Origin of the sequence: Pseudomonas paeninsulae (assembly GCF_035621475.1) — a bacterium.
GTDB lineage: Bacteria > Pseudomonadota > Gammaproteobacteria > Pseudomonadales > Pseudomonadaceae > Aquipseudomonas > Aquipseudomonas paeninsulae.
The window spans coordinates 4162945-4217902 of the sequence record NZ_CP141799.1 but is presented as its reverse complement, the minus strand read 5'-3'; the positions used below and the strand labels follow the sequence as shown (position 1 = coordinate 4217902).

Here is a 54958-nt window from a genome sequence, read left to right as displayed (position 1 = left end):
GTTGTTGCAGGTCAGGGTTGATCGCATCAGGGGGCATCACATTACTCCGGCGCGTAGCAGGTCGTGCATATTCAGGGCGCCGACCGGGCGGTCGTCGCTGTCGACCACTACCAGTCCGCTGATCTTGTGGTCTTCCATGATTTTCAGTGCTTCGGCGGCGAGCATCTCCGCGCGGGCGGTTTTGCCGTGCACGGTCATCACGTCATCGATCCTCGACTGACGCACATCGATGCCGCGATCCAGGGTGCGGCGCAGATCGCCATCGGTGAAGACCCCAGCCAGGCGTCCGTCGCCCTCGACTACTACGGTCATGCCCAGGCCTTTCTTGGTCATTTCCAGCAGGGCGTCACGCAGCGAGGTGCCGCGCTGCACGCTAGGCAGGCTGGAACCGGCATGCATGACGTTCTCCACTTTTAGCAGCAGGCGTCGGCCAAGGGCGCCGCCGGGGTGGGAGAAGGCAAAATCTTCGGCGGTAAAGCCGCGGGCTTCCAGTAGGGCAATGGCCAGGGCGTCGCCGAGGACCAGGGAGGCGGTGGTGGACGAGGTCGGCGCCAGGTTGAGTGGGCAGGCTTCCTGGGATACGCGGGCGTCCAGGTTGACTTCGGCGGCCTTGGCCAGCGGCGAGTCCGGGTTGCCGGTCATGCTGATAAGGGTGATGCCGAGGCGCTTGATCAGCGGCAGCAGGGTGATGATTTCCGCCGTCGAGCCCGAGTTGGACAGGGCCAGCACTACGTCGTCGCGGGTGATCATGCCCATGTCGCCATGGCTGGCTTCGGCCGGATGAACGAAAAATGCGGTGGTGCCGGTGCTGGCCAGGGTGGCGGCAATCTTGTTGCCGATATGCCCTGACTTGCCCATACCGACCACCACCACGCGGCCCTTGCTGGCCAGAATGAGTTCGCAGGCGCGAATAAAATTGCTGTCGATACGTGGCAGCAGCTCTTCAATCGCCTCGAGTTCCAGGCGAATGGTGCGTTGTGCGGACTTGATCAGCTCGTTGGACTGGCTCATGGCGTCTTTATAGGCATATCGAGTAAAAGGCGGCGATTATAGCGGGAAAGTTTCGTGCGCTCACCTTTGAATCGTTCGGCGGCCGGACTTGAGCGCTTTTGGCGGCCGCGTGCAGGCAAGTGTTCAATTATGGGTTCGGTGGTTTGTAAACAAATGTTCGATCTTGGGCAGGCTAATTCGGCAATGTTATAGTGCTCGGCCATTTTCGGCCGGTCCGGCAACTGCAGTGTCTTCGCAGCGCTGGCGGGCGTCTGTCAGGGAGGCTGCATCCAAGGAGTCGAGATGAGTGCCGAGCAGCAATATGCGGTCGAGCTGAAAAACCTCAGTTTTCAGCGGGGCGACCGGGACATTTTCAAAGATATAGACATTCGCATCCCGCGTGGCAAGGTCACCGGCATCATGGGGCCTTCCGGCTGTGGCAAGACCACGCTGTTGCGCCTGATCGGTGCGCAGCTCAGGCCGAGCAAGGGGGAGGTGTGGGTCAATGGGCTGAACTTGCCGAACCTCTCGCGCAGCGAGCTGTTCGACATGCGCAAGCAGATGGGCGTGCTGTTCCAGAGCGGCGCGCTATTCACCGACCTGGATGTGTTCGAGAACGTCGCCTTTCCGCTGCGTGTGCACACCCAGCTGCCTGACGAAATGATCCGTGACATTGTCCTGATGAAGCTGCAGGCCGTGGGTCTGCGCGGTGCGCTGGAATTGATGCCGGATGAGTTGTCCGGTGGCATGAAGCGCCGCGTAGCGCTGGCGCGGGCGATTGCCCTCGATCCCCAGATACTGATGTACGACGAGCCTTTCGTTGGCCAGGATCCGATTGCCATGGGGGTGCTGGTGCGCTTGATTCGTTTGCTCAGCGATGCCTTGGGTATTACCAGCATCGTGGTGTCCCATGACCTGGCGGAAACCGCCAGCATTGCCGATTACATCTACCTGGTGGGCGACACCAAGGTGCTCGGTCAGGGCACGCCGGACGAGTTGATGAACTCGGATGACCCTCGCGTTCGCCAGTTCATGCAAGGCATTCCAGACGGGCCGGTGCCGTTTCACTTTCCGGCGGCAGACTACCGCGACGATTTATTGGGGGGGCACTGATGCACAAGACATCTACGCTCGAACGGATCCGCCTGTTGGGTCGCGCCGGCATCGATGCGGTTGCCACGCTTGGGCGTGCGACGGTGTTTCTGGTGCGTGCGCTGTTCGGTCGCAGTTCTGCCGGCAGTCCGCTGCAGTTGCTGATAAAACAGTTGTACTCGGTAGGCGTGATGTCCCTGGCGATCATCGTCGTGTCGGGGGTTTTTATCGGCATGGTCTTGTCGTTGCAGGGTTTCAATATCCTGTCTGACTACGGTTCGGAACAGGCGGTTGGGCAGATGGTCGCCCTGACCTTGCTGCGCGAACTCGGCCCCGTGGTCACCGCCTTGTTGTTCGCTGGGCGCGCGGGATCCGCATTGACAGCGGAAATCGGCAACATGAAATCCACCGAGCAATTGTCCAGCCTGGAAATGATCGGTGTCGATCCGCTCAAGTACATCGTTGCGCCGCGTCTGTGGGCCGGTTTCATCTCGATGCCGTTGCTCGCGGTGATTTTCAGCGTGGTCGGTATCTGGGGTGGGGCGATGGTCGCCGTCGACTGGCTCGGCGTTTATGAGGGTTCGTTCTGGGCCAACATGCAGAACAGTGTTTCGTTTCGTGAAGATGTGCTCAATGGTGTGATCAAAAGCATCGTTTTTGGCTTTGTCGTTACCTGGATTGCCGTTTTTCAGGGCTATGACTGTGAGCCGACCTCGGAAGGCATCAGTCGCGCCACCACAAAAACAGTGGTTTACGCCTCGCTCGCCGTGTTGGGGCTGGACTTTATTCTGACCACTTTGATGTTTGGAGACTTCTGATGCAAAACCGCACACTGGAGATTGGTGTCGGCCTGTTCCTGTTGGCCGGGTTATTGGCCCTGCTGCTGCTGGCGTTGCGCGTCAGTGGTCTGACGGTAGGTAGCAGCGATACTTACAAAGTCTATGCGCACTTTGAGAATATCGCCGGTCTAACGATACGGTCCAAGGTGACCATGGCTGGGGTGACCATCGGTAAAGTGACCGCAATCGATCTGGATCGCGACAGCTACACCGGGCGCGTCACCCTCTTGCTGGATGACAGCGTGGACAACCTGCCCACCGATTCGACTGCTTCGATCCTGACCGCCGGTTTGCTCGGTGAGAAGTACATCGGCATCAGCGTTGGCGGTGATGAAGAGGTGCTCGTCGATGGCGGTACCATCTACGACACCCAGTCTTCGTTGGTGCTGGAGGACCTGATCGGTAAATTCCTGCTCAACTCGGTCAATAAAGACGAGGCTAATTAATGAGGGCTCCCACTATGCTCAAGACCCTGCGTAACAGTCTGTTCGCTCTGCTGGCGGCCATGCCGCTGCTGGCTGTCGCCGCGCCGAGTGCCCATCAGGTGGTGGAGCAAACCACGACCACGCTGCTGGAAGACCTGAAGCTCAATAAAGACAAATACCGCAGCGATCCAGCGGCTTTTTATGCATCGCTGAACGATATTCTCGGTCCGGTGGTGGATGTTGACGGCATTTCCCGTGGAGTGATGACCGTGCGCTACTCGCGCCAGGCCACGCCTGAGCAGATGCAGCGCTTTCAGGAAAACTTCAAGCGCAGTCTGATGCAGTTTTATGGCAACGCCCTGCTCGAATACAACAATCAGGATATTCGCGTGCTGCCATCCAGCGGCAAGCAGAGTCCGCAGCGCGCTTCGGTGCACATGGAGATCAAGGACGGTAATGGCACCCTCTATCCGCTGTCCTACACCATGGTCAAGCAGGATGACGGCTGGAAGATGCGCAACCTGATCATCAATGGCATCAACGTCGGCAAGCTGTTTCGCGATCAGTTCGCCCAGTCCATGCAGAACCACGGTAATGACCTGGACAAGGTCATCGACAGCTGGGCCAATACCGTAGCCAAGGCCCGTCAGTCTGCGGGTGAATCGTGAGCAAGGCTGCCATCGTCGAACAATCGTCCGGACTGTTTCAGCTTTCGGGCGTGCTCGATTATCTCGGTGGCCCGGCCTTGCGCGAGCAGGGCGGACGGCTGATTACCGCCAGTCAGGCGGCTCGCTGCGTGATCGACTGTGCCTCTGTGGAGAAGTCCAGCAGCGTGGGTCTGTCGCTGTTGCTGGCGTTCATGCGTGATGCCCAGGCTGCAGGTAAAAGCCTGGTGGTGCGCAGCATGCCCGAGGAAATGCGCGAGATCGCCAGTGTCTCCGGGCTGCTGGATGTGCTGCCGCTGGAAGCCTGAGCCCGGCTCGCGGTCGGGACAACCCCCGCGCGGGGTTCGCAGGCGCGTGGCTTTTTTTGTATGATGCGCGACCGCGAGCTTTGTAGTCTGTCGGGCTTGTCGCTGTGCTACTGCGCAAAAGCCCTCCAGCTCCCCAGACTCTGCTGTCGTTAATCAATGTGTTGATCGAGGTTGAGCATGCAGGCCTTAGAAGTGAAAAGCCTCCTGGAGGCCAAACTGCCGGACACCCAGGTGGAAGTTGAAGGCGAAGGCTGTAACTTCCAGCTGAACCTGATTAGTGATGAGTTGGCTGGCTTGGGCCCGGTCAAGCGTCAACAGCAGGTCTACGCTCACCTCAATCCGTGGATTGCCGATGGCAGTATCCATGCGGTGAGCATGAAATTCTTCAGCCGTGCCGATTGGGCCGCGCGCTCCTAAATCGAGAGAGTCATGGACAAACTGATTATTACCGGCGGTGTGCGCCTGAATGGCGAGATCCGCATTTCCGGGGCGAAGAACTCCGCCCTGCCGATTCTTGCCGCCACTCTGCTCGGCGATGCGCCGGTGACCATCTGCAACCTGCCGCACTTGCACGACATCACCACCATGATCGAGTTGTTCGGGCGCATGGGCATCGAGCCGATCATCGACGAGAAACTCAGTGTCGAAGTCGACGCGCGGGCGATCAAGACGCTGATCGCCCCCTACGAGCTGGTCAAGACCATGCGCGCCTCGATCCTGGTGCTCGGGCCGCTGGTGGCACGTTTCGGTGAGGCCGAAGTCGCCCTACCTGGCGGTTGCGCGATTGGTTCGCGGCCGGTCGACCTGCACATCCGCGGCCTCGAAGCGATGGGCGCGATCATCAATGTGGAAGCTGGCTATATCAAGGCCAAGGCGCCCGAGGGCGGTCTGCGCGGTGCGCACTTCTTCTTCGATACCGTGAGCGTGACCGGTACCGAAAACATCATGATGGCCGCGACTCTAGCCAAAGGCCGCAGCGTGCTGGAAAACGCCGCGCGCGAGCCGGAAGTGGTGGATCTGGCTAACTGCCTGATCGCCATGGGGGCGAAGATTTCCGGTGCCGGCACCGACACCATCACCATCGATGGCGTCGAGCGTCTCGGCGGTGCCCGTTTCAGTGTGATGCCCGACCGTATCGAAACCGGCACCTACCTGGTGGCGGCAGCGGCGACAGGCGGCCGGGTCAAACTGAAAGATACCGATCCCACCGCCCTGGAAGCTGTACTGTCCAAGCTGCAGGAAGCCGGTGCGGAAGTCACCACCGGTGCCGACTGGATCGAACTGGACATGAAAGGCAAGCGGCCGAAAGCCGTCAACCTGCGCACCGCGCCCTATCCGGCGTTCCCCACCGATATGCAGGCGCAGTTCATTGCCCTCAACGCGATTGCCGAAGGGACCGGTACGGTGATCGAAACCGTGTTCGAAAACCGCTTCATGCACGTCTATGAAATGACTCGCATGGGTGCGCAGATCATGGTCGAGGGCAATACCGCCATCGTCACCGGTGTCGACAAGCTCAAGGGCGCCCCGGTCATGGCCACCGACCTGCGTGCCTCGGCCAGCCTGGTCATCGCCGCACTGGTCGCCGACGGCGATACCCTGATCGACCGCATCTACCATATCGACCGTGGTTACGAGTGCATCGAGGAAAAACTACAGATGCTCGGCGCTAAAATTCGCCGTGTGCCGGGTTAGGTTGTTGCTGAGCGCAGCGATGTCCCATAGCCAGCCCGCAAGGGCTGGTCTGGTCCAGTTCCAAAGGAAATTTGCTTCATGCTGACCATTGCGCTGTCCAAAGGCCGCATCCTCGACGACACCCTGCCGCTGCTCGCCGCGGCAGGCATTGTGCCGACCGAGAATCCGGATAAAAGCCGCAAGCTGATCATCCCCACCACCCAGGCGGATGTGCGTCTGCTGATCGTGCGCGCCACCGATGTGCCGACCTATGTCGAGCATGGTGCCGCGGATCTCGGCGTGGCCGGCAAGGACGTGTTGCTCGAGTACGGCGGCCAGGGCCTGTATGAGCCGCTGGATCTGCGCATTGCGCTGTGCAAGCTGATGACCGCCGGCGCCGTTGGCGCGTCCGAGCCGAAAGGCCGGCTACGTGTGGCCACCAAGTTCGTCAACGTGGCCAAGCGTTACTACGCCGAGCAGGGCCGTCAGGTCGATATCATCAAGCTTTACGGCTCGATGGAGTTGGCGCCGCTGGTGGGGCTGGCCGACAAGATCATCGACGTGGTCGATACCGGCAATACCCTGCGCGCCAACGGCCTGGAAGCCCAGGAGCTGATCGCCCACATCAGTTCACGGCTGATCGTCAACAAGGCTTCGATGAGGATGCAGCACGCGCGCATCCAGGAACTGATCGATACCCTGCGCGAAGCCGTAGAGGCACGACACCCCAGCTAATACCTTTGCGGCATTGCGCCGCGTGACCGCCAAGGACGGCGGAAATGCCGAATATGCAGGAGCGATTTTCGGCCGCCTATCCATGTCATAGCCAATTTCTCGGGCGTCCATGCGGTGGGCTTGGTAGCCTGTCGACGCCCGAGCATTTGCCAATCATGAGGCCCGCTATGACTGCTGCTATCGCCATCCGCCGACTCAACGCTGCCGACCAGGACTTTGCCCGTCATCTGGATCATCTGCTCAGCTGGGAAAGTGTCTCGGACGATGCGGTCAACCAGCGTGTGCTGGAGATCATCAAGGCCGTGCGCGAGCGTGGCGACGCGGCATTGGTCGAGTTCACCCAGAAGTTCGACGACCTCGAAGTCGCCTCGATGGCCGACCTGATCCTGCCGCGCGAGCGTCTGGAATTGGCCTTGACCCGTATCACCCCGGTGCAGCGCCAGGCACTGGAACTTGCCGCCGAGCGCGTGCGCAGCTACCACGAGAAGCAGGTGCAGGATTCCTGGAGCTACACCGAGGCCGACGGCACCGTGCTTGGCCAGAAAATCACCCCGCTGGATCGTGCCGGCCTCTATGTGCCGGGCGGTAAGGCCTCCTATCCGTCCTCGGTGCTGATGAACGCCATTCCGGCCAAAGTCGCCGGCGTGCCGGAAGTGGTGATGGTGGTACCGACCCCGCGTGGTGAGATCAACGAACTGGTGCTGGCCGCGGCCTGCATCGCCGGGGTCGACCGGGTGTTCACCATCGGTGGTGCCCAGGCCGTGGCGGCATTGGCCTATGGCACCGAGAGCGTGCCGCCGGTGGACAAGATCGTCGGCCCCGGCAACATCTATGTGGCTACCGCCAAGCGCCACGTATTTGGCAAGGTCGGTATCGACATGATTGCCGGGCCGTCGGAAATTCTGGTGGTCTGTGACGGCCAGACCGATCCGGACTGGATCGCCATGGACCTGTTCTCCCAGGCCGAGCACGATGAGGACGCGCAATCGATCCTGGTCAGCCCGGATGCGGCCTTTCTCGATCGCGTGGCCGAGAGCATCGCCAGGCTGCTGCCGACCATGGAGCGTGCCGATATCATCCGCACATCCCTCGAGGCCCGCGGCGCGTTGATCCAGGTGGTCGACATGGTCCAGGCCATCGAGGTGGCCAACCGCATCGCCCCGGAACACCTGGAGTTGTCCGTCGCCGAGCCCGAGCAGTATCTGCCACAGATCCGTCATGCCGGCGCGATCTTCATGGGCCGTTACACCGCGGAGGCGCTGGGCGACTACTGCGCTGGGCCGAACCACGTGCTGCCGACCTCCGGCACCGCGCGCTTCTCCTCGCCGCTGGGGGTATACGACTTCCAGAAGCGTTCCTCGATCATCCAGTGTTCGGCGCAGGGTGCGTCCGAACTGGGCAAGACTGCTTCGGTGCTGGCTCGTGGCGAGTCGCTGACAGCCCACGCGCGCAGTGCCGAGTACCGCATCAAGGGCTAACGACGCCACCGTAGGATGGGTTGAGCGCAGCGATACCCATCGCCAACGCAACAAATTCGAGGAGAGAAGGGCAGATGAGCAAATTCTGGAGCCCCTTCGTCAAAGACCTGGTGCCCTATGTGCCAGGTGAACAGCCGAAACTGGCCAAGCTGGTCAAACTCAATACCAATGAAAATCCCTACGGACCGTCGCCCAAGGCGATTGCGGCGATGCAGGCCGAGCTCAACGACAACCTGCGTCTGTACCCGGACCCGAATGGCGAGCGCCTGAAGCAGGCGGTGGCCGACTACTACGGCGTGCAGACCCGCCAGGTGTTCCTCGGCAACGGTTCCGACGAGGTTCTGGCGCATGCCTTCCATGGCCTGTTTCAGCACGACAAGCCGTTGCTGTTTCCGGATATCAGCTACAGCTTCTACCCGGTCTACTGCGGTCTCTACGGCATCAAGGCCGAGGTGATCGCGCTGGACGAGCAGTTCCAGATTCGGCTCGAGGACTACGCTCGGCCCAACGGCGGCATCGTCTTTCCCAACCCCAATGCGCCAACCGGCTGCCTGTTGGCTCTGGATACCATCGAACAATTGCTCAAGAACAATCCCGACAGCGTGGTGTTGGTCGACGAGGCCTATATCGATTTCGGCGGTGCAACGGCGATCAGCCTGGTCGACCAGTATCCGAACCTGCTAGTGACCCAGACCTTGTCCAAGTCGCGCTCTCTGGCCGGCCTGCGCGTCGGTCTGGCAGTGGGTCACCCGGACCTGATCGAGGCGCTGGAGCGGATCAAGAACAGCTTCAACTCCTATCCCCTGGATCGCATAGCGATTGCCGGTGCTGCCGCTGCTTTTGATGATCGTGAGTATTTCGAGGCGACCTGTCAGCAGGTCATCGAGAGCCGTGAAGTCACCGTGGCTGGCCTGCAGGCGCTGGGTTTCGAGGTGTTGCCTTCGGCGGCGAATTTCGTCTTTGCCCGTCACTCGCACAAGGATGCGGCCACTTTGGCGGCCGGCTTGCGTGAGCAGGGCGTGATCGTGCGTCACTTCAAACAGGCGCGAATCGCCCAGTTCCTGCGCATCAGCATTGGCGCGCCGGAGCAGAACCAAGCGTTGCTGGATGCGCTTGCAAGCCTGTAGCTGAAGATAGGGAGGGCTGGGCGGCAATCCGCCTTCGCTCACCGGGACGGTCAGCCTGGCTGGTGGGCTAAAGCCCGCCCTGCGCAGGAGGGTTGGGCGGTCTGCCTATTCGAGTTGCATCTTCGCGAGGCGAACAGGCTGCAGGTTAGAGGTTGCCACGCCGCGGGATAAACTGAGCGGCAGGATGACTGTCAACCTTCCTTCACGGGTGGGCGTACGCCTATTTCGGCGCTCAGTTCCTGTCGTTCGCCGTTGCGCAGGATCTCGATGCGGATCTTTCCGCCGGGCTTGGTGCGGGCCACCTGGTTCATCGAGCGGCGGCCGTCACTGGCTGCTTCGCCGTCGATGTTGAGGATCAGATCGCCGGGTTGCAGGCCGGCCTTCTGCGCCGGGCCATCGCGGTAGATGCCGGCGACAACGATGCCCGGGCGACCTTCTAGGCCGAAGGACTCCGCCAGCTCCGGGGTCAGCGGTTGCACTTCGATGCCCAGCCAGCCGCGAATCACCTGACCTTGCTCGATGATCGCCTGCATCACTTCCAGCGCCAGTTTCACCGGGATGGCGAAACCAATGCCTTGCGAGCCACCGGACTTGGAGAAGATCGCGGTGTTGATCCCGACCAGGTTGCCGTGGGCATCGACCAGCGCGCCGCCCGAGTTACCCGGGTTGATCGCCGCATCGGTCTGGATGAAGTCTTCGTAGGTGTTGAGGCCCAGCTGGTTGCGCCCGGTGGCGCTGATGATGCCCATGGTCACGGTCTGGCCGACGCCGAAAGGGTTGCCGATGGCCAGGGTGACGTCGCCGATCCTGATATTGTCCGAGCGACCGAGGGTGATCGCTGGAAGGTCAGGCAAATCTATTTTCAGCACGGCGAGGTCGGTTTCCGGATCGCTGCCGATTATCCGCGCCAGGGTTTCGCGGCCATCACGCAAGGCCACCACTATCTGGTCGGCGCCAGTCACCACGTGGTTGTTGGTCAGCAGGTAGCCTTCGGTGCTCATGATCACCGCCGAGCCGAGGCTGGATTCCATACGCCGCTGCTTGGGCAGGTTGTCGCCAAAGAACTTGCGGAATTGCTCGTCCTCGAACATGGGGTGAGTCGGCTTGTTGATGAACTTAGCGGTGTAGAGGTTGGCCACCGCTGGCGAGGCGGTGCCCACCGCATCGGCATAGGACACCGGACCTTCCTGCGCGGAGCCATAGACAGGCGCCTGGCGTAGTTGCACATCCTGGGTGGGCAGGCCAACCCATTGTGGAAAGTACTGAATGATCAGCAGTGCCAATAGCACGCCGACCAGCAGGGGCCAGCCGAGAAAACGCAGGGCCTTGAACATCGATGAAATCCTGAAGGTTGCCGGGGGCTGATATGCCCCTTAAGGTGCGCCATTATAGAGGGCCAATTGCCAATAAGGCAGCGGCCTGTAACAGCAGGTGAGGAATCCATATGGCTATTGCCTTGACCACCCTGGTGGAAGAAGCACAGCGCTACTTGAATGCCGCTCGGATCAGTGACTACTGCCCGAATGGTTTGCAAATCGAAGGGCGGCCCCAGGTGCGGCGTATCGTCAGCGGCGTAACCGCCAGTCAGGCCTTGGTCGATGCCGCGGTGGAGGCTGAGGCCGATGTGCTGCTGGTGCACCACGGCTATTTCTGGAAGGGCGAAAATCCGTGTATCACCGGAATGAAGCAGCGCCGCCTGAAAACCCTGCTGAGCAACGATATCAGCTTGCTGGCCTATCACCTGCCGCTTGACCTGCACCCGGAGGTCGGCAATAACGTGCAGCTGGCCGCCCAGCTCGATATTACCGTCGAGGGGCCGCTCGACCCGGATGATCCGCGCACGGTTGGCTTACTTGGCTCTTTGCGCGAGCCCATGAGTCCGCGCGATTTCGCCCGACGGGTGCAGGAAGTGCTCGGTCGTGAACCCTTGTTGATTGAAGGCGCGGCAGTGGTTCGCCGGGTCGGTTGGTGCACCGGTGGCGGTCAGGGCTATATCGACCAGGCCATCGCGGCCGGCGTTGACCTCTACCTGACCGGCGAAGCGTCCGAGCAAACCTTTCACAGCGCGCGCGAGAATGGCATCAGCTTTATCGCCGCGGGCCACCATGCCACCGAGCGGTATGGCGTGCAGGCGCTGGGTGATTACCTGGCGCGTCGGTTTGCCATCGAACACCTGTTTATCGACTGTCCCAATCCAATCTGATGTCCGTGGATGCCCGAATCAGCGGGTATAAAGCTAGATCGTTTTGATCTAGTTGGCCTCCTGATTAGAAGCGGATGCTGTGCTAGAGTGCGCCATCGTCCACGGCCCTCCGGCCCAATCACACTGCAAATCGTGAGTAACCATGCTCGATAAACTGACCCACCTGAAACAGCTGGAGGCGGAAAGTATCCACATCATTCGTGAAGTGGCCGCCGAATTCGATAACCCGGTAATGCTCTATTCCATCGGTAAAGACTCCGCCGTGATGCTGCACCTGGCACGTAAGGCGTTCTTTCCCGGCAAGCTGCCGTTCCCGGTGATGCACATCGACACGCGCTGGAAATTTCAGGAGATGTACAGCTTCCGCGAGAAGATGGTCAGCGAGTATGGCCTGGACCTGATCACCCACACCAATCCGGATGGCGTGGCGCAGGACATGAATCCCTTCACCTACGGCAGTGCCAAGCACACCGACGTGATGAAGACCGAGGGCCTCAAGCAGGCACTGGATAAATACGGTTTCGATGCGGCCTTCGGTGGCGCGCGGCGTGACGAAGAGAAGTCCCGGGCCAAGGAACGCGTGTACTCCTTCCGCGACAGCAAGCACCGCTGGGACCCGAAAAACCAGCGCCCCGAGCTGTGGGATGTGTACAACGGCAACGTCAAAAAGGGCGAGTCGATCCGCGTGTTCCCGCTGTCCAACTGGACCGAGCTGGACATCTGGCAGTACATCTACCTGGAACAGATCCCGATAGTGCCGCTGTACTTCGCCGCCGAGCGCGAAGTGATCGAGAAAGACGGTACGTTGATCATGATCGACGACGAACGCATCCTCGAGCACCTGAGCGATGAAGAGAAAGCCCGCATCACCAAGAAGATGGTGCGTTTCCGCACCCTCGGCTGCTATCCGCTGACCGGCGCGGTGGAGTCCACTGCGACTACCTTGACCGACATCATTCAGGAAATGCTCCTGGCCCGTACTTCCGAGCGCCAGGGCCGGGTCATCGACCACGATGGTGCAGGCTCCATGGAAGAGAAAAAACGTCAGGGGTACTTTTGATATGTCGCACCAATCCGATCTGATCAGCGAGGACATCCTCGCCTACCTGGCCCAGCACGAACGCAAGGATTTGCTGCGCTTTCTCACCTGCGGCAACGTCGACGACGGCAAAAGTACCCTGATCGGCCGTCTGCTCCACGATTCCAAGATGATCTACGAAGATCATATGGAAGCCATTACCCGCGACTCGAAGAAGTCCGGTACCACCGGCGAAGAGGTGGATCTGGCGCTGCTGGTCGACGGCCTGCAAGCCGAGCGCGAGCAAGGCATCACCATCGATGTGGCCTACCGCTACTTCAGTACCACCAAGCGCAAGTTCATCATTGCCGATACCCCCGGCCATGAGCAGTACACCCGTAATATGGCCACCGGTGCGTCCACCTGCGATCTGGCGATCATCCTGATCGATGCCCGTTATGGCGTGCAGACCCAGACCAAACGGCACAGCTTCATCGCCTCGCTGCTGGGTATCAAACACATAGTCGTGGCCATCAACAAGATGGACCTGAAGGACTTCGATCAGGGCGTATTCGAGCAGATCACGGCCGATTACCTGAAGTTCGCCGAAGGTATCGCGCTCAAGCCGAGCTCGCTGCACTTCGTGCCGATGTCGGCGCTCAAGGGCGACAACGTAGTCAACAAGAGCGAGCGTTCGCCTTGGTATGACGGTCAGTCACTAATGGAAATCCTCGAAACCGTGGAAGTCGCCGGTGACCGCAATTTCACCGACCTGCGTTTCCCGGTGCAGTACGTCAACCGTCCCAATCTGAACTTCCGCGGCTTCGCCGGCACCCTGGCCAGCGGCATCGTGCGCAAGGGCGACGAGGTGGTGGTGTTGCCGTCTGGCAAGGGCAGCAAGGTCAAGTCCATCGTCACCTATGACGGCGAACTGGAGCATGCCGGTCCAGGCCAGGCGATTACCCTGACCCTGGAAGACGAGATCGACGTATCGCGTGGCGACATGCTGGTGCATGCCGACAACCGCCCGCAGGTGGTCGACAGCTTCGACGCCATGCTGGTGTGGATGGCCGAAGAGCCGATGCTGCCGGGCAAGAAATACGACATCAAGCGTGCCACCAGCTATGTGCCGGCCTCGATTGCCAGCATCACCCACCGGGTTGATGTGAACACCCTGGAGCATGGCCCGGCGAGCAGCTTGCACCTGAACGAGATCGGTCAGGTGCGAGTGGCCCTAGATGCGCCCATCGCCCTGGACGGCTATGCGCACAACCGCACCACCGGCTCGTTCATCATTATCGATCGCTTGACCAACGGCACCGTGGGTGCCGGCATGATCATCGCCGACCCGGTCGGTGTGCAACGTGCCGATGGTCATCACGGCAAGCTGGCTCACGTGTCGACCGAAGAGCGCGCCGCGCGCTTCGGCCAACAGCCTGCCACCGTGCTGTTCAGCGGTCTGTCCGGCGCCGGCAAGAGCACCCTGGCCTACGCAGTGGAGCGCAAGCTGTTCGACATAGGCCGCGCGGTCTATGTGCTCGATGGCCAGAACCTGCGGCATGACCTGAACAAGGGCTTGCCGCAGGATCGCACCGGACGTACCGAGAACTGGCGGCGTGCTGCCCATGTGGCGCGTCAGTTCAACGAGGCCGGCCTGCTGACCCTGGCGGCTTTCGTTGCCCCGGATGCCGAAGGCCGTGAACAGGCCAAGGCGCTGCTCGGTGCCGAGCGGTTGATCACCGTCTATGTGCAGGCTTCTCCGCAGGTCTGTGCCGAGCGTGACCCTCAGGGCTTGTACGCGGCGGCTGGCGACAATATCCCCGGTCTGTCATTCCCCTATGACGTGCCGCTGGATGCCGACCTGGTAATCGACACCCAAAGCCTGTCGCTGGAAGAGAGCGTCAGGCAGGTGTTGGCGTTGTTGCGTGAGCGCGGCGCGATCTAACGGATCGTACGCCTAACAAAAAGCCCCGCTCTTGAGCGGGGCTTTTTGTTAGCTATGTGCCAATTAGCAGTTGTGAGCACTTATGGGCGCCATAGCCTTTGTGTAGGGGGGGGGGCGGCTGAAGCGGAACGCCACCCGGCCACTCGTGCAGGGCAACGCATGCCTATGCAGCAGGTAGCAACCGCGAGTTGCAGCTTAACCAGTACCGAGCTTTTTGTTGGGCCGGGTTGAGTGTCAGCCGGCTCCGAGTGCGCTCAGCGTTTGTTCTTCAGGCCGTAGCTTTCGTCGAGCATGCCCGGTACATCGGCGCTTTTCGGCGCATAGTCCTTGGGCATTTCCTGGGACGCCGGAGGCTTCAAGCGCTCGCGTCGTTCGCTGCCGCCGTCTTCTGCGTGCAGGCTGGCGAGCAGGCGCTGGCGGGTCAGTTCGTCGAGTGCCAGGCGGTTGGCCCCTTCGGAGAGGTGTTGTTGCACGTCCTGATGGCTCTGGGTGAGCTTCTTCACCAGATTGGCAGTGGTGTTGAAGTGGGTTACCACTTCGCTTTGGTAGGTGTCGAAGCGTTCCTGGATCTCGTCCAACTGGCGTTGTGTGCGGCCGGGGGCTGCATTGGGCGCAAGGCGAGCAATCAGGAAGCCGATGGCGATGCCGGCTACCAGGGTGATGGCCGGTAGCAACCAGGCTGTGAGCGTCTGTTCCACGAGTCCTTCCTCTCTAAACGGCTTTGCTTTACGTTAACGGCTGGAACCTGCGCTGTATACCGCAATGCGATGCCGAAGTGTGTGCGGCGCAGGCTGTCAGCTAGACGAGTCGACCCTCTAAGAGGTCACGGAGTTCACCGTTGCTCACCCGCGAAACCCCTGTTTTTATCGATGGCCCCTGCGGCCAGCTGGAAGCCCTGTCTCTCAATGTGGCCGACGCGCGCGGCGTTGCGCTGATCTGCCACCCCAATCCGGCGCAGGGTGGAACCATGCTCAACAAAGTCGTCTCGACCCTGCAGCGCACCGCCCGTGATGCCGGTCTGGCTACCCTGCGTTTCAATTATCGGGGTGTCGGCGCCAGTGCCGGTAGCCATGACATGCACAGTGGCGAGGTGGATGACGCGGAGGTGGTGGCCCATTGGCTGCGCAAGCACTACCCGCAGCTGCCCCTGACCCTGCTGGGCTTTTCCTTCGGTGGCTTTGTCGCCGCCAGCCTCGGCGGACGCCTGGAGCATCAAGGCGTGGAGCTAGCGCATTTATGCATGGTGGCACCAGCGGTCAGTCGGCTGACTGCCGAGAATCCGCCGGCGCAGCGCTGCCCGCTGACGCTGATCCAGCCCGAGGCCGATGAAGTGATCGATCCGCAGGCGGTTTATGCTTGGTCCGCCGGCTTGGGGCGTGCCCATGAGCTGCTGAAAGTGGCAGAATGCGGCCACTTTTTTCACGGCAAGCTGACCGATCTCAAGGATCTGCTGTTGCCGCGCCTTTCGAACTGATTGCAGCCTTATAAGCGATAGCCATGACCACTCGTATCCTTACCGGCATAACCACCACCGGCACCCCGCATCTCGGCAACTACGCCGGCGCCATCCGCCCGGCGATAGTCGCCAGTCGCGCAGCCGATGCAGACTCCTTCTATTTTCTCGCCGATTACCACGCACTGATCAAGTGTGATGATCCAGCGCGGATCCAGCGCTCGCGCCTGGAGATCGCGGCGACTTGGCTGGCCTGCGGTCTTGATGTGAGCCGGGCGACCTTCTACCGTCAGTCCGATATTCCGGAGATCCCCGAGCTGTGCTGGCTGCTCAGCTGTGTTGCGGGTAAAGGTCTGCTCAATCGTGCGCATGCCTACAAGGCGTCGGTGGACAAGAATGTCGAGCAGGGCGAGGACGCAGATGCCGGTGTCACCATGGGCTTGTTCAGCTACCCGGTGCTGATGGCCGCAGACATCCTGATGTTCAATGCGCACAAGGTGCCGGTCGGTCGCGACCAGATCCAGCACGTGGAAATGGCTCGCGATATCGCCCAGCGCTTTAACCACCTGTTCGGCCAGGGCAAGGAGCTGTTCACCCTGCCTGAGGCGGTGATCGAGGAAGATGTAGCGACTCTGCCGGGCCTGGACGGGCGCAAGATGAGCAAGAGCTATGACAACACCATTCCGCTGTTCGGCAGCGCCAAACAGCTCAAGGATGCGATTGCGCGCATCGTTACCGACTCCAGGCTGCCCGGCGAACCCAAGGATCCGGATAGCTCCCATCTGTTTACCCTGTATCAGGCCTTCGCCGCACCGACCCAGCAGGCGGATTTTCGCGCCGAGCTGATCAAGGGGCTGGCCTGGGGTGAAGCCAAGCAGCAATTGTTTCAGCTGCTCGAGGCCGAGTTGGGCGAGGCGCGTGAGCGTTATCACGCCCTGATCGAAAAGCCCGCCGAGTTGGAAGATATTCTGCTGGCCGGAGCGGCCAGGGCGCGCAGGATTGCCACGCCCTTCCTTGGCGAGCTGCGCGAGGCGGTTGGTCTGCGTTCGTTCCGCAGCCAGCCCATCGGTGCCGAGAGCGGCAAGAAGAAGGCGAGCAAGAGCGCGCGGTTCGTCAGCTTTCGCGACGAAGACGGCAGCTTTCGCTTCCGTCTGCTGAGCGCTGATGGTGAAGAGGTGTTGCTTTCTCGACCGTTTGGTGACGGTAGAGAAGCTGGGGCGGCCAAAAAAGAGCTAGAAACAGGGGGGGTTGCTGAAGTTGTTCAGGCAATTACCAATCTCCAGGAAAAACTGCTTAGCGAGCATTTTGTGACTGCTTTGATGTCGGTTAATTCTCGTATTAACCAAGATGAAGAGCTACGGCAGAAACTAGTTGAGAGTCTCAAGCAGATTGAGCGCATGTCGGCATCCTCAAAGAGAGCGTGATTCATTTCAGAGCATAGAGCCGATTGAGCGTAGTGATGCCCATGCCGTTCGATGATGGGTATCTCTGGCTCACCCCATCCTGCCCATGCAATAGTCGGATTTCCGCCAGTCAGCGCTGCTGGCCGATTGCCAAGTTGCGGGGGCGTCGTTAAAGTTACGCCCCCGTTTTACTTGCCCGGCTAACGAATATGACTCCCCTTGCGCGCTACCAGGCCGATCTCGAACGGCCCGAATTTTTCCACGATGCGGCCCAGGAAACAGCGGTGCGTCACCTGCAGCGCCTATACGACGACTTGGTCGCGGCTGAAAAGGGTACGTCCGGGGTATTTGGCAAGCTGTTCAGCAGAAAGCCGCAGGGGCCGGTCAAGGGCCTGTACTTCTGGGGCGGGGTGGGTCGCGGCAAGACTTACCTGGTCGATACATTCTTCGATTCGTTGCCGTTCGAGCGCAAGGTGCGCACGCACTTCCACCGCTTCATGAAGCGCGTGCACGAAGAAATGCGCACCCTCAAAGGCGAGAAGAATCCGCTGGTGATCATCGGCCAGCGTTTTGCCGACGAGGCGCGGGTGATCTGCTTCGACGAATTCTTCGTCTCCGACATCACCGATGCGATGATCCTCGCCACTCTGCTCGAGGAGTTGTTCAAGAACGGTGTGAGTCTGGTGGCGACCTCCAACATAGTGCCGGATGGCCTATACAAGGATGGCTTGCAGCGTGCGCGCTTCCTGCCGGCTATCGCCTTGCTCAAAGAACACACCGAGATCGTCAACGTCGACAGCGGTATCGATTACCGTCTACGCGCGCTGGAGCAGGCCGAGCTGTTTCATTGGCCGCTGGATGCGGCGGCCGAAGCGAGTCTGGAAAAGAGCTTCAGAAGCCTGTTGCCCGAGCACTGTGTGGTGCAGGAGCACGAGGCTTTGATGATCGAGAACCGCAGCCTGACCGCGCGTAAGATCGGCGATGACGTAGGTTGGTTCGAGTTTCGCGAGCTGTGCGACGGTCCGCGCAGTCAGAACGATTACATCGAGCTGGGCAAGATATTCCACGCGGTGTTGCTGGCCAATGTCGAACAGATGGACGTGCATACGGACGATATGGCGCGGCGCTTCATCAATTTGGTGGACGAGTTCTACGATCGCAACGTCAAGCTGATCATTTCCGCCGAAGTCGAGTTGAAAGACCTCTATAAGGGCGGTCGCCTGAATTTCGAGTTCCAGCGCACCCTGAGCCGGTTGCTCGAAATGCAGTCCCATGAGTTCCTGTCGCGACCGCATAAGCCGTAACCGGCAGTTCCGCGCTGTAATACTTCAATTCGTGCATGCGATTTGGCTGCGTTGCGGCAGCCTCTCAGGCGCAGATTCGCTAGCAGGTTGTCTGCTCCTGGTTGCCCTTGTGCTGGAATTGTCGGCGATACAGGTTGGGTGACAGCTCCGTGTGCTGGCGGAACAGGCGGGCGAAGAAGCTGGCGTCGTCGTAGCCGACTTCGTAACTGATGGTTTTGATGCTCTTGCGCGTGGCGCTAAGCAGGCTTTTCGCCGTTTCGATGCGCAGTCGTTGCAGATAATGCAGGGGTTTGTCGCCAGTGGCAGCCTGAAAGCGGCGCATGAAGTTGCGGATGCTCATGCCGTGCTCGCGGGCCACGTCCTCGAAGCGGAATTTGTCGGTGAAGTGCTCTTCCAGCCATTGCTGAATTTGCAGGATGGTCAGGTCGTGGTGCAGTTTCTGCCCGCCAAAGCCGATCCGGCCGGGAGTGTAGCTGCGCTGTACCTCGTAGAGGATGTCGCGGGCCACGCCCTGGGCCACGCTGGCGCCGCAATAACGCTCGATCAGGTAGATGTAAAGGTCGCAGGCCGAGGTCACGCCACCGGCGCAGTACAGGTTGTCGGCGTCCGACAGGTGTTTCTCCTGGTTGAGCAGTACCTTGGGGAAGCGCTCGGTGAACTCGCGGAAGAAGCGCCAGTAAGTAGTGGCTTCCTTGCCGTCGAGCAAGCCGGCCTGGGCCATCCAGAACACCCCTTTGGCTTCACCGCAGATTGCGCTGCCGCCTGCGTGGCGCTCTTGTAGCCAGCGGAGTACCTGTGGGTGGCGCTGGCAGAGTGCGTCGAAATCATCCCAGAAGGTGGGCAGGATGATCACATCGGTGGCGTCGAGGCCGCCGTCAACCGGGATCATGACGTTGCTGAAGCTGCGCACCGGCTGGCCGTCCGGGCTGACCAGGCGAATCTCGAAGGTTTCGGTCAGGCCGAGTCCTTGCTGTTTGCCGTAACGCAGGCTGGCCATGTGGAAAAAGTCCTTGGCCTGCATCAAGGTCGAGGCAAATACCCCTTCGGTGGCGAGGATACTGACGCGCCGCAAGGGCGGCGACTGCTGAATAAGCATAGTTAGGGTTCTTATCAAGGCTAAGTGGTCATCGTCTGGCTGGATCGTCTTATTTTTTGGCGGTTGTGTCCAGTGCGACCAAGCGTTTGCTTGGTTAAAGTCGAGGCATCTTTCAGACGTTTCGCTATTAGGTGCCAGCATGATCCCCAGAACCCTGTTCAGCTCCGACCATGAGCTCTTCCGCGACAGCGTGCGCAAGTTTCTCGAGCAGGAAGCCGTGCCCTTTCATGCGCAGTGGGAAAAGGATGGGCATATCGATCGCCAGCTGTGGAGCAAGGCGGGCGAGGCGGGAATGCTCTGCTCGCATATCCCGGAAGAGTACGGCGGCATGGCTGCCGATTTTCTCTACAGTACGGTGGTGATCGAAGAGGTTGGCCGTCTGGGGCTGACCGGGATCGGTTTCTCCCTGCATTCCGACATCGTGGCGCCTTACATCCTGCATTACGGCTCAGAGGAGCTGAAGCACAAATACCTGCCCAGGCTGGTGTCCGGCGAAATGGTCACGGCCATCGCCATGACCGAGCCGGGCGCCGGCTCCGACCTGCAGGGCGTGAAAACCACGGCGGTGTTGGATGGCGACGACTATGTGATCAACGGCTCCAAGACCTTTATCACCAACGGCTACCTGGCCGATCTGGTCATCGTGGTGGCGAAGACCGATCCTAAAGCCGGGGCCAAGGGCACCAGCCTGTTTCTGGTCGAGGCCGCTACGCCGGGCTTCTCTAGGGGTAAGCGCCTGGAAAAGGTCGGCATGAAGGCCCAGGATACCTCCGAGTTGTTCTTCCAGGATGTGCGTGTGCCTAGGGAGAACCTGCTGGGTCAGGCAGGTATGGGCTTCGCCTACCTGATGCAGGAACTGCCTCAGGAGCGCCTGACTGTCGGTATCGGTGCCCTGGCCTCGGCCGAGGCGGCGTTGCAGTGGACCCTGGACTACACCCGTGAGCGCAAGGCGTTCGGCAAGGCCATCGCGGATTTCCAGAACACCCGCTTCAAGCTGGCAGAAATGGCCACGGAAATTCAGATTGGTCGGGTCTTTCTCGATCGCTGTCTCGAGCTGCACCTGCAGGGCAAGCTGGATGTGCCGACCGCCGCGATGCTCAAGTACTGGGGCACCGACCTGCAGTGCAAGGTGCTCGACGAGTGCGTGCAATTGCATGGCGGCTACGGCTACATGTGGGAATACCCGGTGGCGCGCGCCTGGGCCGATGCCCGGGTGCAGCGCATCTATGCTGGAACCAACGAGATCATGAAGGAAATCATTGCGCGTTCGTTGTAGCTGCGGGCCTGGAGGTAGGGCGGGTGTAAGCCGCCCTACGCCTGGCTCCGGCAGTGTTCAAGGGGCGGGGTTGGGTTGCGCCTGGTGAATCGCCTCTATGCTGGCCAGCAGTTCATCGTCGAGGGTCAGCTCGCTGCTCATCAGATTGGCCTCCAGCTGCTCCATGTTGGTGGCGCCGATGATATTGCTGGTCACGAACGGCTGGGCGGTGACGAAGGCCAGGGCCATTTGCGCCGGGTCCAGGCTGTGTTCGCGGGCCAGTGCGACATAGCGCGAGCAGGCCGTCTCGGATTGAGGATTGGTGTAGCGGGTAAAGCGGCTGAACAGGCTGATTCGTGCGTTGGCTGGGCGGGCGCCACCTTGGTATTTTCCGGAAAGCATGCCGAACGCCAGCGGTGAGTATGCCAGCAGGCCGCACTGTTCGCGCATGGCGACTTCCGCTAGGCCGACCTCGAAGCTGCGGTTGAGCAGGTTGTAGGGGTTCTGGATCGACTCCACGCGCGGCCCGCCGCGGCTCTCTGCCAGCTGGAGGAATTTCATGGTGCCCCAGGGGGTTTCGTTGGACAGGCCGATGTGGCGGATCTTGCCGGCCTTGACCTGTTCGTCGAGCACCGCCAGGGTCTCTTCCAGTGCGGTGAACTCGCTGTCTTGATGGCGATAGCCGAGCTGGCCGAAGAAATTGGTCGGGCGCTCTGGCCAGTGCAGTTGGTAGAGGTCGATCCAGTCGGTCTGCAGGCGTTTCAGGCTGGCGTCCAGTGCGGCGACCAGGTGTTCCCGGTTGAATTTCAGGTTGCCGCCACGGATGTAGTCGATACCGTTGCCGGGGCCGGCGATCTTGCTCGCGAGCACCCAGTCGGCGCGATCACCTTTGCGTTTGAAATATTCGCCGATAATTTGTTCGGTTTTACTGTAGGACTCGGCGCGCGGCGGCACCGGGTACATCTCGGCAGTGTCGATGAAATTGACGCCGTGGGCCTTGCTGCGCTCGATCTGGGCGAATGCCTCGTCAGCGCTGTTCTGCTCACCCCAGGTCATGCTGCCGAGGCAGAGGGTGCTGACGCGCAAATCGGTGCGGCCTAACTGGCGATAATCCATTTGCTGCTCCTTTTCGTAAAACAACCATACAAGCAGGTTGAATTTTTTTTCGCAATCGGCATAATTGCGCACCTCTTTCTGCGGTGGAAGTGATGCGCCGCCTGCCGAAGAATCTTGCCGTATTACGGACGCGCTGACCCGAGCCCCCGATAGCGCCCGTTTTCGGCTGCCTTTGACTTGTCAAAGTAAGCACTATTCAGTAAGATCCGCCGTCTTATTTATCAGGGCGGCCCCTGAGGCTATAAAGAATGAAAACTTTTACTGCTAAACCGGAAACAGTAAAGCGCGACTGGTTCGTCGTCGACGCTGCGGGTCAGACACTGGGTCGTCTGGCTACCGAAATTGCCAGCCGTCTGCGTGGCAAGCATAAGCCTGAGTACACTCCGCACGTAGATACCGGCGACTACATCGTCGTGATCAATGCAGAGCAGGTACGTGTGACTGGTGCCAAGACCACCGACAAGATGTACTACTCTCACTCCGGTTTTCCGGGCGGCATCAAGTCGATCAGCTTCGAAAAGTTGATCGCCAAGGCGCCAGAACGTGTGATCGAGACCGCGGTCAAAGGCATGCTGCCGAAGAATCCGCTGGGTCGCGACATGTACCGTAAGCTGAAAGTGTACGCGGGCGCTGCTCACCCTCACACTGCTCAGCAGCCCCAAGAACTGAAGTTTTAACGGAATAGTTCATTATGTCGGCGACTCAAAATTACGGCACTGGCCGTCGCAAGACTGCAACCGCTCGCGTGTTCATGCGTGCTGGTACTGGCAAGATCTCCATCAATAACCGTACTCTCGACGGTTTCTTCGGTCGCGAAACTGCCCGCATGGTAGTTCGTCAGCCGCTGGAACTGGTTGAAATGACCGAGAAGTTCGATATCTACGTCACCGTTCTCGGTGGCGGCGTGAGTGGTCAGGCTGGCGCAATCCGCCACGGCATCACTCGTGCGCTGATGGACTACGACGAATCGCTGCGTCCTGCTCTGCGCAAGGCTGGCTTCGTAACTCGTGATGCTCGTGAAGTTGAGCGTAAGAAGGTTGGTCTGCGTAAAGCGCGTAAGCGTCCGCAGTACTCCAAGCGTTAATTCGCTACTTGCGTTCAAAAGCGCCCGGTTTCCTTTTGGAACTGGGCGTTTTTTTTGGGCGACTGGTTCTCTGCGGCATCATGCCGCAGCCGTGCGCGCCGTGCGCTGTAAGGGATTGAGCTGTTTCCTGTGAGGTAATTACCTTGTCAGGTTAGGGGCTTTTCTTTACCATTTGGCGGATTTTTTGCGCGACTCGATTTTTACCTAGTAGAGGCCTGACAACAGGCCACAACGCTGATGGGAGACGACTGAATGAGCAATGACGGCGTGAATGCAGGCCGGCGTCGCTTCTTGGTGGCGGCCACCTCTGTGGTGGGTGCTGCTGGAGCGGTGGGTGCCGCGGTCCCGTTCGTGGGGTCATGGTTCCCGAGCGCTAAGGCTAAAGCTGCCGGTGCACCTGTGAAGGTGAATGTTGGCAAGATCGAGCCTGGCCAGCAAATGGTTGCCGAGTGGCGGGGGCAACCGGTTTTTATCGTGCGCCGTACCGAGGAAATTCTCAGCAACCTGATCAAGCTTGAGCCGCAACTGGCCGATATCGAATCTCAGGCATCTGATCAGCCGAGCTATGTCGATCCGAAAACCCGTTCGATCAAGCCGGAGCTGCTGCTGCTGGTCGGGTTGTGCACTCACTTGGGCTGTGCTCCGTCCTTCCGTCCGGAAGTGGCGCCTGCCGATCTCGGTGCCGAGTGGGTCGGGGGGTATTTTTGCCCTTGCCACGGTTCTCGCTACGACCTCGCTGGCCGGGTCTACAAAGCGCAGCCTGCGCCCTTGAACCTGCCGGTGCCACCGCACATGTACGAGTCGGATGATGTGATCATCATCGGTGTGGACCAGGAGCAAGCAGGATGAGTAAGTTCATGGAATGGGTGGATGCGCGCTTCCCGGCCACCAAGATGTTTGAAGACCATCTGAGCAAGTATTACGCACCGAAGAACTTCAACTTCTTCTACTTTTTCGGCTCTCTGGCACTGCTGGTGCTGGTCAATCAGATCGTCACCGGCGTCTGGCTGACCATGAGCTACACGCCGTCGGCTGAAGAGGCGTTTGCTTCGGTCGAATACATCATGCGTGACGTCGAGTACGGCTGGATTCTGCGCTACCTGCACTCCACCGGTGCTTCGGCATTCTTCGTGGTGGTCTATCTGCACATGTTCCGCGGTCTGCTCTATGGCTCCTACCAGAAGCCACGCGAGCTGGTGTGGATCTTCGGCATGCTGATCTACCTGATGCTGATGGCTGAAGCATTCATGGGCTATCTGCTGCCATGGGGGCAGATGTCCTACTGGGGGGCTCAGGTGATCATCTCGCTGTTCGGTGCCATTCCGGTCATTGGTGCGGACCTGACGCAGTGGATTCGCGGTGACTATCTGATCTCCGGGATCACCCTGAACCGCTTCTTCGCTCTGCACGTGGTTGCGCTGCCAATCGTGATCCTCGGCCTGGTTGTCCTGCACATCCTGGCGTTGCACGAAGTCGGTTCGAACAACCCCGACGGCGTCGAAATCAAGAAGAAGAAAGACGCGAACGGCATACCGCTCGATGGCATTCCTTTCCATCCCTACTACACCGTGAAAGACATCGTCGGCGTGGTGGTGTTCCTGTTCATCTTCTGCTTCATCGTGTTCTTCTTCCCGGAAATGGGCGGCTACTTCCTCGAGAAGCCCAACTTCGAAGAGGCCAATGCGTTGAAGACGCCAGCGCATATTGCTCCCGTCTGGTACTTCACCCCGTTCTACGCGATCTTGCGTGCTATCCCCGACAAGCTGATGGGGGTCATCGCCATGGGTGGCGCCATTGCCGTGCTGTTCGTGCTGCCGTGGCTGGATCGTAGTCCGGTCAAGTCGATGCGTTACAAGGGCTGGCTGAGCAAGATCTGGCTGCTGGTGTTCTGCGTGTCCTTCGTGATTCTGGGCGTGCTGGGCGTACTGGCACCGACCCCGGGCCGCACCCTGCTGGCGCAGGTGTGTACCTTCCTGTACTTCGCGTACTTCATCCTGATGCCGTTCTATACCAGGATGGAGAAGACCAAACCGGTTCCGGAAAGGGTGACTGGCTGATGAAAAAGCTATTTGCTGCGTTTGTTATTGCCGCGCTGCCAGTCTTCGCTTTCGCTAGTGAAGCCGGCGTGCATTTGGATGAAGTCGAAATTGACCTGACCGACAAGGCCGGCATGCAGGATGGTGCACGTACCTTCGCCAACTACTGCATGGGTTGTCATGGCGCCAAGTTCCAGCGCTATGAGCGTGTGGCCGATGACCTGGGTATCCCGCATGAGTTGATGCTGGACAACCTGATCTTCAGTGGCGCCAAGATTGGCGAGCACATGAAGATTGGCATGCAGGTCGAGGATGCCAAGGTCTGGTTCGGGGCAGCGCCTCCGGACCTGACTCTGGTCGCTCGTGTGCGTGGCACCGACTGGCTGTATACCTACCTGCGTACGTTCTACGATGATCCGAGCCGTCCGCTGGGCGCCAATAACAAGGTGTTCCCGAACGTCGGTATGCCGAACGTGCTGGCCTCCCTGCAAGGGCGTCAGTACATAGGTTGCAAGCAGGTTCAGGTGGTCGAGGATGGCAAGAAGCAGTTCGATCCGTTGTCGGGCACGCCAATAACGCATGAGGCCTGCGATCAGTTGGTCATCGAGCCGAAAAGCGGTGCCCTGAGCGAAGAAGAGTTCGACACCAAGATCAAGAATCTGGTGACCTTCCTAGCTTACTCGGCTAATCCGGTGAAGCTGAAAAGTCAGCGTGTCGGCGCCTACGTGCTGCTGTATCTGGCCTTCTTCTTCGTCTTCGCCTACCTGCTCAAGCGTGAGTACTGGAAGGACGTGCATTAATCGTTTGTCGCTGCAATGTTGTCCTGCGCGCCCCTTTGGGCGCGCAGTCTTTTCTGCTTCCAATAACCTATATAAGCGAGGAGGACCGCCATGAGCGTGACCAACCGGTTAGCCTGCTACTCCGACCCCGCCGACCACTATTCCCACCGCGTACGCATCGTGCTCGCCGAGAAGGGTGTCAGCGCCGAGATCATCAGTGTCGAAAAGGGCCGTTACCCGGCAAGGCTGCTGGAGGTCAACCCCTATGCCAGCCTGCCGACCCTGGTCGACCGTGATTTGGCGTTGTACGAGTCGACCGTGGTGATGGAATATCTGGATGAGCGCTATCCACATCCACCGTTGTTGCCGGTTTATCCGGTGGCGCGGGCCAATAGCCGCCTGCTGATTCATCGTATTCAGCGAGATTGGTGTGCTCAGGTCGACCTGATCCTCGACCCGCGCAGCAAGGAGCCGGCTCGCGTGCAGGCTCGCAAAGAACTCCGCGAGAGCCTCACCGGCGTTTCGCCGCTGTTCGCCGACAAGGCGTACTTTCTCAGTGATGAGATGAGCCTGGTGGATTGTTGCCTGCTGCCGCTGCTCTGGCGCCTGCCGGTGCTGGGTATCGAGTTAGGCAAGCCAGCCAAACCGTTGCTCGACTATATGGACCGCCAGTTTGCCCGCGAGGCCTTTCAGGCCAGTCTTTCCCCCGTTGAGCGCGATATGCGCTGAAGCTGAGGAGGCTTTGATGAATTCCAGTCGTCCTTACCTGGTTCGTGCACTTTACGAGTGGATCGTCGACAACGATTGCACTCCGCATTTGTTGGTCAACGCCGAATTTTCCGGTGTGCAAGTGCCGCCAGGCTTCGCCAGTGATGGGCAGATCGTGCTTAACGTCTCGCCCAGCGCAGTGCGTCATCTGCATATGGATAACGAGGCGGTGAGCTTCGAGGGGCGCTTCGGTGGGGCGCCGCACAGCCTGTACGTCCCAGCTGCAGCCATACTGGCAATTTATGCGCGGGAGAATGGTCAGGGCATGGTCTTCGATCTGGAGCCACCGGTGCCGGATGATGAAGAGGGCGATAGCCCGGATGATCAGGGTCCGCCGGACGGCGAGCCGCCGCGTCCCAGCGGGCGGCCCAGCCTGAAGGTGGTCAAGTAAACAAAAAAGGCGATCCATTGGATCGCCTTTTTTGTGTTCGTGCAAAAATCAGTCAGTGTATTGGAACAGTTTGACGATCTTCTGCACGCCGGAGGTGCCCTGTACCACGTTGGTCGCCCGATTGGCTTCCTGGCGTGAAACCAGGCCCAGTAGGTAGACGATGCCGTTCTCGGTGATCACCTTGATTCGCGAGCTCGGTACGCTGGCGTCGGTGAGCATCTGGGTCTTGATCTTGGTGGTCAGTAGCGTGTCGTTGCTGCGCGCGAGCAGCGAGGTCGGCTGCAGTACCTGCAGTTCGTTATGCACCTTGGTGATGCCTTGAACCTTGCGTGTCGCCTGTTCGGCGGTGCTTTTCAGTTCACTGCGTGGCGTCTGACCGGCCAGCAGCACCACGCCGTTGTAACTAGTGACCACGATGTGCGAGGTTGGGTCGGTCAGGTCGGCGTGAGCGCGGGTGATATTGGCGCTGACTTGTGGGGCGATGAACTGGTCATCGATTTTGTTGCCGATGCTGCGGCTGCCGCAGCCGGCAAGAATCAGGCTGCACAGCAGCCCGGCAAGAATCAGTGGCGAACGGGTCATTCTTCACTCCCAAACAGTTGGTGGTCGATCAGGTCGCACAGGCAGTGGATCACCAGTAGATGGACTTCCTGAATGCGTGCGGTGATCTTCGACGGTACGCGAATTTCCACATCTTCCGGTAGCAGCAGTGAGGCCATGCCGCCGCCATCGCGGCCCGTGAGGGCGACCACGGTCATTTCACGGTCATGGGCGGCCTGTATGGCCTGGATCACGTTGGCCGAGTTGCCGCTGGTGGATATCGCCAGTAGCACGTCGCCCGGCTGGCCGAGTGCGCGGATTTGCTTGGAAAAAATTTCGTTGTAACTGTAGTCGTTGGCGATCGAGGTGATGGTCGAGCTGTCGGTGGTCAGGGCGATGGCCGGCAGGCTCGGGCGTTCGCGCTCGAAGCGGTTAAGCAGTTCGGAGGAAAAGTGCTGGGCGTCGCCGGCCGATCCGCCGTTGCCGCAGGTGAGAATCTTGCCCTCGCTGAGCAGTGCCTGAACCATGGCCAGGCTGCCTTGCTCGATGAAGGGAACCAGTACTTCCAAAGCCTGTTGCTTGGTTTCAATGCTGGCCAGGAACAGTTGGCGGATGCGGTCTTGCATTTCCATCAGAGATTTAACCTTCAGTGTGGCGCCGGTTCAGGTGTCAAAGGCGTTTTGAATCCAGTTCAGCCCGGGAGTCGAGTTGCCTTCGGCGGTTATGGCAATCACGTCGAACCGACAAGGGTGTTTGGCCCAGCGCGATTCCTGCTGCAAAAAGTGCATGGCTGCTTTCGTGAGCTTCTCGCGCTTGCGGGCGTCGACGCTCTCCACGGCGCCGCCCCAGGCGGAGTGCCGACGATAGCGGACTTCGACGAATACTACTGTATCGATGTCGAGCATGACCAGATCAAGCTCGCCGCGGCGGCAGCTCCAGTTCTGCGCCAGAAGCTTCAGGCCATGTTGCTGCAGATGCAGGCGGGCCAGCTCTTCGGCAGCCTTGCCGCTGCTTTGCGTGCTGCGGTGGTCGATCAATTGAGGTTGTCTGGCAGGCGCTCGACGCGCCCGTCGCGAAACTCGGCCCAGGGCAGTTGGCGTTCAATGCGCTGCGCCGGGTTGAGGCTGAGGCTGCCGGACAGGCCGTCGATCCGGGTATCCGGCAAGGCCTTGAGCTGGCTCAGGCGCGGCGCCAGGAGGTAGGCGTCGGCACCCATGGCGTAGAGGCGGCCGAGACTGCCTCCGGCTTGTGGCCATTGGCTTTCGACTTGCTGGCGTACCGGGTCGTTGACGTTCAGCAGCCAGGGCGTTTCGCAAAAGCGGATGCCGTTCAGGTCGTGATACTGCGCATCGCTGTGGTTGCCGGTAAACAGGTGCGAAGTGGCATACACGGGCACGTCGCCAGCGTATTGGAAGGCCAGGATCGGTTTGATCTGTTGCGCTTGCTGCGGGGTGGCCGCAAGGAAGATGAAGTCGATGTCCTGGCGCCGTGACGGCTGCCCGGCTACCGCAGTGCCCAGGGTGTTTTTCAGGTGCTTGCTGCGTGCTTCGCTTTCACGCAATTGGAACAGTTCGGCGATTTGCCGCGCCAGTTCGACGGGCTGGTCAACATGTTCGGCGGCGATCAGGGTGCCGCCCTGGGCTTGCCAGCTCTGCCGGAAGGCATCGAGTACCCGGTCGCCCCAATCACCGCGCGGCACCAGGGCCGCTGCGCTGCGCATGCCGTCAGCCCAGGCGCGGCGTGCCGCTTCGCGCGCTTCATCTTCGGCGGCAAGGCCGAACTGGAACAGCTGAACCGGACCTTCCTGGCCTGGGTCGCTGTAGTTCAGGGCTAGGGTGGTGATCGGTAATTGCTCGCGATCACCGAGTTGTTTGACCAGTGGTTTTTCCAGTGGGCCGATAACCAGTTGCACGCCAGCAGCCTGTGCCTGGCGGTAGAACTCATCCAGTGAGGCCATGCGTGAGCTGTCATAGAGCTGGATGTTCGGCGGGTTCTGCCCGGCCTGCTGGGCTTGATAGTGGGCGGCGAGAAAGCCGTCGCGCAAGGCGCGCGCTACGGCTGCAAGCGGGCCTTCTTGTGGTAGCAGCAGGGCGATTTCCTGCAAGGGTTGGCTGGACAGTTCTTGCAGTTTGCGCAGTGCTGGCGGTAATTGCAGGGCGGCGGGATGTTGGGGATGTTGTGCCAGCCAGTCATCGATGGCTGTTTGCTGTTGTTGCAAGGTGCCAGGAGTCTTGGCGGCCTGAGCCAGGCCCAGCCATCCAGCCAGGTCGGCGCCGTCGTTAGATTGCAGTTGCTCGCTTGGCAGGCTGGAGACCAGGCTCCAGATGGTTTCGTGGTTGCCGGTGGCGGTCTCGCCGCTTATCAGCAGTGGGGCGATGTACACGCGTTCGCGCGCGGCGGCGAGGATCTGTCCGTCGGCCTGCAGGGCGTTGGCGCGAGCCAGTTGGGTGCGCACCTGTTGTTCGATCGGCAGTTCTCCCAGGCGCTCCAGGCTGGGATGGCTGAGCGCTTCCAGGGCGGCTTTGGGTTTTTCGCGCGCCAGTGCCAGTTCGGCGGCCAGGGTGCTGGCGAAGATCTGCTGGGCCGGCTTCAGGCTACTGAGTGGCACCTGTTCGAGGATGTTGTCGGCGCGTGCGATATTTTTCTGCTGATAAGCCTGATCGGCGGCAGCCAGGCGCAGCAGGGCGGCTTGTTCGGGCTTGCTTTCGGTGGCCTGTTGCAGCAGTTGCTCGATGCTGGCTTGAGGGGTGCGCGGCAGTTCCCCCAGGTTGGATGAGGGCGGGCTGGCGCAGGCGGTAAGCAAGCCAGCAAGACAGAGAGCGAGGAGCGGACGCAGGCAGGCGATCATGTAAGCGGTCCTGATACTTGATCAAATGAACGGCGAATTGTACCCAAGCCCTGGCCCTGGCGCGATGTCGATGGCGTGAAACGGGCTACAATGCGTGCTTTTGCGATTGAAGAGGCTCGAGCTGTGACCAGTCCCGGTGCACTGAATTCCACTCCCGGCACCCTTTATGTGGTCGCCACGCCAATTGGCAACCTGGACGACATCAGTGCGCGGGCGCTCAAGGTGCTCGGCGATGTGGCCTTGATCGCTGCCGAGGACACCCGCCACTCCGTGCGCCTGATGCAGCATTTCGGGATTGCCACGCCGCTGGCCGCCTGTCACGAACACAATGAGCGTGATCAGGGCGGGCGCTTTCTCGCGCGGCTGTTGGCAGGCGAGGACGTGGCATTGATTTCCGACGCCGGTACGCCGTTGATTTCCGACCCGGGCTATCACCTGGTGCGCCAGGCGCGTGCCGCCGGGGTCGCCGTAGTGCCAGTGCCGGGGGCCTGTGCGCTGATTGCGGCGCTGTCGGCGGCGGGCTTGCCGTCCGACCGGTTTATTTTCGAGGGGTTTCTGCCGGCCAAGACCGCCGGCCGTCGGACGCGCCTGGAACAGGTAAAGGAAGAGCCGCGCACGCTGATCTTCTATGAGGCGCCGCACCGCATCCTCGAGTGCCTGGAAGACATGCAGGCGGTGTTCGGCGATGAGCGCCCGGCCTTGCTGGCCCGTGAGATCAGCAAGACCTTCGAGACGCTCAAGGGTCTGCCATTGAGCGAGTTGCGCGCCTGGGTGGCGGCTGACAGCAATCAGCAGCGCGGCGAGTGCGTGGTCCTGGTCGCTGGCTGGCAGGCGCCGGAGGGCGAGGCGGCGGTCAGTGCCGAGGCGCTGCGTGTGCTCGAGTTGTTGCTCAAGGAAATGCCCCTCAAGCGAGCGGCGGCGTTGGCGGCGGAAATCACCGGAGTGCGCAAGAATCTGCTCTATCAGGCGGCGCTGGAGCGGCAGAAAGACGCTTGAGCCTTGTTCTATCGGGCGCGTGCCGGTAACCTTGGCGGCGGAGAGTCGATCGGACAGTCGCTGCCGTGTTTCGTTCTGCGAAATGCGGGGGAGGAAAGTCCGGGCTCCATAGGGCGGAGTGCCAGGTAACGCCTGGGAGGCGTGAGCCTACGGAAAGTGCCACAGAAAATAACCGCCTAAGCGCTTCGGCGCCGGTAAGGGTGAAAAGGTGCGGTAAGAGCGCACCGCGCGGCTGGTAACAGTCCGTGGCTAGGCAAACCCCACTCGGAGCAAGACCAAATAGGGTTCCATTGGCGTGGCCCGCGCTGGAACCGGGTAGGTTGCTAAAGGCGTGCAGTGATGTACGTCGTAGAGGAATGACTGTCCTCGACAGAACCCGGCTTACAGATCGACTCTCCACCTTTCCTTTCTATCCGCGACACCTTTACTCCTCGCTTTTCTAAGACCAAAAAAATCTTACTCTTAACAAATCACTTTAAGTTCGAAGTGCAGCTTGCTGTACATGCTCAACTTGCCGCACAAAACTCCGCGTAATGCTCCGCTCTTACTCCTGTTTAGTTTGCTAAATCGCCGTTCTGTAAGGGTTTTTCCCTCCAGGCGTGCCTTGACGGTGGGGTGTGGGCGTTCCTATAGTGTGCGCAGGTGGTAAGAAGTGGCATGAAGTGGGTTTTTTTGGGCATGGATAGCTAATTTAAGGGGAGGCGCAGCTGTGTTTCGTGGAGCCAACGCCATCAGTCTCGACGCCAAAGGGCGACTCGCGATGCCAAGTCGGTATCGGGACGAGCTCGTGTCGCGTTGTGCGGGCCAGCTTATCGTGACCATCGATGCCATCGACCCCTGCCTCTGTGTCTACCCACTGGCTGAGTGGGAGCAGATCGAGAACAAGCTGCGCGAGTTGGCCTCCTTCCGTGAAGAGAACCGCCGTTTGCAGCGTTTGCTGATCGGTAATGCTGTTGACCTCGAGCTGGATGCAAGCGGTCGTTTCCTGGTGCCGCCGCGTCTACGCGAGTACGCCAGGCTGGATAAACGCGCGATGTTGGTCGGCCAACTGAATAAATTTCAACTGTGGGACGAAGATACCTGGAATGCGGTCGCCGATGCCGATTTGGCGGCCATCAAGCAACCGGGTGCTTTGTCCGACGAACTACGTGACTTGATCCTGTGACTATGACCAGCAGCTTTCGCCATATTACTGTGCTACTCGACGAGGCTGTCGACGGGTTGGCCGTGCGTGCGGATGGCTGTTACCTGGATGGCACCTTCGGTCGTGGCGGGCATAGCCGGTTAATCCTCGAAAGGCTCGGGCTAGACGGGCGCTTGCTGGGGTTTGACAAGGACCCCTTGGCGATTGCCACGGGGAATGAGTTAGCGGCCGAAGACGGCCGCTTTGTCGTTGTGCAGCGCAGTTTTGCGGAACTTGGCGAGGAAGCTGCTGTCCGCGGGCTGGTTGGCAAGGTCAATGGCGTTCTGCTGGACCTGGGCGTTTCCTCGCCCCAGCTGGACGACGCTGAGCGCGGTTTCAGCTTCCTCAACGATGGCCCGCTGGACATGCGCATGGACCCCGCACGCGGCGTCAGTGCGGCGCAGTGGATCGCCAGCGCCAGCGAAGAGGAAATTGCCAGGGTCTTTAAGGAGTATGGCGAAGAGCGTTTCGCCAGGCGCATGGCTCGTGCCGTGGTGTTGCGTCGTGCGGAACAGCCCTTTGAGCGCACCGCCGACTTGGCCCAGGTGCTGACGGTGGCCAATCCCGCCTGGGAGAAGGGCAAGAATCCGGCGACCCGCGCGTTCCAGGGGCTGCGCATCTACATCAATAACGAGCTCGGCGATCTGCAGCGTGGCCTCGATGCCGCGCTGGAGACGCTTGAAGTGGGCGGGCGCTTGGTGGTGATCAGCTTTCACTCCCTTGAGGATCGCATCGTCAAGCAGTTCATGCGCAAGCATGCCAAGGGCGAGCGGGACGAGTACCCGCGCGACCTGCCGATCATCCCCAAGGCCTTCGAGCCCCGTTTGAAACTGATCGGCAAGCCGCAGTTCGCTTCCGAAACCGAGCTGAAGGCCAATCCGCGCTCGCGTAGCGCCGTCATGCGTGTGGCGGAGAAAATGCGATGAGTACGGCCTTCGCCAAGCCATTGCCAAAGGGCAGCTTGCTGATGCTGGTGCTGTTCATTGGCGTGCTCGGCAGCTCGCTGGCGGTTTCTTACAGTGCGCACTGGAATCGGCAGTTGCTCAACGGGCTGTATGCCGAGCTGAGCATCCGCGACAGGGCGCAGGCCGAATGGGGGCGTTTGATTCTCGAACAAAGCACCTGGACTGCCCACAGTCGTATTGAGACTCTGGCCAGCGCACAGCTGAAGATGCGTATTCCCGAAGCCGCCGAAGTGCGCATGGTGGCGCCATGATCAAACTCGAAGGGGCCCTTTATCCCTGGCGCTTTCGCCTGGTGCTGCTGCTCCTGGCGCTGATGGTCGGTGCGATTGTCTGGCGCATCATCGATTTGCATGTATTCGATCATGATTTTCTCAAGGCCCATGGCGATGCGCGCAGCGTGCGGCATATTCCGATTCCTGCGCATCGTGGTTTGGTCACCGATCGCAATGATGAGCCGTTGGCGGTGAGCACCCCGGTCACCACCCTTTGGGCCAATGGTAAGGAGTTGCAGGCGGCCAAGGCTCAATGGCCGGCCTTGGCGGCGGCGCTGGGGCAGGAGCCCAAGGGGCTGGGCGAGCGCTTGCAGGCCAATGCCGAGCGCGAATTCATGTACCTGGTGCGTGGCCTGACGCCTGAGCAAGGGCAGCGGGTGCTCGATCTGAAGGTGCCCGGCGTGTATGCCATCGAAGAGTTTCGGCGTTTTTATCCGGGCGGCGAAGTGACCGCGCACGTGGTCGGTTTTACCGATATCGATGATCGCGGCCGCGAAGGCATGGAGCTGGCTTTCGATGAGTGGCTGGCCGGCGTGCCGGGCAAGCGTCAAGTGCTCAAGGATCGCCGCGGTCGTTTGATCAAGGATGTCCAGGTTACCCAGAATGCCAAGGCAGGTAAGGCACTGGCGCTGTCGATCGACCTGCGCCTGCAGTATCTGGCGCATCGCGAGTTGCGCAATGCCCTGGTCGAGTTCGGGGCCAAGGCGGGCAGCCTGGTGATGATCGATGTGAAGACCGGCGAAGTGCTGGCGATGGTTAATCAGCCCACCTACAACCCGAATAACCGCCGCAATCTGCAGCCGGCCGCCATGCGTAACCGGGCGATGATCGACGTGTTCGAGCCGGGCTCGACCATGAAGCCATTTTCCATGAGTGCCGCGTTGAAGAGCGGCCGCTGGAAGCCGACCGATACCGTCGATGTGTCTCCGGGTACCTTGCAGATTGGCAGGTACACGATTCGGGATGTTTCACGCAGCACTGGGCCGTTGAATCTCACCGAAGTTCTGATCAAATCGAGCAACGTAGGCATGAGCAAGATCGCCTTCGATATTGGCGGCGAGTCCATCTACTCGGTGATGCAGGCGGTCGGGTTGGGGCAGGATACCGGTCTGGGCTTTCCGGGCGAGCGGGTCGGCAATTTGCCCAATCACCGCGAATGGCACAAGGCCGAAACCGCCACTCTGTCTTATGGCTACGGCTTGTCGGTGACGGCTGTGCAGTTGGCACATGCCTACTCGGTACTGGCCAATGATGGTCGCAGCGTCCCCTTGTCGTTGACCCGAGTTGATCGCAAGCCGGACGGTGTGCAGGTGATCCCTGAAAATATCGCCAAGACCATGCAAGGCATGCTGCAGGAAGTGATCGAAGCGCCCGCGGGTGTGTACCGGGCCAAGGTTCCGGGTTACCACGTTGCGGGCAAGAGTGGTACCGCGCGCAAGGTTTCGAAGGACTCAAGAGGTTATCGGGATAATGCCTACCGCTCATTGTTCGCTGGCTTCGGTCCGGTCAGTGATCCGCGGATTGCCGTTGCCATCGTCATCGACGAGCCGAGCAAGGGCGGTTACTACGGTGGTTTGGTGTCCGCGCCGGTATTCGGCAAAGTCATGGCAGGCGCCCTGCGGCTGATGAATGTCGTGCCGGATAACCTGGCGCCGCCGGTCGAATCGCAAGCGACTGCAGTGAACGCAGCCAAGGGAGAGCGCATCTGATGCCCATGCCTCTGAATCAACTGTTGCCTGAAGCCGCCAGTGCGGTGCTGATCCGTGAATTGACCCTGGATAGTCGCAAGGTGCGTCCCGGTGATCTGTTCCTTGCCGTGCCGGGTAGCCAGCAGGACGGCCGCGTGCATATTGCCGACGCGATTGCCCGCGGTGCCGCTGCGGTGGCCTATGAGGCCGAGGGTGCGCCAAGCATGACGGCCAGCAGCGCTGAGCTGGTGGCGATCAAGGGCTTGGCCGGTCAGCTGTCGGCCATCGCCGGGCGCTTCTACGGTGAACCGAGCCGCAGGTTGCATCTGGTTGGCATCACTGGCACCAACGGCAAGACCAGCGTCAGCCAGTTGTTGGCCCAGGCGTTGGATTTGCTGGGTGAGCGCTGCGGCATCGTCGGTACCCTGGGCAACGGCTTTTACCACGCCTTGGCCCTCGGTCGGCATACCACCCCGGATCCGATCGGCGTGCAGGCCACCCTGGCCGACCTGAAGAATGCCGGTGCCCGTGCGGTGGCCATGGAGGTCTCCTCCCATGGCTTGCACCAGGGCCGGGTGACGGCGCTGGCGTTCGACGTGGCGGTCTTCACCAACCTGTCGCGCGATCATCTGGACTATCACGGTTCGATGGACGCCTATGGCGAGGCCAAGGCGGCCTTGTTCGCCTGGTCGGGCTTGCGTTGCCGGGTGCTCAATCTGGACGACGAATTCGGTCGTAAACTGGCCCGTGCCGAGCATGACTCGCGCCTGATCAGCTACAGCCTGGAAGACCCCACGGCTTATCTGTACTGCCGCGACGCCCAGTTCGACGAGCAAGGTGTGCGGGTCAAGCTGGTCACGCCGCGCGGCGAAGGTAACGTACGCAGCGCACTGCTGGGGCGCTTCAACCTGAGCAACCTGCTGGCGGTGGTCGGTGCTCTGCTGGGCATGGATTATCCACTCGACGAAATTCTCAAGGTGCTCCCGCAGTTGCAAGGCCCGGTCGGGCGCATGCAGCGCTTGGGCGGAGTCGAACAGCCAGTGGTGGTGGTTGATTACGCGCACACCCCGGATGCCCTGGAAAAGGTTCTCGAAGCCCTGCGGCCGCATGTCAAAGGTCGTTTGCTGTGCCTGTTCGGCTGTGGTGGTGACCGTGATCGCGGCAAGCGTCCGCTGATGGCGGCCGTGGTTGAGCGTCTGGCCGATAGCGTGCTGGTCACCGACGACAACCCGCGTAGCGAGGCTCCCGGGCAGATATTCAGCGATATTCGCGCAGGTTTTGCTATGCCCGACAGCGTGCAGTTCATCCATGGTCGCGCTCAGGCCATCGCCCAGTTGATAGCCACCGCCGGCCCGGCCGATGTGCTGGTGCTGGCTGGTAAGGGCCACGAGGACTATCAGGAAATCAACGGCGTGCGCCAGCCATTCTCCGATCTGGTCGAAGCTGGCAAAGCCCTGGCGGCATGGGAGGTTGGACATGCTTAAAGCCCTGCGATTGAGCGAAATCAGCGCGGCGCTGAATGCGCGCCTGATCGGTGAAGATTGCGCCTTCGATGCGGTCAGCACCGACAGCCGGGCGATTCAGTCGGGTCAGCTATTCATTGCGCTGACCGGGCCGAACTTCGACGGTCACGCTTACCTGGCCGATGTCGCCGCCAAGGGGGCGGTGGCTGCGCTGGTCGAGCGGGAAGTGGCGAACGCACCGTTGCCACAGTTGCTGGTGGCTGATACGCGCCTGGCGCTTGGCCGGCTCGGCGCCCTGAATCGTCGGGCCTATGGCGGCCCGCTGGTTGCGGTCACCGGTTCCAGCGGCAAGACCACGGTCAAGGAAATGCTGGCCAGCATTCTGCGCACGGCGTTCGGCGCGCAGGGCGGTGCCGTGCTGGCTACCCGTGGCAATCTGAACAACGACCTGGGTGCGCCCCTGACTCTCCTTGAGTTGGCGCCCGAACATGTCGCGGCGGTGATCGAACTGGGCGCCAACCATGTCGGCGAGATCGCCTACACGGTCGGGCTGACCCGGCCCCAGGTGGCCATCATCACCAACGCCGGAACCGCCCATGTGGGCGAGTTTGGCGGGCCGGAAAAGATCGTCGAGGCTAAAGGCGAGATCCTCGAAGGGCTGGGCGAGGGCGGGATTGCCGTGCTCAATCGTGACGACGCGGCCTTTGCACTCTGGCAGCAGCGCGCAGGCGACAAGCGGGTCCTCAGTTTCGCCTTGCACAATCCGGCGGCCGACTTCCATGTCAGCGACCTGGACCGCGACGCACGCGGCTGCTCGGCGTTTACCCTGCACTGTGCCGATGGCCTGGCGCGTATCCAGCTCAACCTGCTCGGCGAGCACAATGTTGCCAATGCCTTGGCTGCATCTGCGGCGGCGCAGGCCCTGAGCGTGCCGCTGGTCGATATCAAGAATGGCCTGGAAAACCTGCAACCGGTCAAAGGCCGCGCCGTAGCGCAGCTGGCGAGTAATGGCGTGCGGGTAATCGATGACAGCTATAACGCCAACCCCGCGTCGATCTGCGCGGCGGTTGATATACTCGCCGGCTTCTCTGGTCGCACCGTTCTGGTGCTCGGGGACATGGGCGAGCTGGGAGCCTGGGCTGAGCAAGCTCACCGCGATGTGGGCAGCTATGCCGCTGGCAAGGTTGCCGCGCTCTATGCGGTTGGCCCGCTGATGGCTCATGCGGTTGCCGCGTTCGGTGCAGATGGCCGGCATTTTACCGATCAAGCCGGTCTGATCGAAGCGCTCCGCAGCGAACATGGCGACACCACCATTCTAATCAAAGGTTCACGCAGCGCCGCGATGGATAAAGTCGTGGCGGCGCTCTGTGGCATATCCAGCGAGAATCACCCAATGGAGAGTCACTAAATGCTGCTGCTGCTGGCGGAGTACCTGCAACAGTTCCACAAGGGCTTCGCGGTCTTTCAGTACCTGACCCTGCGCGGGATTCTCGGTGTGCTGACCGCACTGGCGCTGTCGTTGTGGCTGGGGCCGTGGATGATCCGTACTTTGCAGATCCGCCAGATCGGCCAGTCGGTGCGCAGTGACGGACCGCAGTCGCACCTGTCGAAGAAGGGCACGCCGACCATGGGCGGCGCGCTGATTCTCTCCGCCATCGCGATCAGCACCTTGCTCTGGGCCGACCTGAGCAATCGTTATGTGTGGGTGGTACTTGTGGTGACCCTGCTGTTCGGCGCGATCGGCTGGGTCGACGACTACCGCAAGGTGATCGAGAAGGATTCGCGCGGCCTGCCGAGTCGCTGGAAGTATTTCTGGCAATCGGTGTTCGGCCTGGCTGCGGCCTTGTTCCTTTATATGACTGCGCACCACCCGGCAGAAACCACCCTGATTCTGCCGTTGCTGAAAGATGTGAGTATCCAGCTGGGCGCGGGCTTCGTGGTGCTGACCTACTTCGTCATCGTCGGCTCGAGCAACGCGGTCAACCTCACCGATGGCCTGGATGGCCTGGCGATTCTGCCCACCGTGATGGTCGGCGGCGCCCTGGGGATCTTCTGCTACCTGTCGGGCAACGTGAAGTTTGCCGAATACCTGTTCATCCCCTACCTGCCGGGCGCGGGCGAGTTGATCGTGTTCTGCGCTGCCCTGGTCGGTGCCGGTCTGGGCTTCCTCTGGTTCAACACTTACCCGGCCCAGGTGTTCATGGGCGATGTCGGCGCGCTAGCGCTGGGTGCGGCCCTGGGCACCATTGCGGTGATCGTCCGCCAGGAAGTGGTGCTGTTCATCATGGGCGGGGTGTTCGTCATGGAAACCCTGTCGGTGATCATCCAGGTCGCTTCGTTCAAATTGACCGGCAAGCGGGTGTTCCGCATGGCGCCGATTCACCACCACTTCGAACTGAAAGGCTGGCCCGAGCCCCGCGTCATCGTACGTTTCTGGATCATCACCGTGATTTTGGTGCTGATCGGCCTTGCCACCTTGAAATTGCGTTGAGGAGACTATGAGCCTGATCGCTTCCGACCAATTCCGCATCGTTGTCGGCCTCGGCAAGAGCGGCATGTCTCTGGTGCGTTTTCTCGCGCGCCAGGGCTTGGCCTTTGCCGTGGTCGATAGCCGTGCCAATCCGCCAGAGCTGAGCACCCTGCGTGAACAGTTCCCGCAGGTGGAAGTGCGTTGTGGCGAGCTGGACGTGGACTTCCTCTGCCGTGCCAGCGAGTTGCTGGTCAGCCCGGGCCTGGCGATTGCCACCCCGGCGTTGCAGGAGGCGGCTGCCCGTGGCGTAAAGCTTTCCGGCGATATAGAGCTGTTCGCTCGTTATGCCAAGGCTCCCATCGTGGCCATCACCGGTTCCAACGCCAAGAGCACGGTGACCACATTGGTCGGCGAGATGGCGGCGGCGGCCGGCAAGAAGGTCGCGGTCGGCGGCAACCTGGGTACGCCCGCGCTGGATTTGCTCAGCGACGAAGTCGAGCTGTATGTGCTGGAACTGTCCAGCTTCCAGTTGGAAACCACCGATCAGCTGAACGCTGAAGTGGCGACCTGCCTGAACATCAGCGAAGACCATATGGATCGCTACGCCTCGCTGGCGGCTTATCACCTGGCCAAGCACCGGATTTTTCGCGGCGCGCGTCAGGTGGTGGTCAATCGCGACGATGCATTGTCGCGGCCGCTGGTAGCGGACGATATGCCGTGCTGGTTGTTCGGTCTGGGCAAGCCGGATTTCAAGCGCTTCGGTCTGCTCGAGGAGAACGGCGAGAAATACCTGGCCTACCAGTTCGACGCGCTGCTGCCGGTGCGCGAATTGAAAATCCGTGGTGCGCATAACCAGTCCAATGCCCTGGCGGCGTTGGCTCTGGGGCATGCGGCCGGGCTACCGATGGCACCGATGCTGGAGGCCCTGCAACGCTTCGCCGGCCTGCCGCACCGCTGCCAGTGGGTCGGTGAACGTAATGCCGTGAGCTACTACGACGACTCCAAGGCGACCAACGTCGGCGCCGCCCTGGCTGCCATCGAGGGTCTAGGCGCGGATATCGCCGGCAAGCTGGTGTTGATCGCCGGTGGCGACGGCAAGGGTGCCGATTTCTCCGCCTTGGGCAAGCCGGTCGCGCAGTTCTGCCGCGCCGTGGTGTTGCTCGGCCGCGATGCCGAGCGTCTGGCTGCGGCGCTCGGCGACGGCGTGCCGCTGATCCGGGTGACCAGCCTGGAGGAGGCCGTGCAGCGCTCCGCCGAACTGGCCCAAGCGGGCGATGCCGTGCTGCTCTCGCCGGCTTGCGCCAGCCTGGACATGTTCAAGAATTTCGAAGCGCGCGGACACCTGTTCGCCCAAGCCGTGGAGGCGCTCGCCTGATGCTTGCCTTCCTGCGCCCATACCCGTCCCCGCTGTTCAGCCGCCGTGGCCTGGACATGGACTTTCCGTTGCTGGTCGGTTGTCTGGCCCTGCTCGGTCTGGGCCTGGTGATGATCGCTTCCGCCTCAACCGAGGTGGCCGCGGTGAATGTGGGCAGCCCGCTGTACTACATGCTCCGTCACCTGATTTACCTGTTGATTGGCCTCGGCGCCGCCGCTGTGGTGCTGTTGATCCCGCTGGAAACCTGGCAGCGTCTGAGCGGGGCGGCGTTGCTGGCCGCCTTTGCCATGCTGGTGCTGGTACTGGTGCCGGGAATTGGCCGCGAAGTGAATGGTTCGATGCGCTGGATCGGCTTCGGCGCATTCAACGTGCAGCCTTCGGAAATCGCCAAGTTGTTCGTGGTGATCTACCTGGCTGGCTATCTGGTGCGTCGTCAGGCAGAAGTGCGCGAAAGCTGGGCTGGTTTCTTCAAACCCTTCGTCGTATTGCTGCCGATGGCCGGCTTGCTGCTGCTGGAACCGGACTTCGGTGCCACCGTGGTCATGATGGGCGCCGCCGCGGCCATGCTGTTCCTTGGCGGCGTCGGCCTGCTGCGTTTCGGCCTGATGGTCGGGCTGGCTGTCGGGGCGATCTTCGTCCTGGTGCAGACCCAGGAATACCGTTTGCAGCGTCTGATCACTTTCACCGACCCCTGGGCCGATCAGTTTGGCTCCGGCTACCAATTGACCCAGGCGTTGATCGCCTTCGGTCGCGGCGAGTGGTTCGGCGTCGGCCTGGGTAACAGCATTCAGAAACAGTTCTATTTGCCAGAAGCGCACACCGACTTCGTGTTCGCCGTGCTCGCTGAAGAGCTGGGCATGGTGGGCGCCTTGATTACCGTTGGCTTGTTCGTCTTCGTCTGCGTACGCGCCCTGTATATCGGCGTTTGGGCCGAGAAGGCCAAACAGTTTTTCGCGGCCTATGTCGCCTACGGTCTGGCGTTCCTCTGGATCGGTCAATTCCTGATCAATATCGGAGTCAACATCGGCCTGCTGCCGACCAAGGGCCTGACCTTGCCGTTTCTCAGCTATGGCGGCAGTTCCCTGGTGATCTGCTGCGTCAGCCTGGCGCTGTTGCTGCGGATCGAGTGGGAGCGGCGCACCCAGTTGGGCAGCGAGGATGCCGATTTCAGCGAGGCGGATTTTGTTGACGAGAAGCACGCGGAGGAGCCTGCCCATGCCCGGTAATGTGCTGATCATGGCCGGCGGTACCGGCGGGCACGTGTTCCCGGCGCTGGCTTGTGCTCGCGAGTTCCAGGCACGCGGTTACCGCGTGCATTGGCTGGGCACCCCGCGCGGCATCGAGAACGAATTGGTCCCGGCCGCCGGCCTGCCGTTGCACCTGATCAACGTCACGGGTCTGCGCGGCAAGGGCAAGCTGTCGCTGCTTAAAGCACCGTTCCAGCTTATCAAGGCACTGTTTCAGGCCCGTAAAGTGGTGCGTGAGCTGCAGCCAGTGTGCGTGCTCGGTATGGGCGGCTTCGTCACCGGCCCTGGCGGCCTGGCGGCCAAGCTCGGCGGCGCGCCGCTGATCATCCACGAACAGAATGCCGTGGCCGGCACCGCCAATCGCAGCCTGGCGCCGTTTGCCAGCCGCGTGTGCGAGGCCTTCCCGAATACCTTCGGCGCTTCGGCCAAGCGCCGCACCACCGGCAATCCGGTGCGCGAGGAACTGTTTCTGGAAACCCCGCGCGCGGCGCTCCGCGATCGCCGGCCGCGCCTGCTGATCCTCGGCGGCAGCCTGGGCGCCGAGCCGTTGAACAAACTGCTGCCCGAAGCGCTGGCATTAGTGCCAGGCGAGCTGCGCCCGGAAGTGTTCCACCAGGCCGGCAAGCAACACGATGTGATTACTGGCGAACGTTACCGCGATGCCGGCGTCGAAGCGCAGGTCGCTGCGTTTATCAAGGACATGGCCCGCGCCTACGCCTGGGCCGATCTGGTGGTATGCCGCGCCGGTGCCTTGACCGTCAGTGAACTGGCCGCCGCCGGTCTGCCGTCGTTCCTGCTACCGCTGCCGCATGCCATCGACGATCACCAGACACGTAACGCCGACTATCTCGCCAGGGAGGGCGCTGCCGTCCTTCTGCCACAACGCTCCACAGACGCCGCCACGTTGGCTGCACAGCTGTCCGAGGTCTTGATGCACCCTGAACGATTGAACGAAATGGCGCGTACCGCGCGACGTCTGGCCAAGCCTGATGCAACCCGCACTGTTGTTGATATTTGTCTGGAGGTGGCCCGTGGTTGAGAGTCGCAAAACTTTCCCGCAGCCTGAGATGCGCCGTATCCACCGCATCCACTTCGTCGGCATCGGTGGTGCCGGTATGTGCGGCATCGCCGAAGTGCTGCTCAACCTGGGCTATCAGGTGTCCGGCTCCGACCTCAAGGCTTCGGCGGTGACTGAACGTCTGCAGAGTTTTGGTGCGCAGATCCATATCGGCCATCGCGCCGAGAACGCCGAGAACGCCGATGTGCTGGTGGTCTCCAGTGCCGTGAATACGTCCAACCCGGAAGTGGCCGCTGCCCTGGAGCGACGTGTCCCGGTGGTGCCGCGTGCGGAAATGCTCGCCGAACTCATGCGCTACCGACATGGCATTGCCGTGGCCGGCACCCATGGCAAGACCACCACCACCAGCCTGCTGGCTTCGGTGTTCGCCGCTGGCGGCCTGGACCCGACCTTCGTCATTGGCGGTCGCCTGAATGCGGCGGGCACCAACGCCCAGTTGGGCGCCAGCCGCTACCTGATTGCCGAAGCGGACGAAAGCGATGCCAGCTTCCTGCATTTGCAGCCGATGGTTGCGGTGGTCACCAATATCGACATGGACCACATGAGCACCTACGAGGGCGACTTCAACAAGTTGAAGAAAACCTTCGTCGAGTTCCTGCATAACCTGCCGTTCTACGGCTTGGCAGTGATGTGCGTCGACGACCCCATCGTGCGCGAGATCCTGCCGCAGGTGAAGCGCCCGGTCATGACCTACGGCTTCGGTGAGGATGCCGACGTGCGCGCGATCAACGTGCGCCAGCAGGGCATGCTGACCTTCTTTACCGTGCTGCGTCGCGACTGCGAGCCGCTGGATGTGTCGGTGAACATGCCGGGCAATCACAACGTCCTCAATGCCCTGGCGACTATTGCTATTGCGACTGATGAAGGTATCAGCGATCAAGCCATCGTCCAGGGGCTGTCCGGTTTCCAGGGCGTCGGCCGACGCTTTCAGGTGTATGGCGAGTTGCCGGTGGCCGACGGCAGCGTGATGCTGGTCGACGACTACGGCCACCACCCGCGCGAAGTCGCGGCGGTGATCAAGGCGGTGCGCGGTGGTTGGCCAGGTCGTCGTCTGGTGATGGTTTACCAGCCGCACCGTTTCAGCCGTACCCGCGACCTCTACGAGGATTTCGTCCAGGTCCTGGCCGACACCAACGTCCTGCTGTTGATGGAAGTCTATCCGGCCGGCGAAGAGCCGATCCCGGGGGCTGACAGCAAGCACCTGTGCCACAGCATCCGTCAGCGTGGTCAGTTGGACCCAATCTACATCGAGCGTGGCGTCGACCTGGCGCCGCTGATCAAGCCGTTGCTGCGCGCTGGCGACATCCTGCTATGCCAGGGTGCCGGCGATATCGGTGGCTTGGCCCCGCAACTGCTGCAAAGCGCGCTGTTCGCCGTGGCTGTCGGCGAGTCGAAAGAGGAGGAGTCCAAATGAGCGCCGAATCCTTGAAGTCGCACCTGCCAGTTACGGCTTTCGGCCGCGTCGCCGTGCTGTTCGGCGGCAAGAGCGCCGAGCGTGAGGTCTCGCTGAACTCCGGTAATGCCGTGCTCAAAGCGCTGCAAAGTGCGGGCGTGGATGCCTTTGGCATCGATGTCGGCGACGATTTTCTGCAGCGTCTACTCACCGAGAAAGTCGACCGCGCCTTCATCGTGCTGCACGGTCGCGGCGGTGAAGACGGCAGCATGCAAGGCCTGCTCGAGTGCGCCGGCATCCCTTATACCGGCAGCGGCATTCTGGCTTCCGCCCTGGCCATGGACAAGCTGCGCACCAAGCAGGTCTGGCAAAGCCTCGGCCTGCCGACTCCGCGTCATGCGGTATTGGCCAGTGCCGAGGACTGCCGCGCCGCCGCGGCAGAGCTGGGTTTCCCGCTGATCGTCAAACCGGCCCATGAAGGCTCGAGCATTGGCATGGCCAAGGTGGCCGATGTCGACGCCTTGATCGCCGCCTGGCAGGACGCCAGCCAATACGATTCGCAGGTGTTGGTCGAACAGTGGATTCACGGTCCGGAATACACCATCGCCCTGCTGCGCGGTCAGGTACTGCCGCCGATTGCCCTAGGCACGCCACATTCGTTCTACGACTACGACGCCAAGTACCTGGCCAGCGATACCCAGTACCGCATCCCCTGTGGCCTCGATGCGGCCAAGGAAGAAGAGCTGAAAGACCTCAGTGCGCGGGCCTGTGAAGCGGTCGCTACCCAGGGGTGGGCGCGAGTCGATGTGATGCAGGACGCTGCCGGGAAGTTCTGGCTGCTGGAGGTCAACACCGTACCGGGCATGACCGATCACAGTCTGGTGCCGATGGCGGCGCGTGCTGCCGGTCTGGATTTTCAACAACTGGTGTTGGCGATCCTCGCCGACAGACTTGAGGCGCGGGGTTAAACCATGATCGCCACTTTGCGTCACCAGCCAGGCTCTGCACGTGCACCGTTGCGCGGCAAGCCTGCGCAGCGCGGTGCCAGCCGCATGGTGGCCAAGGAGTCGGTCGGCCTGCGGTTGCCCAAACCCAATTTTGCTCTGCTCAAGCGCATCACCTGGCCGCTGTTGCTGCTGGTGTTGGGCTTCGCAGCTTACGAGTTGGCGCAACGCCTGCTGCCCTACGCGGACCGGCCGATCGCCAAGATCAGCGTCGAGGGCGATCTCAGCTACATCAGCCAGCAGGCGATCCAGCAGCATATCGAGCCGTTCGTTAAAGCGAGTTTCTTCAGTGTCGATCTGCCGGGCATGCGTCATGAGCTGGAGCAGATGCCCTGGATCGCCAGTGCGCAGGTGCGGCGGGTTTGGCCGGACCAATTGGTGGTGCGCCTCGAGGAGCACCTGCCGATTGCCCGCTGGGGCGATGAGGCCCTGTTGAACAACCAGGGTAAGGCCTTCGCGCCCAAGGAACAGGCGAACTATCAGCACCTGCCGCAGCTGTATGGCCCCAAGCGGGCACAACAGAAGGTCATGCAGCAGTACCAGGTGCTCAGCCAGATGTTGCGTCCAATGGGTTTTTCCGTGGCGCGACTGGAGCTGCGTGAGCGCGGCAGCTGGTTCCTCTCCACCGGGCAGGGGATCGAGCTGCTGTTGGGCCGTGACCACCTGGTGGAAAAAATGCGTCGTTTTAGCGCCATCTACGACAAGGCGCTGAAAGAGCAACAAACGAATATCGCGCGAATCGATCTGCGTTACGCCTACGGCCTGGCCGTGGCGTGGCGTGAGCCGGTTGCGCCCACGGCGGCTGATACCGCTGTCGTGCAGTGAATCAGGAGAAGGCGAGACACATGGTAAACGTGCAGAGCGGCAAGATGATCGTTGGCCTCGATATCGGCACCTCCAAGGTGGTGGCGCTGGTCGGTGAAGTGACTGCCGATGGCCAGTTGGAGATCGTCGGTATCGGCACCCACCCGTCGCGCGGCCTGAAGAAGGGCGTGGTGGTCAATATCGAATCGACCGTGCAGTCGATCCAGCGTGCGGTGGAAGAGGCGCAGCTGATGGCGGGTTGCCGCATCCACTCGGCCTTCGTCGGCGTGGCCGGTAATCATATTCGCAGCCTCAACAGCCACGGCATCGTGGCCATCCGTGATCGCGAAGTCAGCCCGGCCGACCTTGAGCGCGTACTGGATGCAGCCCAGGCCGTGGCGATCCCGGCGGATCAGCGGGTGCTGCACACCCTGCCGCAGGATTACGTGATCGACAATCAGGAAGGCGTGCGCGAGCCGTTGGGCATGTCCGGCGTGCGTCTGGAAGCCAAGGTGCATGTGGTGACCTGCGCGGTGAATGCGGCGCAGAACGTCGAGAAGTGCGTGCGTCGCTGCGGCCTGGAAATCGACGACATCATTCTCGAGCAGCTCGCCTCGGCCTATGCGGTGCTCACCGATGACGAGAAAGAGCTGGGCGTGTGCCTGGTCGACATTGGCGGTGGCACCACCGACATCTGCATCTTCACCGAAGGCGCAATTCGCCACACCGCGGTGATTCCGATTGCGGGCGATCAGGTCACCAACGACATCGCCATGGCGTTGCGCACACCGACCCAGTACGCCGAAGAAATCAAGATCCGTTATGCCTGTGCCCTGGCCAAACTGGCCGGTCCGGGCGAGACCATCAAGGTGCCGAGCGTCGGTGATCGTCCGCCGCGCGACTTGTCGCGTCAGTCCCTGGCTGAAGTGGTCGAGCCACGTTACGACGAGCTGTTCACCTTGATCCAGGCCGAGCTGCGCCGCAGCGGTTATGAGGACCTGATCCCGGCGGGCATCGTGCTCACCGGCGGCACCTCGAAGATGGAAGGCGCGGTCGAGTTGGCCGAGGAGATCTTCCACATGCCGGTCCGCCTGGGCATGCCGCAAGGCGTCAAGGGCCTGGCCGATGTAGTGCGTAACCCGATTTATTCCACCAGTGTGGGCCTGTTGCTATATGGCCTGCAGAAGCAGGCTGACGGCATCTCGATGTCGACCATCGGCAGCTACAGCGATGAACCCAAGACACCGCTATTCGAGCGCGTGAAGCGCTGGGTACAAAGCAATTTCTGATTTAACAAGCGTTTATGCAGTAGGCGTTACAACTAGAAGCAAAGGAGAGGGAAAATGTTCGAACTCGTAGACAACATCCCGCAAAGTGCGGTTATCAAGGTAATTGGCGTGGGCGGCGGCGGCGGCAATGCGGTCAACCACATGTCGAAGAACAACATCGAAGGCGTCGAATTCATCTGCGCCAATACCGATGCGCAAGCACTGAAAAACATCGGTGCGCGCACCATCCTGCAGCTGGGTACGGGCGTGACCAAGGGCCTGGGCGCGGGCGCCAATCCTGAAATCGGCCGTCAGGCCGCCATGGAAGACCGCGAGCGCATCGCCGAAGTGCTGCAAGGTTGCGACATGGTCTTCATCACCACCGGTATGGGTGGTGGTACCGGTACTGGCGCTGCGCCGGTGATCGCCCAGGTGGCGAAGGAAATGGGCATTCTCACCGTCGCTGTGGTGACCCGTCCGTTCCCGTTCGAAGGCAAAAAGCGTATGCAAATCGCCGAGGAAGGCATTCGCGCCCTGGCGGAAAGCGTCGACTCGCTGATCACCATTCCCAACGAAAAACTGCTGACCATCCTCGGTAAAGACGCCAGCCTGCTGTCGGCGTTCGCCAAAGCGGATGACGTACTGGCCGGTGCCGTGCGCGGTATCTCCGACATCATCAAGCGTCCGGGCATGATCAACGTCGACTTCGCCGACGTGAAAACCGTGATGAGCGAAATGGGCATGGCGATGATGGGCACTGGCTGCGCCAGTGGTCCGAACCGTGCGCGTGAAGCCACTGAGGCGGCAATCCGCAATCCGCTGCTGGAAGACGTCAACCTGCAGGGTGCGCGTGGCATCCTGGTGAATATCACCGCCGGTCCCGATTTGTCCCTGGGCGAATACTCCGACGTGGGTAACATCATCGAACAGTTCGCTTCCGAGCACGCCACCGTCAAGGTGGGTACCGTGATTGATCCGGACATGCGCGACGAGCTGCACGTCACTGTGGTCGCCACTGGCCTGGGCGCAAAAATCGAGAAACCGGTCAAGGTGATCGACAATACCGTGCAAGTCACGACCAGCAGTGCTTCGTCGGCTGCTACCCCAGCTTCGCGTGGCGAGCAAAGCGTCAATTACAAGGACTACGAGCGCCCAACCGTTCAGCGGCAAAGTCACGGCGGCGGTGCAGCCGCGGCCAAGCTGAACCCGCAGGATGACCTGGATTACCTGGACATTCCGGCCTTCCTGCGTCGTCAGGCCGATTGATGGCGTGTATCAGGAGTATTGGGGCGATTGGTGTTCAGCAAAGGCCGGTTCTGCTATTATCGCCGGCCATTGTTGAAAACAATTCGCAACTAGTGCTATAGCGGCCAAAGCCATGATCAGACAACGTACCCTGAAGAACATTATCCGCGCCACTGGCGTCGGCCTGCATTCCGGGGAGAAGGTATACCTGACCCTGAAGCCGGCACCTGTGGACACCGGTATCGTGTTCCGTCGTACCGACCTTGACCCTGTCGTGGAAATTCCCGCGCGGGCGTGCAATGTTGGTGAAACCACCATGTCGACCACGTTGGTCAGTGGTGACGTCAAGGTGGATACGGTAGAGCACCTGCTTTCGGCCATGGCTGGCCTGGGCATCGATAACGCCTACGTCGAGCTCTCCGCGTCCGAAGTGCCGATCATGGATGGCAGTGCTGGTCCCTTTGTATTCCTGATTCAGTCAGCTGGGTTGCAGGAGCAGGAAGCGCACAAGAAGTTCATCCGTATCCTTCGCGAAGTGACGGTCGAGGAGGGCGACAAGCGCGCCACCTTCGTACCTTTCGAAGGCTTCAAGGTGAGTTTCGAGATCGATTTCGATCACCCGGTTTTCCGCAATCGCACCCAGTCGGCCAGCGTGGATTTTTCCAGCACCTCCTTCGTTAAGGAAGTCAGCCGCGCGCGCACCTTCGGCTTTATGCGTGACATCGAGTTCCTCCGTTCGCAGAACCTTGCGCTCGGCGGCAGCGTGGATAACGCCATCGTGGTTGATGAGTTTCGTGTGTTGAACGAAGACGGCCTGCGTTACGAGGACGAATTCGTCAAGCACAAGATCCTCGATGCCATCGGCGATCTCTACCTGCTGGGCAATAGCCTGATCGGTGAGTTTCGCGGTTTCAAGTCGGGGCACTCCTTGAACAATCGTCTACTGCGCGCGTTGATCGAGCAGCCGGACGCTTGGGAAGTGGTCACCTTCGATGACATCAAGAATGCGCCTATCTCTTACATGCGTCCGGTTGCGGCGGTGTAAGTAAAAACTCTCTCCCTTTGTTTATGAAGCCACCCTCGGGTGGCTTCTTTTTTCTGCAAAACAGCCGCAAACCATTCGCCATGGCCCAGCTTGTTTTGGCGCTATTCGCGGGGTTGGCCATGCTTGGCCAGTCGCTCCAGGGCGGCGCGCAGTTTGGGGTCGGTTATGCCGTCTGCAGTGGCCTGGATGTTCTCGGCAGCGCTGCTGGATAGGCTGATTGTGCGACCGGGTGCACGCCTTTCAGCAGTTGGCGGTTGCACCTTGAACAGGATCTTAGTTAAGGTCGCGAACTCTTCGAGTGTCTGCAGCTGCCTTAGCAGGCGTCGTTGCTGATAACGCAAGCGGGTGGCCCAGTGGCCATCGGTGACGATAAGAAGCAGGCAACCCTCGCGCCAGGATGCTACATGGCAGTGTTCGCGGGCCGCGGGTTGTAGCTGGCTTTCAAGTAAGTGCTGCAGGTGATCGATGCGTTGCGCCTGACTAAACAGCGCTCTCAAAGGCTTCGCTTCGCGCATTAGTGCGGCGGGTGCTTTGGCCGGCAAGGGACGAAACGTCATGGCAGGACGCCTGAAGTTGTGGAGCCGCCATGGTAGCAGACTCTCTGCCGCCGACTTTGGCTCTGCCTTAATGGGGAAGCCATGCACATTATTCTACTCAATCGGAGTCACGGTGCCGCGCGCTCACTGATTCTGGACTTACGTTGGTTGCTGGTTGCGCTGCTCATGTTGATCGTGGTGGTGCTTGGCGGTGGGGTCGCAGTGGGTGCGTGGGTCGTGCCGCAAGCGGAAAACGCGCCAGGCAGCGCGCAGTTGACCGCGGCGCTGGATCGGCAGCGTGCGGAAGTGGGCGCGGTGCGGGTCAAAGCGCAGCGTCAATTGGATGCGTTCGCCGCCCATGTTGCCGAGTTGCAGGCACGCTTGACCCGCTTGGATGCACTGGGCGAACGCTTGACCGAGCTGGCCGAGCTGGATGCCAGTGAATTCGATTTTTCCTTGAGCGTGGGTCAGGGCGGTCCGGAAGAACTGTTCGGTGGCTCAGCCTATTCTCCGCCGTCATTCATCAGCACCCTCGATGATCTTGCCCTGCGCCTGGACAGCCGTGAGCAGCAGCTCGAGGTGCTGGAGCAGCTGCTCGCCGATCGCCAACTCCATGAAGCCGAATATCTTGCGGGGCGCCCGGTATTGCAAGGCTATATATCATCGCCGTTCGGCCGGCGTACCGACCCCATGAACGGGCGTTTGAGCGTGCATAAGGGCGTGGACTTCGCCGCCAAGGCCGGCAGTGATGTGATCGCCGTAGCAGCGGGTGTCGTGACCGCGGCAAGCCGCCGATCCGGCTACGGTAATGCCGTGGAAATCAGCCATGTCGATGGTTACGTCACCTTGTATGCGCATAATCAGCGCAATCTAGTGCAGGTTGGCGATCTGGTGCAGCGCGGTCAGGTTATCGCCAAGGTTGGTAGCACCGGCCGCTCTACCGGTTCCCATGTGCATTTCGAAGTCAGTCAAAATGGCCGGGTGGTCAACCCCACCAGCTATATCGCTCGAGTCAGCGACGTCGAATAACGCCGCTTTCTTCATCGCCGTTTCCGGGTAGAATGCCCCCTTCGCACGCAGCCATGAGGGCTGCATGGGCGACTCATGGGCCGCCCTCCATCCATACGCGTGGAAGACCCTGCCTATATGTTTGCGCCTTTGTTAAAAAAGCTCTTTGGAAGCAAGAACGAGCGTGAAGTCAAGCGCATGCTCAAGACGGTTCAGGTCGTCAATGCCTTCGAGGAGCAGATGCTCGCGCTCTCGGATGAGCAACTGCGTGCCAAGACCGCCGAGTTCAAGGCCCGCCTGGCCAAAGGTGAAACCCTCGATCAGTTGCTGCCGGAAGCCTTCGCTGTAGCCCGTGAAGCGGGCAAGCGCGTCATGGGCATGCGCCACTTCGATGTGCAGTTGATCGGCGGCATGTCCTTGCATGAAGGCAAGATTGCCGAAATGCGTACCGGCGAAGGCAAGACCCTGGTGGGAACCCTAGCGGTCTACCTCAACGCGCTGGATGGTAAAGGCGTGCATGTGGTCACGGTCAACGACTACCTGGCTCGGCGCGATGCCAACTGGATGCGTCCGCTGTACGAATTCCTCGGTTTGTCGTTGGGCATCGTTACGCCCTTCATGCCGCCAGATGAAAAGCGTGCCGCCTATGCTGCCGACATCACTTATGGCACCAACAACGAATTTGGTTTTGACTACCTGCGCGACAACATGGCCTTCAGCATGGAGGACAAGTTCCAGCGCGAGCTTAATTTCGCCGTAATTGACGAAGTCGACTCGATTCTCATCGACGAGGCGCGTACCCCGTTGATCATCTCCGGCCAGGCCGAAGACAGCTCCAAGCTGTATACCGAGATCAACAAGCTGATCCCGACCCTCAAGCTGCACATCGAGGAAGAGGAAGGCGTGGTCACTCAGGAAGGCCATTACACGGTCGACGAGAAGACCCGCCAGGTTGAGCTGAATGAGGCTGGCCATCAGTTCATCGAGGAAGTGCTCACCGAGGCCGGTTTGCTGGCCGAGGGCGAGAGCCTCTATTCGGCGCATAACCTCGGCTTGCTGACCCACGTCTATTCCGGCTTGCGGGCGCACAAGCTGTTCAACCGCAACGTCGAATACATTGTGCAGACCGATCAGGTACTGCTGGTCGACGAGCACACCGGTCGCACCATGCCGGGCCGACGGCTGTCCGAGGGCCTGCACCAGGCCATCGAGGCCAAGGAAGGTTTGCCGATCCAGGCCGAGAGTCAGACCCTGGCCTCGACCACCTTCCAGAACTACTTCCGTCTGTACAACAAACTGTCCGGTATGACCGGTACCGCCGACACCGAAGCCTTCGAGTTCCATCAGATCTACGGCCTGGCGGTGATCGTGATTCCGACCAACCGGCCAATGGAGCGCAAGGACTTCAACGACCTGGTCTATCTGACCCAGGAAGAGAAGTACGCGGCGATTATTACCGATATCAAGGAATGCCAGGCCCAGGGCCGGCCGATCCTGGTCGGTACCGCGACCATCGACAGTTCCGAGTACGTCTCGCGATTGTTGAATGAAGAAGGCATCGAGCATAAGGTGCTCAACGCCAAGTTCCATGAAAAAGAAGCCGAGATCATCGCTCAGGCAGGGCGCCCTGGCGCGCTGACCATCGCCACCAACATGGCCGGTCGCGGCACCGACATCGTCCTGGGGGGCAACTGGGAGGTCGAAGTGGCCGCCCTGGAAAACCCTACTGAAGAACAGATTGCGCAGACTAAAGTCGACTGGCAGAAACGCCATCAACAGGTGATCGAGTCCGGCGGCCTGCATGTGGTCGCCTCCGAACGGCACGAATCACGGCGTATCGACAACCAGTTGCGCGGCCGCTCCGGTCGCCAGGGCGACCCGGGTTCCAGCCGCTTCTACCTGTCACTGGAAGACAACCTGATGCGCATCTTCGCCTCGGATCGGGTGAAGAATTTCATGAAGGCTCTGGGCATGCAGCCCGGCGAGGCGATCGAGCATCGCATGGTCAGCAACGCCATCGAGAAGGCGCAGCGTAAGGTCGAGGGACGTAACTTCGACATGCGCAAGCAACTGCTGGAATTCGATGACGTATCCAACGAGCAGCGCAAGGTGATTTATCACATGCGCAATAACCTGCTGGCTGCCGAGGATATTGGCGAAACCATTGCCGAGTTCCGCAAGGAAGTGCTGGAAGGCATCATCAACGAACATATCGCGCCGCAGTCGTTGCCCGAGCAATGGGATGTCGCCGGCCTGGAAGAGGCGCTGTATGCCGGCTTCAACCTCAGACTAGCGATCCAGCAGTGGCTCGACGACGACCACAAACTCTACGAAGAAACCCTGCGCGAGCGCATTCTGCAAGAGCTGATCGCGGCCTACAACGAGAAGGAAGAGTTGGCCAGCGCCGAGGCTCTGCGTAGCTTCGAGAAGCAGATTCTGCTGCGCGTGCTCGACGACCTGTGGAAAGATCATCTGTCGACCATGGATCACCTGCGCCACGGTATTCACCTGCGTGGTTACGCGCAGAAGAACCCCAAGCAGGAGTACAAGCGCGAGTCGTTTACCCTGTTCCAGGAGCTGCTCAATTCGATCAAGCGCGACACCATCCGGGTCTTGTCGCATGTCCAGGTGCGTCGCGAAGATCAGGTCGATGAAGAGGCACGCCTGCGTCGCGAAGCCGAGGCACTGGCCGAACGCATGCAGTTTCAGCACGCCGAAGCCTCTGCCCTGATGCAGCCCGACGCCGTGGCTGAAGACGGTGATGTGGCCGTTGCGCCGCCGCCAGTGCGTGCCGAGCCGAAAATCGGCCGTAATGAGCCTTGCCCCTGCGGTTCCGGCAAGAAGTACAAGCATTGTCACGGCCAGGTCAACTGACAGTCTGGTTGATAAACCACTGCGGGCTTCGCGCGCTGGGTTTCTCAACGGCCTGTTGGTCACCCGGTTGGATGGGTAGATTCCTCACGCTACCTACAACGCCGCGAACGGCTTAGCCGCTCGCGGCGTTTTGCCATCGAATTCGGTCGCGCCCAGTGGCGCGACACTTAAATCCCTCAAGGAGCACACCTTATGGCTGTTGGTCTTGGCCCGCTGTCTACCCTGCACCCGGTTCCAGGTTTCGAACTGGGCATCGCTTCGGCTGGCATCAAGCGCCCCGGGCGCAAGGATGTGGTAGTCATGCGCTGCGCCGAAGGCTCCAGCGTGGCCGGGGTGTTCACCCTCAATGCCTTCTGTGCGGCGCCGGTGATCCTGGCGAGAAAGCGTGTCCTGGGTAGCGTGCGCTACCTGCTGACCAATACCGGCAATGCCAACGCCGGCACCGGCGAGCCCGGCTTGCAGAATGCCATGC

General features: G+C 60.8%; 55 protein-coding genes and 1 other RNA gene (2 of these 56 running past the window's edge). 45 read left to right on the top strand and 11 right to left on the bottom strand.

Annotation, left to right across the window (positions count from 1 at the left end; translation table 11 throughout):
* Both VCJ09_RS19470 and VCJ09_RS19465 read right to left on the bottom strand, forming a co-directional pair.
* Positions 1–37, bottom strand: the 5' portion of a protein-coding gene (locus VCJ09_RS19470; RefSeq protein ID WP_324731708.1) for a KdsC family phosphatase. 503 nt of this gene lie to the left of the window's left edge; only the first 37 of its 540 coding nucleotides appear in the window; its start codon is at positions 35–37; its stop codon lies beyond the left edge, outside the window.
* Complete coding sequence (locus VCJ09_RS19465; RefSeq protein WP_324731707.1) at positions 37–1011, bottom strand: KpsF/GutQ family sugar-phosphate isomerase; 975 nt, start codon at positions 1009–1011, stop codon at positions 37–39. The genes VCJ09_RS19470 and VCJ09_RS19465 overlap by 1 nt, the downstream gene beginning before the upstream one ends.
* A 282-nt stretch (positions 1012–1293) precedes the next feature.
* On the opposite strand from VCJ09_RS19465, the gene VCJ09_RS19460 reads away from it, so the two are divergent.
* The 10 genes from VCJ09_RS19460 (at position 1294) to hisC (ending at position 9333) form a co-directional block, all read left to right on the top strand.
* On the top strand, positions 1294–2103 hold the full coding sequence (locus VCJ09_RS19460; RefSeq protein WP_324731706.1) for an ATP-binding cassette domain-containing protein: 810 nt from the start codon (positions 1294–1296) through the stop codon (positions 2101–2103).
* Positions 2103–2900 (top strand): lipid asymmetry maintenance ABC transporter permease subunit MlaE, encoded by a 798-nt coding sequence (gene mlaE / locus VCJ09_RS19455; RefSeq protein ID WP_324731705.1) that lies wholly within the window; start codon positions 2103–2105, stop codon positions 2898–2900. The genes VCJ09_RS19460 and mlaE overlap by 1 nt, the downstream gene beginning before the upstream one ends.
* A complete protein-coding gene (gene mlaD / locus VCJ09_RS19450) occupies positions 2900–3367 on the top strand; it encodes an outer membrane lipid asymmetry maintenance protein MlaD (protein ID WP_324731704.1) in 468 nt (155 codons plus the stop codon). Before mlaE ends, mlaD begins: the two co-directional genes overlap by 1 nt.
* A 14-nt stretch (positions 3368–3381) precedes the next feature.
* Complete coding sequence (locus tag VCJ09_RS19445; protein WP_324734696.1) at positions 3382–4014, top strand: MlaC/ttg2D family ABC transporter substrate-binding protein; 633 nt, start codon at positions 3382–3384, stop codon at positions 4012–4014.
* Entirely contained in the window at positions 4011–4319 is a 309-nt protein-coding gene (locus VCJ09_RS19440; RefSeq protein ID WP_324731703.1) for an STAS domain-containing protein, read from the top strand. Before VCJ09_RS19445 ends, VCJ09_RS19440 begins: the two co-directional genes overlap by 4 nt.
* Before the next feature lie 177 nt (positions 4320–4496).
* On the top strand, positions 4497–4736 hold the full coding sequence (locus tag VCJ09_RS19435) for a BolA family protein (RefSeq protein WP_079203128.1): 240 nt from the start codon (positions 4497–4499) through the stop codon (positions 4734–4736).
* Positions 4737–4748: 12 nt separating this feature from the next.
* Positions 4749–6014: a UDP-N-acetylglucosamine 1-carboxyvinyltransferase gene (murA, locus tag VCJ09_RS19430; protein ID WP_324731702.1), complete on the top strand. Its 1266-nt coding sequence runs from the start codon at positions 4749–4751 to the stop codon at positions 6012–6014.
* Between the two features lie 78 nt (positions 6015–6092).
* Positions 6093–6728, top strand: coding sequence for an ATP phosphoribosyltransferase (gene hisG / locus VCJ09_RS19425; protein WP_324731701.1), 636 nt, complete (start codon positions 6093–6095; stop codon positions 6726–6728).
* A 167-nt stretch (positions 6729–6895) separates the two neighbouring features.
* A complete protein-coding gene (hisD, locus tag VCJ09_RS19420; protein WP_324731700.1) occupies positions 6896–8206 on the top strand; it encodes a histidinol dehydrogenase in 1311 nt (436 codons plus the stop codon).
* A 74-nt stretch (positions 8207–8280) separates the two neighbouring features.
* Positions 8281–9333 carry a histidinol-phosphate transaminase gene (gene hisC / locus VCJ09_RS19415; protein WP_324731699.1) on the top strand — a complete coding sequence of 351 codons (1053 nt, stop codon included), beginning with the start codon at positions 8281–8283 and terminating at the stop codon, positions 9331–9333.
* A 191-nt stretch (positions 9334–9524) separates the two neighbouring features.
* On the opposite strand, the gene algW is transcribed toward hisC, so the two are convergent.
* On the bottom strand, positions 9525–10667 hold the full coding sequence (gene algW / locus VCJ09_RS19410; RefSeq protein WP_324731698.1) for a Do family serine endopeptidase AlgW: 1143 nt from the start codon (positions 10665–10667) through the stop codon (positions 9525–9527).
* 110 nt (positions 10668–10777) lie between these two features.
* On the opposite strand from algW, the gene VCJ09_RS19405 reads away from it, so the two are divergent.
* The 3 genes from VCJ09_RS19405 to cysN all read left to right on the top strand — a co-directional run bounded on the left by VCJ09_RS19405 (position 10778) and on the right by cysN (position 14499).
* Positions 10778–11536 carry a Nif3-like dinuclear metal center hexameric protein gene (locus VCJ09_RS19405; protein WP_324731697.1) on the top strand — a complete coding sequence of 253 codons (759 nt, stop codon included), beginning with the start codon at positions 10778–10780 and terminating at the stop codon, positions 11534–11536.
* 142 nt (positions 11537–11678) lie between these two features.
* Positions 11679–12596 carry a sulfate adenylyltransferase subunit CysD gene (gene cysD, locus VCJ09_RS19400; protein WP_079203121.1) on the top strand — a complete coding sequence of 306 codons (918 nt, stop codon included), beginning with the start codon at positions 11679–11681 and terminating at the stop codon, positions 12594–12596.
* 1 nt (position 12597) lies between these two features.
* Complete coding sequence (cysN, locus tag VCJ09_RS19395) at positions 12598–14499, top strand: sulfate adenylyltransferase subunit CysN (protein WP_324731696.1); 1902 nt, start codon at positions 12598–12600, stop codon at positions 14497–14499.
* A gap of 254 nt (positions 14500–14753) precedes the next feature.
* Here the strand turns inward: cysN and VCJ09_RS19390 are convergent, their stop codons facing one another.
* Entirely contained in the window at positions 14754–15197 is a 444-nt protein-coding gene (locus VCJ09_RS19390; RefSeq protein ID WP_324731695.1) for a YhcB family protein, read from the bottom strand.
* A gap of 140 nt (positions 15198–15337) precedes the next feature.
* On the opposite strand from VCJ09_RS19390, the gene VCJ09_RS19385 reads away from it, so the two are divergent.
* From VCJ09_RS19385 to zapE, 3 genes are all read left to right on the top strand, one after another.
* The gene (locus VCJ09_RS19385) at positions 15338–15973 is read left to right on the top strand and encodes an alpha/beta hydrolase (RefSeq protein ID WP_324731694.1); all 636 of its coding nucleotides are present in this window, start codon (positions 15338–15340) and stop codon (positions 15971–15973) included.
* A 23-nt stretch (positions 15974–15996) separates the two neighbouring features.
* Complete coding sequence (locus tag VCJ09_RS19380) at positions 15997–17376, top strand: tryptophan--tRNA ligase (RefSeq protein WP_324731693.1); 1380 nt, start codon at positions 15997–15999, stop codon at positions 17374–17376.
* 188 nt (positions 17377–17564) lie between these two features.
* A complete protein-coding gene (gene zapE / locus VCJ09_RS19375) occupies positions 17565–18659 on the top strand; it encodes a cell division protein ZapE (protein WP_324731692.1) in 1095 nt (364 codons plus the stop codon).
* Positions 18660–18738: 79 nt separating this feature from the next.
* Here zapE and VCJ09_RS19370 read toward each other — a convergent pair whose 3' ends face one another.
* Entirely contained in the window at positions 18739–19656 is a 918-nt protein-coding gene (locus VCJ09_RS19370; RefSeq protein WP_324734695.1) for a GlxA family transcriptional regulator, read from the bottom strand.
* Between the two features lie 238 nt (positions 19657–19894).
* Between VCJ09_RS19370 and VCJ09_RS19365 the strand changes: the two genes are divergently transcribed.
* Positions 19895–21031: an acyl-CoA dehydrogenase family protein gene (locus VCJ09_RS19365; protein WP_324731691.1), complete on the top strand. Its 1137-nt coding sequence runs from the start codon at positions 19895–19897 to the stop codon at positions 21029–21031.
* Between the two features lie 57 nt (positions 21032–21088).
* Here the strand turns inward: VCJ09_RS19365 and VCJ09_RS19360 are convergent, their stop codons facing one another.
* Complete coding sequence (locus VCJ09_RS19360; RefSeq protein ID WP_324731690.1) at positions 21089–22126, bottom strand: NADP(H)-dependent aldo-keto reductase; 1038 nt, start codon at positions 22124–22126, stop codon at positions 21089–21091.
* 248 nt (positions 22127–22374) lie between these two features.
* Here VCJ09_RS19360 and rplM point away from each other — a divergent pair, with 248 nt between their 5' ends.
* From rplM to VCJ09_RS19325, 7 genes are all read left to right on the top strand, one after another.
* Positions 22375–22803, top strand: a complete 429-nt coding sequence (gene rplM, locus VCJ09_RS19355; RefSeq protein ID WP_079203113.1) for a 50S ribosomal protein L13 — start codon at positions 22375–22377, stop codon at positions 22801–22803.
* Positions 22804–22817: 14 nt separating this feature from the next.
* Complete coding sequence (rpsI, locus tag VCJ09_RS19350) at positions 22818–23210, top strand: 30S ribosomal protein S9 (protein ID WP_079203112.1); 393 nt, start codon at positions 22818–22820, stop codon at positions 23208–23210.
* A gap of 252 nt (positions 23211–23462) precedes the next feature.
* The gene (gene petA, locus VCJ09_RS19345; protein WP_324731689.1) at positions 23463–24059 is read left to right on the top strand and encodes a ubiquinol-cytochrome c reductase iron-sulfur subunit; all 597 of its coding nucleotides are present in this window, start codon (positions 23463–23465) and stop codon (positions 24057–24059) included.
* Complete coding sequence (locus VCJ09_RS19340; RefSeq protein ID WP_324731688.1) at positions 24056–25267, top strand: cytochrome b; 1212 nt, start codon at positions 24056–24058, stop codon at positions 25265–25267. Before petA ends, VCJ09_RS19340 begins: the two co-directional genes overlap by 4 nt.
* Positions 25267–26046 (top strand): cytochrome c1, encoded by a 780-nt coding sequence (locus VCJ09_RS19335; protein ID WP_079203110.1) that lies wholly within the window; start codon positions 25267–25269, stop codon positions 26044–26046. Before VCJ09_RS19340 ends, VCJ09_RS19335 begins: the two co-directional genes overlap by 1 nt.
* Positions 26047–26136: 90 nt before the next feature.
* Positions 26137–26754 carry a glutathione S-transferase N-terminal domain-containing protein gene (locus VCJ09_RS19330; protein ID WP_079203109.1) on the top strand — a complete coding sequence of 206 codons (618 nt, stop codon included), beginning with the start codon at positions 26137–26139 and terminating at the stop codon, positions 26752–26754.
* Positions 26755–26770: 16 nt separating this feature from the next.
* On the top strand, positions 26771–27184 hold the full coding sequence (locus VCJ09_RS19325; protein WP_079203108.1) for a ClpXP protease specificity-enhancing factor: 414 nt from the start codon (positions 26771–26773) through the stop codon (positions 27182–27184).
* 48 nt (positions 27185–27232) lie between these two features.
* Here the strand turns inward: VCJ09_RS19325 and VCJ09_RS19320 are convergent, their stop codons facing one another.
* Genes VCJ09_RS19320 through VCJ09_RS19305 form a run of 4 tightly spaced genes read right to left on the bottom strand, consistent with a single transcriptional unit; the run spans position 27233 to position 30572 of the window.
* Positions 27233–27766, bottom strand: a complete 534-nt coding sequence (locus VCJ09_RS19320; RefSeq protein ID WP_324731687.1) for a BON domain-containing protein — start codon at positions 27764–27766, stop codon at positions 27233–27235.
* Positions 27763–28356: a phosphoheptose isomerase gene (locus tag VCJ09_RS19315; RefSeq protein WP_324731686.1), complete on the bottom strand. Its 594-nt coding sequence runs from the start codon at positions 28354–28356 to the stop codon at positions 27763–27765. Before VCJ09_RS19315 ends, VCJ09_RS19320 begins: the two co-directional genes overlap by 4 nt.
* A 30-nt stretch (positions 28357–28386) precedes the next feature.
* Complete coding sequence (locus VCJ09_RS19310) at positions 28387–28758, bottom strand: YraN family protein (RefSeq protein ID WP_324734694.1); 372 nt, start codon at positions 28756–28758, stop codon at positions 28387–28389.
* Entirely contained in the window at positions 28758–30572 is a 1815-nt protein-coding gene (locus tag VCJ09_RS19305) for a penicillin-binding protein activator (RefSeq protein WP_324731685.1), read from the bottom strand. Before VCJ09_RS19305 ends, VCJ09_RS19310 begins: the two co-directional genes overlap by 1 nt.
* Positions 30573–30662: 90 nt before the next feature.
* On the opposite strand from VCJ09_RS19305, the gene rsmI reads away from it, so the two are divergent.
* From rsmI to lpxC, 18 genes are all read left to right on the top strand, one after another.
* Positions 30663–31568 (top strand): 16S rRNA (cytidine(1402)-2'-O)-methyltransferase, encoded by a 906-nt coding sequence (rsmI, locus tag VCJ09_RS19300; protein ID WP_324731684.1) that lies wholly within the window; start codon positions 30663–30665, stop codon positions 31566–31568.
* A gap of 41 nt (positions 31569–31609) precedes the next feature.
* Positions 31610–31968: RNase P RNA component class A (rnpB, locus tag VCJ09_RS19295), an RNA gene on the top strand.
* A gap of 309 nt (positions 31969–32277) precedes the next feature.
* Positions 32278–32733 carry a division/cell wall cluster transcriptional repressor MraZ gene (mraZ, locus tag VCJ09_RS19290; protein WP_079203103.1) on the top strand — a complete coding sequence of 152 codons (456 nt, stop codon included), beginning with the start codon at positions 32278–32280 and terminating at the stop codon, positions 32731–32733.
* Positions 32734–32735: 2 nt separating this feature from the next.
* The gene (gene rsmH, locus VCJ09_RS19285) at positions 32736–33677 is read left to right on the top strand and encodes a 16S rRNA (cytosine(1402)-N(4))-methyltransferase RsmH (RefSeq protein ID WP_324731683.1); all 942 of its coding nucleotides are present in this window, start codon (positions 32736–32738) and stop codon (positions 33675–33677) included.
* A complete protein-coding gene (ftsL, locus tag VCJ09_RS19280) occupies positions 33674–33967 on the top strand; it encodes a cell division protein FtsL (protein WP_079203101.1) in 294 nt (97 codons plus the stop codon). The genes rsmH and ftsL overlap by 4 nt, the downstream gene beginning before the upstream one ends.
* The gene (locus tag VCJ09_RS19275) at positions 33964–35697 is read left to right on the top strand and encodes a peptidoglycan D,D-transpeptidase FtsI family protein (RefSeq protein WP_407692985.1); all 1734 of its coding nucleotides are present in this window, start codon (positions 33964–33966) and stop codon (positions 35695–35697) included. The genes ftsL and VCJ09_RS19275 overlap by 4 nt, the downstream gene beginning before the upstream one ends.
* Positions 35697–37160 carry a UDP-N-acetylmuramoyl-L-alanyl-D-glutamate--2,6-diaminopimelate ligase gene (locus VCJ09_RS19270; RefSeq protein WP_324731682.1) on the top strand — a complete coding sequence of 488 codons (1464 nt, stop codon included), beginning with the start codon at positions 35697–35699 and terminating at the stop codon, positions 37158–37160. Before VCJ09_RS19275 ends, VCJ09_RS19270 begins: the two co-directional genes overlap by 1 nt.
* A complete protein-coding gene (locus VCJ09_RS19265; protein WP_324731681.1) occupies positions 37153–38547 on the top strand; it encodes a UDP-N-acetylmuramoyl-tripeptide--D-alanyl-D-alanine ligase in 1395 nt (464 codons plus the stop codon). The genes VCJ09_RS19270 and VCJ09_RS19265 overlap by 8 nt, the downstream gene beginning before the upstream one ends.
* Entirely contained in the window at positions 38548–39630 is a 1083-nt protein-coding gene (mraY, locus tag VCJ09_RS19260; protein WP_324731680.1) for a phospho-N-acetylmuramoyl-pentapeptide-transferase, read from the top strand.
* Positions 39631–39637: 7 nt separating this feature from the next.
* Positions 39638–40984 carry a UDP-N-acetylmuramoyl-L-alanine--D-glutamate ligase gene (murD, locus tag VCJ09_RS19255; RefSeq protein WP_324731679.1) on the top strand — a complete coding sequence of 449 codons (1347 nt, stop codon included), beginning with the start codon at positions 39638–39640 and terminating at the stop codon, positions 40982–40984.
* Positions 40984–42210, top strand: a complete 1227-nt coding sequence (ftsW, locus tag VCJ09_RS19250) for a putative lipid II flippase FtsW (protein WP_324731678.1) — start codon at positions 40984–40986, stop codon at positions 42208–42210. The genes murD and ftsW overlap by 1 nt, the downstream gene beginning before the upstream one ends.
* Positions 42200–43270: an undecaprenyldiphospho-muramoylpentapeptide beta-N-acetylglucosaminyltransferase gene (gene murG, locus VCJ09_RS19245; protein WP_324731677.1), complete on the top strand. Its 1071-nt coding sequence runs from the start codon at positions 42200–42202 to the stop codon at positions 43268–43270. The genes ftsW and murG overlap by 11 nt, the downstream gene beginning before the upstream one ends.
* A gap of 28 nt (positions 43271–43298) precedes the next feature.
* Positions 43299–44723: a UDP-N-acetylmuramate--L-alanine ligase gene (gene murC, locus VCJ09_RS19240; RefSeq protein WP_324731676.1), complete on the top strand. Its 1425-nt coding sequence runs from the start codon at positions 43299–43301 to the stop codon at positions 44721–44723.
* Complete coding sequence (locus VCJ09_RS19235) at positions 44720–45670, top strand: D-alanine--D-alanine ligase (protein WP_324731675.1); 951 nt, start codon at positions 44720–44722, stop codon at positions 45668–45670. The genes murC and VCJ09_RS19235 overlap by 4 nt, the downstream gene beginning before the upstream one ends.
* 3 nt (positions 45671–45673) lie before the next feature.
* The gene (locus VCJ09_RS19230; RefSeq protein ID WP_324731674.1) at positions 45674–46531 is read left to right on the top strand and encodes a cell division protein FtsQ/DivIB; all 858 of its coding nucleotides are present in this window, start codon (positions 45674–45676) and stop codon (positions 46529–46531) included.
* A 20-nt stretch (positions 46532–46551) separates the two neighbouring features.
* A complete protein-coding gene (gene ftsA, locus VCJ09_RS19225) occupies positions 46552–47799 on the top strand; it encodes a cell division protein FtsA (RefSeq protein WP_324731673.1) in 1248 nt (415 codons plus the stop codon).
* A 54-nt stretch (positions 47800–47853) separates the two neighbouring features.
* Complete coding sequence (gene ftsZ / locus VCJ09_RS19220) at positions 47854–49044, top strand: cell division protein FtsZ (protein ID WP_079203089.1); 1191 nt, start codon at positions 47854–47856, stop codon at positions 49042–49044.
* A gap of 112 nt (positions 49045–49156) precedes the next feature.
* Entirely contained in the window at positions 49157–50068 is a 912-nt protein-coding gene (lpxC, locus tag VCJ09_RS19215) for a UDP-3-O-acyl-N-acetylglucosamine deacetylase (RefSeq protein ID WP_324731672.1), read from the top strand.
* 101 nt (positions 50069–50169) lie between these two features.
* On the opposite strand, the gene VCJ09_RS19210 is transcribed toward lpxC, so the two are convergent.
* Positions 50170–50625: a DciA family protein gene (locus VCJ09_RS19210; RefSeq protein ID WP_079203087.1), complete on the bottom strand. Its 456-nt coding sequence runs from the start codon at positions 50623–50625 to the stop codon at positions 50170–50172.
* 81 nt (positions 50626–50706) lie between these two features.
* Here VCJ09_RS19210 and VCJ09_RS19205 point away from each other — a divergent pair, with 81 nt between their 5' ends.
* The 3 genes from VCJ09_RS19205 to argJ form a co-directional block, all read left to right on the top strand.
* The gene (locus tag VCJ09_RS19205; RefSeq protein WP_324731671.1) at positions 50707–51633 is read left to right on the top strand and encodes a M23 family metallopeptidase; all 927 of its coding nucleotides are present in this window, start codon (positions 50707–50709) and stop codon (positions 51631–51633) included.
* A 117-nt stretch (positions 51634–51750) separates the two neighbouring features.
* Positions 51751–54486, top strand: a complete 2736-nt coding sequence (gene secA, locus VCJ09_RS19200) for a preprotein translocase subunit SecA (RefSeq protein WP_324731670.1) — start codon at positions 51751–51753, stop codon at positions 54484–54486.
* A gap of 192 nt (positions 54487–54678) precedes the next feature.
* Positions 54679–54958: the beginning of a bifunctional glutamate N-acetyltransferase/amino-acid acetyltransferase ArgJ gene (gene argJ, locus VCJ09_RS19195; RefSeq protein WP_324731669.1), read on the top strand. The gene runs 938 nt beyond the window's last position; the window shows 280 of its 1218 coding nt (coding positions 1–280); it begins with the start codon at positions 54679–54681; its stop codon lies off the right edge, out of view.

What these genes read in the sequence shown, in the direction of transcription:
- VCJ09_RS19265 (WP_324731681.1), top strand. Translation starts at nt 37,153, where the DNA reads ATGCTTAAAGCCCTGCGATTGAGCGAAATCAGCGCGGCGCTGAATGCG.
- mraY (WP_324731680.1), top strand. Translation starts at nt 38,548, where the DNA reads ATGCTGCTGCTGCTGGCGGAGTACCTGCAACAGTTCCACAAGGGCTTC.
- VCJ09_RS19465 (WP_324731707.1), bottom strand. Translation starts at nt 1,011, where the DNA reads ATGAGCCAGTCCAACGAGCTGATCAAGTCCGCACAACGCACCATTCGC.
- VCJ09_RS19460 (WP_324731706.1), top strand. Translation starts at nt 1,294, where the DNA reads ATGAGTGCCGAGCAGCAATATGCGGTCGAGCTGAAAAACCTCAGTTTT.
- VCJ09_RS19365 (WP_324731691.1), top strand. Translation starts at nt 19,895, where the DNA reads ATGATCCCCAGAACCCTGTTCAGCTCCGACCATGAGCTCTTCCGCGAC.
- hisG (WP_324731701.1), top strand. Translation starts at nt 6,093, where the DNA reads ATGCTGACCATTGCGCTGTCCAAAGGCCGCATCCTCGACGACACCCTG.
- VCJ09_RS19335 (WP_079203110.1), top strand. Translation starts at nt 25,267, where the DNA reads ATGAAAAAGCTATTTGCTGCGTTTGTTATTGCCGCGCTGCCAGTCTTC.
- VCJ09_RS19340 (WP_324731688.1), top strand. Translation starts at nt 24,056, where the DNA reads ATGAGTAAGTTCATGGAATGGGTGGATGCGCGCTTCCCGGCCACCAAG.
- secA (WP_324731670.1), top strand. Translation starts at nt 51,751, where the DNA reads ATGTTTGCGCCTTTGTTAAAAAAGCTCTTTGGAAGCAAGAACGAGCGT.
- rsmH (WP_324731683.1), top strand. Translation starts at nt 32,736, where the DNA reads ATGACCAGCAGCTTTCGCCATATTACTGTGCTACTCGACGAGGCTGTC.
- VCJ09_RS19270 (WP_324731682.1), top strand. Translation starts at nt 35,697, where the DNA reads ATGCCCATGCCTCTGAATCAACTGTTGCCTGAAGCCGCCAGTGCGGTG.
- VCJ09_RS19330 (WP_079203109.1), top strand. Translation starts at nt 26,137, where the DNA reads ATGAGCGTGACCAACCGGTTAGCCTGCTACTCCGACCCCGCCGACCAC.
- VCJ09_RS19325 (WP_079203108.1), top strand. Translation starts at nt 26,771, where the DNA reads ATGAATTCCAGTCGTCCTTACCTGGTTCGTGCACTTTACGAGTGGATC.
- murA (WP_324731702.1), top strand. Translation starts at nt 4,749, where the DNA reads ATGGACAAACTGATTATTACCGGCGGTGTGCGCCTGAATGGCGAGATC.
- murG (WP_324731677.1), top strand. Translation starts at nt 42,200, where the DNA reads ATGCCCGGTAATGTGCTGATCATGGCCGGCGGTACCGGCGGGCACGTG.
- VCJ09_RS19380 (WP_324731693.1), top strand. Translation starts at nt 15,997, where the DNA reads ATGACCACTCGTATCCTTACCGGCATAACCACCACCGGCACCCCGCAT.
- mlaE (WP_324731705.1), top strand. Translation starts at nt 2,103, where the DNA reads ATGCACAAGACATCTACGCTCGAACGGATCCGCCTGTTGGGTCGCGCC.
- VCJ09_RS19210 (WP_079203087.1), bottom strand. Translation starts at nt 50,625, where the DNA reads ATGACGTTTCGTCCCTTGCCGGCCAAAGCACCCGCCGCACTAATGCGC.
- algW (WP_324731698.1), bottom strand. Translation starts at nt 10,667, where the DNA reads ATGTTCAAGGCCCTGCGTTTTCTCGGCTGGCCCCTGCTGGTCGGCGTG.
- VCJ09_RS19230 (WP_324731674.1), top strand. Translation starts at nt 45,674, where the DNA reads ATGATCGCCACTTTGCGTCACCAGCCAGGCTCTGCACGTGCACCGTTG.
- murD (WP_324731679.1), top strand. Translation starts at nt 39,638, where the DNA reads ATGAGCCTGATCGCTTCCGACCAATTCCGCATCGTTGTCGGCCTCGGC.
- mlaD (WP_324731704.1), top strand. Translation starts at nt 2,900, where the DNA reads ATGCAAAACCGCACACTGGAGATTGGTGTCGGCCTGTTCCTGTTGGCC.
- VCJ09_RS19360 (WP_324731690.1), bottom strand. Translation starts at nt 22,126, where the DNA reads ATGGATTATCGCCAGTTAGGCCGCACCGATTTGCGCGTCAGCACCCTC.
- petA (WP_324731689.1), top strand. Translation starts at nt 23,463, where the DNA reads ATGAGCAATGACGGCGTGAATGCAGGCCGGCGTCGCTTCTTGGTGGCG.
- rsmI (WP_324731684.1), top strand. Translation starts at nt 30,663, where the DNA reads ATGCGTGCTTTTGCGATTGAAGAGGCTCGAGCTGTGACCAGTCCCGGT.
- rplM (WP_079203113.1), top strand. Translation starts at nt 22,375, where the DNA reads ATGAAAACTTTTACTGCTAAACCGGAAACAGTAAAGCGCGACTGGTTC.
- ftsL (WP_079203101.1), top strand. Translation starts at nt 33,674, where the DNA reads ATGAGTACGGCCTTCGCCAAGCCATTGCCAAAGGGCAGCTTGCTGATG.
- VCJ09_RS19320 (WP_324731687.1), bottom strand. Translation starts at nt 27,766, where the DNA reads ATGACCCGTTCGCCACTGATTCTTGCCGGGCTGCTGTGCAGCCTGATT.
- VCJ09_RS19235 (WP_324731675.1), top strand. Translation starts at nt 44,720, where the DNA reads ATGAGCGCCGAATCCTTGAAGTCGCACCTGCCAGTTACGGCTTTCGGC.
- cysN (WP_324731696.1), top strand. Translation starts at nt 12,598, where the DNA reads ATGTCGCACCAATCCGATCTGATCAGCGAGGACATCCTCGCCTACCTG.
- hisD (WP_324731700.1), top strand. Translation starts at nt 6,896, where the DNA reads ATGACTGCTGCTATCGCCATCCGCCGACTCAACGCTGCCGACCAGGAC.
- VCJ09_RS19205 (WP_324731671.1), top strand. Translation starts at nt 50,707, where the DNA reads ATGCACATTATTCTACTCAATCGGAGTCACGGTGCCGCGCGCTCACTG.
- VCJ09_RS19370 (WP_324734695.1), bottom strand. Translation starts at nt 19,656, where the DNA reads ATGGCCAGCCTGCGTTACGGCAAACAGCAAGGACTCGGCCTGACCGAA.
- VCJ09_RS19445 (WP_324734696.1), top strand. Translation starts at nt 3,382, where the DNA reads ATGCTCAAGACCCTGCGTAACAGTCTGTTCGCTCTGCTGGCGGCCATG.
- VCJ09_RS19405 (WP_324731697.1), top strand. Translation starts at nt 10,778, where the DNA reads ATGGCTATTGCCTTGACCACCCTGGTGGAAGAAGCACAGCGCTACTTG.
- VCJ09_RS19315 (WP_324731686.1), bottom strand. Translation starts at nt 28,356, where the DNA reads ATGGAAATGCAAGACCGCATCCGCCAACTGTTCCTGGCCAGCATTGAA.
- ftsA (WP_324731673.1), top strand. Translation starts at nt 46,552, where the DNA reads ATGGTAAACGTGCAGAGCGGCAAGATGATCGTTGGCCTCGATATCGGC.
- VCJ09_RS19275 (WP_407692985.1), top strand. Translation starts at nt 33,964, where the DNA reads ATGATCAAACTCGAAGGGGCCCTTTATCCCTGGCGCTTTCGCCTGGTG.
- murC (WP_324731676.1), top strand. Translation starts at nt 43,299, where the DNA reads ATGCGCCGTATCCACCGCATCCACTTCGTCGGCATCGGTGGTGCCGGT.
- zapE (WP_324731692.1), top strand. Translation starts at nt 17,565, where the DNA reads ATGACTCCCCTTGCGCGCTACCAGGCCGATCTCGAACGGCCCGAATTT.
- rpsI (WP_079203112.1), top strand. Translation starts at nt 22,818, where the DNA reads ATGTCGGCGACTCAAAATTACGGCACTGGCCGTCGCAAGACTGCAACC.
- VCJ09_RS19305 (WP_324731685.1), bottom strand. Translation starts at nt 30,572, where the DNA reads ATGATCGCCTGCCTGCGTCCGCTCCTCGCTCTCTGTCTTGCTGGCTTG.
- lpxC (WP_324731672.1), top strand. Translation starts at nt 49,157, where the DNA reads ATGATCAGACAACGTACCCTGAAGAACATTATCCGCGCCACTGGCGTC.
- ftsW (WP_324731678.1), top strand. Translation starts at nt 40,984, where the DNA reads ATGCTTGCCTTCCTGCGCCCATACCCGTCCCCGCTGTTCAGCCGCCGT.
- cysD (WP_079203121.1), top strand. Translation starts at nt 11,679, where the DNA reads ATGCTCGATAAACTGACCCACCTGAAACAGCTGGAGGCGGAAAGTATC.
- VCJ09_RS19435 (WP_079203128.1), top strand. Translation starts at nt 4,497, where the DNA reads ATGCAGGCCTTAGAAGTGAAAAGCCTCCTGGAGGCCAAACTGCCGGAC.
- hisC (WP_324731699.1), top strand. Translation starts at nt 8,281, where the DNA reads ATGAGCAAATTCTGGAGCCCCTTCGTCAAAGACCTGGTGCCCTATGTG.
- ftsZ (WP_079203089.1), top strand. Translation starts at nt 47,854, where the DNA reads ATGTTCGAACTCGTAGACAACATCCCGCAAAGTGCGGTTATCAAGGTA.